Here is a 47,701-nt window from a genome sequence, read left to right on the forward strand (position 1 = left end):
GCCGCGCGCCACCCCATCGGTCAAAGACGTCCGGTCAGAACCAGAACGACAAGAATCACCAGGATGAGCCCGAGCCCACCGCTGGGACCATAGCCCCAGGACCGGCTGTGACCCCACGTTGGAAGCGTGCCAAGCAACGCCAGCACGAGCACAACGATGAGAATGGTGCCGAGCATGTGGCTATCCTTTTCCTGATCTGAAAATTGGCGGCCCTGCCACGCCTGAGGAGGGGGAGGCGCGGCAGGACCATTCGGCGGCGGCGTCAGCCCCGGTTGGGGTCGGCCTGCATCTCGCCGAATACTTGTTTGAACCGACCGTCGATCCTGCTTGCTCTGTCACAGACCGTGTTGGACTTGATCTCGATCCATCGGTTGGCAATCTTCAGAGATTCATCGGCGCCTTCTCTTTTTTGTTCTTTCGTCACGATCATTACACTTTGGCGTCTCGCCGATTGGTCGGCCTCGGATCATCGGCAGCGCGATCTTTTCCTGCCTGACGGTTCGTTTGACGTGGTCATTATCGGATCGGCGATCCTCCGACTGCAGGGGCGAGGGCGATACCAGCCGTCTATGCATATCTTTGCGGATTGCGGCCCTCGCGGCACTAACCCACATCAGGGCACCTCGAATAATGGTCCTGACCTAGCCACCGAGGTAGGAAGCCACAGGTGTTCGACAAGCGGAGCAAGACGATGGCGCAGATGAGTTTCTTTGATCTTTCAGACCGCTACGCGAGCCTCGATGCCAAGCGGGACCCGCTGGTCGAGATCGACGCCATGGTGCCTTGGGAGGAGTTTCGCCCGACGCTCGAGCGCGTCTGGCGCAAGCGCGAGACAGAGCGCAAGTCGCGCGCCGGACGCAAGCCGATGAACGCGGTTCTGATGTTCAAGACGCTGGTGCTGAGCGCGCTCTATCACCTGTCGGACGACCAGATCGAGTATCAGGTCCGCGACCGGCTCTCCTTCATGCGGTTTCTCGGTCTCGGCCTGGAGGATCGGGTTCCCGACGCCAAGACGGTGTGGCTCTATCGCGAAGGGCTGGCGCAGGCAGGCAAGGTCGAGGAGTTGTTCAGCCAATTCGACGGCTTTCTGGCGCAGCAGGGCAATATTGCCCGGGGCGGGCAGATCCTCGATGCGTCGATTGTGGCCGTACCGTGCAACCACAACACGCGTGCGGAAAACAAGGAGATCAAGAACGGCGAGAAGCCCGAGGATTGGGAAGACAAACCCGCGAAGCGGTCGCAGAAGGACACCGATGCCCGCTGGACGAAGAAACATGGCAAGAGCCACTACGGCTACAAGAACCACGTCAACGTGGATCGCAGGCACAAGCTGATCCGGCGCTGGCATGTCAGCGACGCGGCCCAGCACGACAGCCAGGCGGTGGACCATCTGCTGATGGGGGGCAATACCGGCTCCGGCGTATGGGCTGACGCGGCCTATCGGTCCGAGGGGATGGAGGCGAAGCTGCGCGCCCGGAAACTGAAAAGCCACATCCACCGCAAGGGCCGACGCGGCAAGCCGCTGACCGCACAGGCCAAGGGTAGCAACCGGACCAAGTCCACCGCGCGCGTGCGCGTCGAGCACGTCTTCGGCGCGCAAGCCAACGACATGGGCAGCACCCTGGTGCGCACGATCGGCCTGGTGCGGGCCCGTGCGAAGATCGGGATGAAGAACCTCGCCTACAACATGCGCCGCCTCACCCAGCTGCGGCGCCTGAGACCGTGCCCGGCGTGACGAAACGGCAAGCGCAAGGGCCGGTCAGGCCGTCGGCGTGAAAAAACCAGCCCTCCGGGAGCGCGACGCAGCGAGACGGCGAGCCGCAAACCTCAACCAGGCGACGGCATCCAGGCACCGTCCGCGCCCAACTGCTGCCCCACCAGCGTGAGCACCCTCAAAAATCGAGGTGCCCATCAGTCTTGCCGACATCTATTCTACCTAAAGTCGTCTCGGGTCGTATCCTGCGCCGCGCCCGGGAAGGATCTTCTGCACCTTTTCAAACCGACCGGGATCATCAAACCGCTTGGCGTGTCTGTGCCGAAGGCCGGTATCGAGATTGGCAGCGCCCACGGCGTGACATCTGGCACGGTCCTTCCCAGGGTCGTTCGGTTCACCCGCCAGCCCATGTGAGATCATGAGCATCCCTCAGGAGATCCGATGGGCCCTTGAGGCCCTCTATCACCAGAAAGGCAAGCGCGCCAAATGTCAGATGACCAACCGAAAATGGTATTCATCTCGCTAGCCGCCAAGCCACTGGCGGGATGGTTCTCCATGATTGAGCGCGGTTCGTTCCAGACACTGTTTCTGGGCATCATCGCAGGCGTGATGGTTGTGGCCGCTCTGGATGCGGCCTCTAGCGTTTCAGTGTCAAATGCGCGTGTTTCCTGGTGGTTCGGGCCACACGATCTGATCTGGCCAGGCTGGATCGTTGGGAAGCTGCTCCAGGCTGCTTCTGTATTCCATCCAGGCCTGCACGTTTGCGGTGGCTGGCGGGAAGGCTTCGATCCAATCCGTGGCCGCCAGAAGTCGCTGGCGAGTGAGCTCGGCAAGCTCCTCCGGGGCTGCGGACGTCTGCTTCATTTTCAAGGACCAGGGAGATCTACGACGTGCATGATGACAGAAATCTTCGTGGTTGCTGTCGGATCCTGTCAACCCTCTCCTCGCGCCTTTACCAAGGCATCTGACCCAAGACATGCGTTTTTTCCACTTCTTGCGCCGGAAACCCTTGCGAGGGGACCCTGGTACGGTGCGCGATCGCCTTGAAGGCGCTATTTCCAAACGCCGTCTGCGGGGCTGGAACCCGCCGTTGGAAAACATCAACACGCTGGTGGCGTCGAGCGGCCCGAAGCTGCTGGCGCGCGCCTGCGAACTGGTGGTCACCAACGGGTATGCGGCAAATGCCTGCGAGGCTTTTGCCGCGAACGTGGTCGGCGACGGCATCAAGCCATCGTCGCTGATCGACGACGCGGAGCTGCGCGACCGCGTTCAGCGGCTCTGGCTTGCCTGGACCGACGAGGCTGATGCGGACGGGCTGACGGATTTCTACGGTTTGCAGGCCATGGTCGCGCGCGAGATGTTCGTCGCGGGCGAATGCTTCGTGCGGCTGCGCCCGCGCCGGGCCTAAGACGGGTTGCTGGTGCCGCTGCCGTTGTCATAACTGTCCCCTACGCTGCCGACGGACGCTGGTTGGGCGGAATGCCGAAGAGACCGTCAAGCTAAAGGGAATTTTTGGGCTGCTGACGATCATATTCTTTCTGGCTAAAGACATCGTTTTCGCTTTCGCGAGAGTATTGGCTCGATAGCATGTCTACTGCCCCTCGATCCTGACGGAAAAGCTGCGTTGCGCGCCGGCGGGCGGGGCAGGAAATGGGGCGGCGCGGCGCACAACGGTCAGCGCCGAGCGGTCGAGCCGGCCCGAGCCAGAAGACCGCGCCAGCCCGACGGAAGCCAGGCGTCCGCCCGCCGCGATGGTGAACCGAACCAGCGCGGCCCCGCGCGCCGCTGCACGCGGACGTGGCACACGGGCAAGGTGGCGCATGACCTGCCCGGGATAGTTGCTGGCCGCGGCGTTACCCTGAGTCTCGCTGCGGCGGGCGGTGTCGCTGCCCTGCCGCGCGGCTGCGGCGCTCTCGCGCCCGGTAGCACTGCCGACTGTGGCGTCCCGGGTGGCGTTGTTGCCGGAGGTGCTGCGCGACCTGAGCTCGCGCTGCTCGGGCTCGGGCGATTGGCGGGCCGCGGCGACCTCTTCGATCTCGCGGGGACGGGCCTGCGGACGACGCGAGACCTGCACGCCCTCCTCAGCCCCGGGGTCCGGCTCGACCACCTCTTTCGGGGCCACCTCGGCGGCCTCGGGGGTGTCGCGTCGCGGCGTCGCGGCGACCAGCGTGGGTAGCACGCGCTCGGGGCGGTCGGCCGGAGGCACCGCGGCGGGGACAGAGGACTTCACCGGCTCGGCGGCATTACGCGGAGTTGCGGTCGGTGAGGCCTTTGATACCTCGACCCTGCTGGCGGGCAGGACCGGTGCGGTGGTCTCGGCCAAGTCCGCGCGCGCTGGGACCAGGGCGGTCTCCGTGGGGGCCGCTTGCGGCGCGACCGCCTCGGAGCGTGCGGTCCCGGCGGTTTCCTGCGGCGCCCTGCTCGCCTGCCGATCGGGCCGCGGCGAAGTCTTGGCCTGCTCCGGTGGCGGCTGCTCCGCAGGATCGTCAGGCGGCGTCACAGTGGACGCCCGTGGGGTGTCTGGACCCAACGCCTCACCCGGCTCGGTCGGGTCCACAACCTCGTCTGCTTGGCGGTTCGGTGTCACGGTGGCGTTCGAGACCGGCTGCGCCGCCCCCGCCACCATATCGGCAAAGCTGCTGCCGAGCGTGGCCTCCATGGCACCGGCGCTACCCGCGATCTCGATCTTTGCAGGCGTCTCGGACAACCACAATCCGACACCGTGCAGCGCCAGCGCGGCCCCGGCGCAGCATGCGAGCATCACGCGCGAGCGGCGGATCATTGCAGCCCCCGTTCGGTGACCATCACGACCCGGTCGGCCCCGGCCCGGCGCAGCGCCGCACCCAGCCGGATAAGATCAGCGGCGGGCAGGTCGGCATCGGGGACGATGCGCACTGTGCCATCCTCGCCGGTCTCGGAACGGGCCATGTAGGCCGCCACACTCACCACCGGGTCGCCGCGAAACTCAAGCCGCCCATCTGCATGGATCACCAGCGCATCGGGCGGCGCGCGCCCCTCCAGCTCGACGGTGCGCACCAGTTTCAACTCCCCATCGAGCGGCGGCGCGAGCGTGGCTGCGGCCATGAAGAAGATCAGCATCAGGAACACGATGTTGATGAGCGCAATGGTTGGCTCGCGGCGGGTGCGGAGCGTGGGCGCTCTCATGACGGCACCAACACCTGCACCGAAAGGCCCGGAATGCTGCGCAATGCGAGCAGCAGGTCTGTTAGCCGTTGTGCGGTGACCTCCGCCCCGGCGCTCACCAACGCGCGCGACTCGCTGTCGATCAAGGGTCCGAGTGCCTCTTCCAGCCCGTCGAGTGCCACCTCGCGTGCATTCACCCGCACCCCTTCCGCGCGCAGTTGCACGAAGATCGGCCGGGTTCCGGCCACTGCCGCCTGCCCTGCCCCCCCGGTCGAAAGGTCCACTTCCGAGAATTGCGAAAAGGTCGAGGACAGCATGAAGAACAACAGCAACAAAAAGATCACGTCGATCAGCGAGGTCAGCGACAGCTTGCGCCGCCGGAACGGGGCTCTAGGCACCTTGGGGCACCACCCGGCCCTGCGCCACGGGTTGTGGCGCTGTGCGCCCGTCGGGGCCCAGCGCCACGCTCAACGCATGATCGGCGAGTGCGCGCTCCTCGGCGATGCGTGATTCGAACCACGACAGCACCACCGAGGCGGGCATCGCCACCGCCAGACCGGCGGCGGTGGTCAGCAGCGCCACCCAGATCCCCCCCGCAAGGAGCGACGGATCGACCTGGGAGCCTGCCGATTGCAGCGCCTGGAACGCCTCGATCATGCCCAGCACGGTTCCGAACAGGCCCAGGAGCGGGGCCACCTGCGCCACCGTGTCGAGAAAGCGGAAACCGCGTTCGAGCCGGGCGAAGCGCGCCTCCGCCTCGGCCTCGATCCGCCGGGTGGCCTTGGCGTCGCTCGGATCGGCGGCAAAGGCGCGGGCGATCACCGGTGCGAGATAGCTGCACGAGCCCTCCAGCGAGCGACGCGCGGCACGGGTCTCGCCTCGGTCCCATTCCGACACGGCGGCACGCAGTGCATGGTGCCGCCCCACGCCGGAGGCGCGGAACTGCCACAGCTTGTAAAGGATCACCGCCAGCGTCACCACCGAGATCGCGCCGATAAGCGCGATCACCGGCCCGCCCATTTCGATGAATCCACGAAGCCGGTCGATCATTGCATCCATCCGGGTCATCCCGTCACCTCGATCCCGGTCTCGCTCGACAGGCGCAGCCCGTTCAGACAGGCGTCAGGCGTCATGCCATCGCCCTCGCAGGTGCCGATGCCGTTGACGAGAACCTCACCGATGCCGTCGCAGGACAGCCCCGAAAGGTCGAACTGCCGCACCCGCGGGCGGTTTGCCGGCAACGTGCCGAAATCGAAGAGCGTCAACGTCGCCACGCGGCCGTCAGCATCGAACAGCACCGCCTCGGCCACCAGGCTCTCGATCTCGGCGCCGAGATCGTTGCGGACCACGAAGGTCAGCCGACATCCCCCCGCCTCGGTGGCACCGACCGTGTTGAGCGAGAGCGAAAGGCTGGGCGCGGGCTCGTCGGTCTCTTGCGCCGATACTGGCGGCGGGAGGCCGAGCACGGCGATTCCGAGGGCCGTCGCGAGGCGGGAAATAATGCGACTCTGCGCGGTCATGGCATGATCCTTTCCTTCCCCTGAACGGGGTGAACGGGAACCGCATGGCTGGCGCGAGGCTGGCACGGTCTGTCGAGGATGCGCGGCGCGGAGGCCGCGTTTTCCTGATCCCTTACAGTTTCGCGACTAAAAAAGTCAAGTATCGCAGCGCGCAATCACAGCACCCTGCGCCGCACCAGGAGATACAGGAAATAACTCCCGCCCAGCACCGAGGCCACGGTGCCTGCGGGCAACTGCATCGGATGGAGCGCCATCCGTCCCAGCCAGTCCGAGCCGACCATCAAGACCGTGCCGATACCCCCCGCCATCAACGCCTGCGCCGCCACCCGGCGCGCGCCCAGCATCACCGCCGCATGCGGGGCGAGAAGCCCAACGAACGCTACCGGCCCCAACCAGGAGGTGACCAGCGCCGCGAGTGCCGCCGCAAGCGTGAGGCAGACAGGCCGCGCCAGTCTGAGGGACAGCCCTCGCGCCAGAGCCATGTCATCGCCAGCAGACAGGAGCGTGAGCCAACGACGCAGCACCAGCACCAGTCCCAACCCGAGGAGAGCTGCGAGCAGGAGTTGCCCCGCCTCCGCCTCCGTGACCCGGTAGGTCGAACCACCAAGCCAGCCGAGAATGGCATAGCTATCTTGGCTTCCGGCGGCGAGGGCCACCTTCACCAGCGCATCGAGTAGCGCGGCAAGCGCGATGCCGGTGAGCGCCAGCACAGTTGGCGCGTGCCCGTGCCGTCGCCCTAGCCCGAGCAGGAGGAGCAGCACCAGAAGGCTGCCGAAGATTGCAATGCCCGCCCCGACCTCGTGGATCGAACCGCCGCCAATGATCGCCGTTCCGACGAGCGCGACGGTGGCCCCGGCGGTCATGCCAAGGATGTCGGGGCTGGCAAGCGGGTTACGGATCAGCCGTTGCAGGACCACGCCCGAGAGCGCCATGGCCAGCCCCGCCGCCGCCGCGCCCAGCACCCGCGGCCAGCGCAGATCGAAGGTGAGCGCCGTGGGCCACAGCGCCTGCCAGCCGTCCTCGGTGCGCCCGAGCGTGAGCGCGGCGAGGGTGAAGGCGAGCCCGGTCAACATGAGGCCCAGCCACGCGAGGCGCGGCACGCGCGCAGGCCCCGGCGGCAGGCGGAAGACAGCCTGATCCCCGACCCCCAGCCTGCGCCGCATCAGCCAGATCAGCGCCGGAGCACCGACCAGCGCGGCAACCGCGCTGCTCGGCACCAGATCACGCGTCAGATGGTTTGCGAAGAGCGCCAACAGATCCGTGGCCAGCAACAGCCCCGCCCCGAGCCCCATGCTCGCAAGCAGTTCGGCGCGTGGGAGCCGCGCCCCGGCAAAGCGCGCGAGGTTTGGAGCCACGAGCCCAATGAAGCCGATAAGCCCCACCGCCGCCACCGCGAGCGCCGTCAGACCGAGCGCAAGCCCCGCCGCGACTGCAAGGAACGGTAGCAGTGACAGCCCGCGCGCCTCGGCCCCCTCAGCCCCGGTGCGCAGGAGCGCGAGACCACGCGTCAAGAGCAGCGACAGCGCCAGCAATGGCAGGAGGCGGAGGGCGAGCCAGAGCGCCTTGTCCCAGCCCGACTGCCCCAGATCGCCCGCGCCCCAGATGAAGAGATGCCCGAAATAGGGGCTTTGCAAGAGCACGATGGTGGCCGCAATGGCGCCGAAGAGCAGATTCACCGCCATCCCCGCCAGCACCGCGCTCATCCCGGTCAGACCGCGCAACCCAGAGATAGCCACCACCAGGCCAAAGGCGGTTGCGGCCCCGGCGAAGGCCACCCATTCGCCGTGTGCCGCCGCCAACGCGGGAAAGAGCAGCGTGGCCACTACCAGCGCGAGCCACGCGCCTGACGCCGCCCCGAGGGTAAGCGGGGCTGCAAGCGGATTTTGCGTGAGTTGCTGAAAGAGGCTGCCCGCGAGACCGAGTGCCGCCCCGCAGAGCAGCGCCATCACGAGGCGCGGCAGGGCGGCGTGGGTGAATTGCACATCGGCAAAGGCCTGCGGCTCGGCCCCGAGGAACAGTGCCGCCATGCGCGGCAGGGCGAGATCGCTGCCCGCCGCCAGATGCACCCCGGCCACGACCAGCACCAGCGCCCCGATCAACGCGGCGCGGATCATGGGTTGAGCGCGATCAGCGCGGCGTGGATCGCCTGCGCGTGGCGGCCGAGCGACAAGATGCCGCCATAGCTCCAGAGCGGCGGCATCTCGGCGAAACACTCCCCGGCCACGGCGGGCAGGAAGCGCCAGACGGGGCTCTCGAAAACCGCGGCACCCGGACCATGCGGCCGGATGGCCAGCACCGCGCCGGTCTCGACCTGCGCTAGCACGTCGAGCGGGCGTTGCGCCACACCCCATCGGCTCGGGGGCTGTGGCAGGGCATTCCCGATCCCCAGCCGGTTGAGCGCGGCCTGGGCAAAGGAATTGTCGCCATACACCCAGATCGTCGAGGCATCATTGAGCCGGATGATCGCCGCACGGCGGATTGGGCCGTCGCTCAGATCACGGGCGAGCCGGTCGATCTCCTTGTCCATCTGCGCAAGCCGCGCCTGCGCCAGCGCCTCGCGATCGAGAAACCGGGCAAGCGTCAGGTATATGCGCCGTGCCGCCGCGATATTGTCATGCCCGGCATCGAAGGCGTCGAAGGCCAGCAATGGCGCGATCCGTTCGAGCCGCGCCACATCCGCGGGGGCCGCATCGGAGATAACGATCACGTCCGGCGCCAGCGCCGCGAGCCGTTCGAGGTCAGGCGCGTCGCGTCGGCCTATGTCGGCCACCATGTCGGGGATCGGCGGCGTTGCCACCCATTCGGAATAGAGCGCGATCTCGGGCACCGCCACCGGTACGACATCGAGATCGAGCACCTGCTGCGCGAGCGCCCAGTCGAGCACCGCAACACGTTCGGGCCGCTCTGCGAAGCTCTGCGCCCCGCGGCGATCCTCGACGGTGACCGGCCCGGCCTGCGCAAGCCCGGCGCAAAGCAGGAGTAGAACCGTGAGTGCCCGTATCATCGCACGGCCTCCCGATCGATGGTGAGTAGCGCATCAGCAAGCGCCTCGGCCAGGTAGCCCAGCGAGAAGACACCGCCGAAGGTCCAGGCCGGACGAGTCTCGGCATAGCGACCTGCTCGGATGAAGGGCATGAACTGCCAGATCGGCCGCGCCTCCAGCGCGTCCCGCTCAGCGAATGGGCCGATCTGCACCACGATGGCGCGCTCAAAATCCGCCAGATCCTCGACACGCTTCTGCACGAAGCCCCAATCGGTGGGGTCTCCCGGCGCGGGATGCTCCAGTCCCATCCCCTCCAGCGCCGCGAGCACCATGGAATTCGCGCCATGCAAGCGCAGGCTCTCGGGTGTGAGCAGGCGAATCGGTAATACCGGTGGCACCGGGCCGCCAAAATGATCGCGCACCCGCTCCCCCGCCGCCGCGATCCGCGCGTCAAGCGCCGCCAGCCGGTCGCGCGCCAGCGCTTCGCGTCCCGTCAGCCGCGCGAGATCGAGATAGGCGGCGCGGCTGGCGCCTGCATTGTCCTGCGCGGCGTCGAACCCGTCGATCAGCCGCACCGGCGCGATCCGTTCCAGCACCGGCACGAGGTCCGCCTGCTGGTCGGAGGCGAGCATGAGGTCGGGGGCAAGCGCCGCCAGCAGCTCGACATTGGGCTCCTGCCGCAGGCCCAGGTCGGGGATGTCCTCGGGCAGCGCAGGATGCACGACCCATTGCCGGTATCCCGCCACATCGGCCACACCCACGGGGCGGACATCGAGCTCGATCAGCAGCTCCGCCAGCGACCAGCTCAGCGCCGCGATGCGTTCGGGTGGGGCGAGCTCTGCCCGGGCGGTCCCAAAAGGCAGCATCAGGGAAAGCGCGAGGCAGATAAGCGCGTATCGCATCATGTGTCCTTTCAGGCCACCACAGCCTGTGGCGGGCCGCCCGGATGGGGCAGCAGCGTCATCTCGATGCCGTAGAGATCGCGCAGCACTTCCGGGTCGAGCAGCGCCTCGGGGGGGCCGTCAAAGGCCACCTGGCTCGCTTTCAGCGCGACGATTCGGTCGGCGTGACGCGCGGCGAGATTGATGTCGTGGAGGATCACGATGACATGCCGCGCCGCCGCGCGGCTGAGCCGGTGCAGAAGCGCCATTACCTCGTAGGCATGGGCGAGATCGAGCGCCGCAGTAGGCTCGTCCAGCAGCAGCACCGGCGCCTCCTGCGCCAGCAGCATGGCGATCCAGGCGCGCTGCCGTTCGCCGCCCGAGGCGGTATCGACCAGGTGATCGGCCAGCGTTTCGCAGCCCGTGTCGCACATCGCCTGCGCGATCACCGCCTGATCGGCGGCCCCCATCCGCCCCAGCGCGCCGCGCCAGGCGAACCGGCCAAGCCCCGCGAGGTCGCGCACGCTAAGCCCGGCGACCGGCGGCAGGCGCTGGGGCAGGAAGGAGACACGCCGCGCAAGCTCTTTCTGCCGGTAGAGGTCGAGCGGGCGGCCCTCCAGCATGATCCGGCCCGCATCAGGGCGCATCTGCCGCGCAAGCAACGCCATCAGCGTGGACTTGCCCGAACCATTATGCCCGAGGACCGCTGTCATCCCTTCGGCTCCGAGCGACAGTCGGTCTACGCGTAGAATCTCGCGTCCGTCACGCGCGACGCGCAGGTCGTCGAGTTCAAACATGGGCCTGCCACTCCTCCCGGCTTAGGGTGATACGGGCCGCGCGCGCCCGCCGAGGGCAGGTCGCGCAGAGAAAATCTGGCGTGACCTGGTATTCAAGGCAACAGGAGCGGCGGCAGAGCCACAGCCCCTCGGAGCCGTCGTCGAGCAGCATCGGCTCGAGCGCGCTCAGTCCTTCCAGATCGAGCGCTGCGAGCCAGCCCGCCGCCGCCTCGCGGGTGGCCGCGACCGGGGCAAGGCTCAGCATTGCGCGGCGGTGGAGCACACCCAGCACCCGGTCGGCCAATTGGCGTCGCGCGAGTTCCCGGCGCAGGCGCACACGCTGCGCCAGGGCGTCGAGAACGGCGGTAGTGCAGCGGCTCAGGTGAGCGGCGGCCACGGGGCGGATATCCCCGGCCCATTGCGGTAACAGCCTCAGATGACAGCCGAAGGGCGGCCCCATGCGAAAAGCGGACCGATCCACCGCCGCCACACGCCCCTCAGCCTCGGCACATAGCACGGCGACCATGACCGGTTGCCAGATCAGCACGTTCCAGGCCCGCATCGCGACATAGGCCGCACCGCCGTCGATACCTATCCCGGCGATAACCCGCCCGACCACGTCCGCGTCATGTGCAGGCGAGGCCCCTGCCCCCGCACCACATAAGGCATAGCCCGGCAGAACGGCGTGAAGCTCCCGCGCCAGGCGCGGGAGCCCCGTGGAGAGCGATGCGCCCTCGCAGCCCATCTCAGAACCGCTTGGTATAGCCGATCGAGACCGTCCGCCCCGGCGCGCGGGCATAGGCGAAGCTGAGATCGTAGGCCTGGTTGATCACCGGCGTGTAGTCGGCGTTGAAGATGTTATCGATCCCCAGCTCCACCGTGCCGCCCGCGACGTCGTAGATTTCGCCGTAGAGGTCGAAGACGAGGTAATCGTCGATATCGCTGGTGCCGCCGAACTGGGTGCTGTTGACGTTACGCTCGCCCGAATAAAGCGCCTGGAACCGGGCGCGCCATTTGTCGTTTGGTGCGTAATCGGCATAGGCAGTGATCTTGGCGGGTGCGATCCGGGTGCTGGGCAGATCCTCCTCGAAGCTGCCGTCGCCATCGAAATCAACCTCGCCCTCCAGCCATGTGAAGGTGCCGCCGAGCGTCAGCGTATCGGTCGCGTAGACATCGAGCGTAGCCTCCACGCCGTAGATCTGCTCGGGCTGTTTCACGATGTTGAGGTTCTGGTCGAACGTGGCACCGTTGTCGGATTCGTTGAAGAATACCGCGACGGTGCCATCCCAGCGATTCTGCCTCGTGCGCAGGCCGATCTCGTAATTGTCGGTCTTCTGCGCCTCGGATTTGGCCTCGCTCGTGGTGGCGAAGGTGTTGTCGGTAATCGAGCGCCCGATATCCGCCACGGTGAAGCCCTGCGAGAACCCCGCATAGAGATCGGTGCGGTCGCTGAGGTAGAGCGTGCCGCTGACATTGAACAGCGTCTCGTCGAATTCCAGCTTGCCGCCGGGCACGAAGGTGCCATCGGCCCGCGTGAAATCGCTCACGTCCACGTCGATGATCTCGTGGCGCACGCCGCCGCTCAGCTTGCCGATTTCGCCCACGGGCGCGTTGACCTGCACGAAACCGGCATAGGCGTCCTGTTCCAGGAAGGGCGAGGTGTTGGGCCCGTCGGTCGCGGTCTGCTCGGTTTCGTCGTGCAGGTAGTCGAAGCCCCAGATCACGTCGAAGCCTGACGCGCCGAGCGTCACCGGTGTTTCCACCGTCAGCCGCGCGCCGTGTTTTTTCGAGGCGATCCGGGTCTGCGAGAAGCCCGGGAACTTACTGTAAACGACGTCGATATCGGCATGGTATAATTGCAGATCAACACTGCTGCCCAGCAGATCCTCGTTGGTGTAGGTGAGACTCAGGTTGCGGTTTTCGGTGCCAGGATCGACCGGGTTGAAATTGCCGCGCAGCGCCGGGGTCTTGGTATCCGTGTCAGGATTGCCAGCAAAGCTGATCCCGGCAAAATTGCTGTCCTGCGCCATGTCGTAATAGAGCGTGCTGACCTCGAGCCTCTGATCCTCGTCCAGCTGATAGCCCAGCTTGAACATCAGGTTCGTCGTGTCGCTGTCGGCGATGCCGCCCTGCGCACCGACCGGGTCCGCCGGGATGCGGTCCCCATCGGCGTCAAAACGCCCGCCGCGCTGCAGGAACGATCCGCTGAACACGTAGTCGAGCCTGCCGGTGCGCCCCGTCGCGTTGAGGTTGGTTTCCCAGTTGAGCGAGTCGTCTCCATGCTCGGTGGAGAAGCTGAGACCGGTGCCGACTTCAAGGTTGAATTCCCCGTCCTCGGGTCGCTTGGTAATGATGTTGACTAGGCCACCGGTGGCGCCGAAGCCATACATCGCCGTGCCGCCACGGATAACCTCGACCTGCTCGATGGCCTCGCCCCCGATCGAGTTGAGCGAGCGGCGCCCGTCGCGCAGGGGCGTCGATTGCGGCACGCCGTCGATCAGCGTCAGGAAGGTGCGGCCGCGCAACGTCTGGCCGAAATCGGTGTTGGCCTCGGTGCTCTGGCTGAAGCCGGGCACCTGCTTGGACAGGATGTCGCCGATATTGTTGTCGACGCGACGCTGTTCCTGCACCGTCTCACGATCCACCACGGTGACCGAACGGGTGGTTTCATCTACCGGTGTTTCGGTCCGAGTCGCCGACTCGAGCATGATCGTGCCTAGCTCTACGGTCTCTTCTTCGCTAGTCGTCTGCGCGATAGCCGGAAACGCGGTCAAAGCTGCCAGGCAGACGGCCAAGGGCCGCTGTAGTTCCATTCCTTGATCCCCCGATCGTGATCGATTGTGTTTATGTCGATACGACTGCCTGGCGTAAGCTGGGAGATTGCCGTTCGGGTCGGATAGTGATGTTGACAAATAGAGTCAACCACTCGAAAGATTAGCACCATCTCGCCCTCAACATGCGGTTGAAAGCAGCCCGTCTATATCCAGATGAGCCTCAAGGTGATCGGACAGGGCGTGAAGCGTGTTCTCCAATTTTTCATCATAGTGCAAGCCTGAGGGTGCCGCGCCCAAACTCTGCAACCAAGCGGCGCGAAAGGCGTCATCGGTGAACATCCCGTGGAGATGACTTCCCGAAACACGCCCATCCACCGAAACGGCGCCCTCAGCTTTCCCCGAGACGTGTGCGAACGGGCGCGCACAGTCCGGCCCATCCGATTGGCCGATATGTATTTCATAGCCTCGAAACGGCAAGTTCAGTGCGGCATGTCGGGCGCTAACCTCACGCAAGCTTTTATCGCCCCCCATTTCGGTGCGGATGTTCAGCAGGCCCAGTCCCGGGGAGATCCCCGCGGGGCCTTCCATACCAAAGGTATCGGCGACCTCGCGACCTAGCATCTGGTAGCCACCGCAAATCCCCAACACATGCCCCCCGCGCCGATGATGGGCTATCAGGTCAATATCCCAGCCCTGGTCTTGGAGAAAGGCGAGATCCCCTCGCGTGGATTTTGACCCGGGAAGGATCACCAGATCCGCATCCGCCGGAATGGGGTGGCCGGGAGACAGCATAGTGACGCGCACGCCTGGCTCTTGCTTGAACGGATCGAGATCATCGAAATTTGCGATGCGGCTGAGGCGCAGACAAACCACGTGCAGCCCACTGCGCGCAGGCTGCGCGGCAACATCCAACGCATCTTCTGCGGGCAGGCGCCAGCTGTCGGCAAACCACGGGGCGATGCCAAATCCCTGCCATCCGGTCCGTTCTTCGATCATATGGTAGCCATCTTCAAAAAGCCCGGGGTCGCCACGAAACTTGTTGATAATGAACCCTCTGATCCTCGCATTGTCGGCTTGGGACAGCACTGACTTTGTTCCGACAATCTGAGCGATGACCCCGCCCCGGTCGATGTCGGCGCAGAGTATCACTGGCACATTGGCAGCTGCGGCAAAGCCCATGTTGGCGATGTCGCCCTCGCGAAGGTTGATCTCTGCCGGGCTGCCTGCGCCTTCAACAATCACCAGATCATGGGCGGTGCGCAAACGGATAAAACTGTCCAGTACCGCGCCCAGAAGCCGGGGTTTGAGCCTGGCGTAATCCCGCGCGCGGGCCGTGGTAAGCCGCTTGCCTTGCACGACGACCTGCGCGCCAATGTCCGTTTCGGGTTTCAGCAACACCGGGTTCATGTCCGTGTGTGGGGCCAAACCGCAGGCCCGTGCCTGCAGCGCCTGGGCCCGACCGATCTCGTGGTCTTCCTGCGCCACGGCGGCGTTGTTGGACATGTTCTGCGGCTTGAAGGGCGCGACTGATAGGCCACGCCGCACCGCTGCCCGGCACAGGCCCGCGACAAGCATGGACTTACCGACATTGGACCCGGTGCCCTGGATCATCAGCGCGCGGCCCATCAGAATTCGACGCCGGCCTGTGCCTTGACCCCGTCGCGAAACGGGTGCTTGACCAAAGTCATCTCGGTCACCAGATCGGCGGCCTCGATCAGCTCGGGTTTAGCGTTGCGTCCGGTCAGGCAGACATGGGTCATCGCAGGTTTCTGGTGCAGCAGGAAGTCGACCACCTCGTCGATATCCAGGTAGTCATAGCGTAGCGCGATGTTGATTTCGTCCAGCAGGACAAACTGAATCTCGGGATCGAGAATCTGCTCCTTCGCGATCTCCCAGCCGTTCTGCGCCGCCGCGACGTCACGCTCACGGTCCTGTGTTTCCCACGTGAACCCTTCGCCCGACACAAAGAACCGGCATGCCTCGGCGAAGCGTTCGCGAAGGAACGTCTTTTCGCCCGTGTCCCAGTTACCCTTTACGAACTGAACGACAGCAGCGGGCATCCCGTGGGCAATGCAGCGCATGATCATACCAAAGCCGGACGACGATTTGCCCTTGCCGGAGCCCGTATGCACGATGATCAAGCCCTTCTCCATGGTCTTGGATTCCATCATCTTGTCGCGGGCGGCCTTTATCTTCCGCTTCTTTGCCGTGTGTCGGACGTTTACTTCATTTGTCATTTTGACATCCTCGTTCTTGACAAGCCGTCGGGATTCGGACCATCTGCGTTTGTGTTGGTGCCTGTGTAAACAGGTGAAAAGGGAATGTGCAGCCGCAAGACGCGCGGTCAAGTACAGCCGCCCCCGCGACCGTGACCGGAGAGGTTGCTCAGAGCCACTGGCGTTTGCCGGGAAGGATGAGCCACCGAAGGGCTTAGGCCCGAGATCCGCAAGCCGGGAGACCTGCCAGCACAAACTGCTTGAAACCGGACGGGGTGTTCCGGTGACGGGATTGCGCCCTTTGATCGGGTTCGTTCCGCCATCTGACCCGCGTCCCATGAACATGGGACCGAGGACGTGGAAAAGAATGCCAAACGTCAGTCAGAAACTGAGTTGCTTGTTTGTATCAAATGCAAGCGACCGCACGCAGTTCCGTCAGATTCGCGCCGTCCCGGACAGGCACTCTTTGATCGCATAACAACTCTGCAAACACCCGATGGCGTGAAGATTACTGCCGTCGAGTGCCTTCAGAATTGTGATCACGGTTGCACGATCGCCCTTCGAGGGGGGAGTTCGAAATGGACTTATGTTTTCGCGAATGTCGATGAAACGGCCCATCCGGAGGTGATCCTCGCCGGGGCCAGGCAGTACCGTGACAGTACTGATGGCATCATCCCTTGGCGCGAGCGACCTGACCATTTCAAGCGCAATTGCGTTGCGCGCATTCCCCCCGTCGTCCAGCCCCAGGAGACCTGACATGACCAATCTCGCAAAGCTGTCAGTGACGGTGATCACCGGCTTTCTCGGCTCGGGAAAGACCACCCTGATCTCGCATTTGATGCGGAATCCGGGCGGTCGGCGGCTGGCCGTTGTCGTCAACGAATTCGGCGATGTTGGCGTCGATGGTGAAATCCTCAAGGGCTGTGCCATTCCCGATTGCCCGGCGGAAAACATCATGGAACTGGCCAACGGCTGCATCTGCTGCACCGTGGCCGATGACTTCATCCCGACGATCGAGGCGCTGATGGCGCTGGATCCCCGCCCGGATCACATCCTGATAGAGACCTCTGGCCTTGCCCTGCCCAAGCCGTTGCTCAAGGCTTTCGAATGGCCCGACATCCGCTCGAAGATCACAGTTGACGGCGTGATCGCGCTCGTTGATGCCGAGGCGGTGGCGGCGGGCCGTTTTGCCCCCGACGTGTCTCGCGTGGACGCGCAAAGGCTGGCCGATGACAGCCTCGACCACGATACGCCGCTGTCCGAGGTCTTCAAGGATCAGATTTCTTGTGCCGACATCGTTCTTCTAACAAAGCCCGATCTGGCTGGTCGCGAGGGCGTGGCCAAGGCACGCGAGATCATTGCCGCCGAGGCCCCGCACCCGATACCCGTTGTTGAGGTCGCCGAAGGCGCGGTGGACCCGCGCGTCATCCTCGGGCTTGAAGCGGCGGCTGAAGATGACATGGACGCCCGTCCCTCCCATCACGACGACCACGACGATCACGAGCATGACGATTTCGAATCGATCGTCGTGGACATCTCCGAACTGGCCGATCCGGCCGAGCTGGTGCGTGCCATAGAAAGGCTGGCGAATGAGAACAACATACTGAGGGTCAAGGGCTATGCCAGCGTCGTGGGCAAACCGATGCGCCTGCTGGTGCAGGCGGTCGGCGTACGGGTGCGCCATCAATACGACCGTCCCTGGAAGGCCGACGAGGCCCGCGTCGGGCGTCTGGTGGTGATCGCCGAACACGACGACATCGACCCTGACGCCATCCGCGCCGTGCTGGCCCCGGCCATGCAGGCCGCAGGGTAAGTCGGTCCCGCAGCCATGCATGTCGTCTTCCGCGAAAGCCACGGCCTCGAAGAGACGGACACTCCTACGGATCTGGGACAGGATCCGGCGGAGCTGGTGGTCCTGTCCTTTTCCGACAGTGACCTTGGCGCCTTCGCAGACGGCTGGCGGCGCGGCGGCGGGCCCGAGGGCAAGCTGCCCAGCCTGCGTCTGGCGAACCTGACGGCGCTGCGCCATCCCCTCTCCGTTGATACTTATGTCGAAAATACGCTGGCCGGGGCCAAGGGTATCCTGATCCGGTTGATTGGCGGCATGCCATACTGGGAATACGGCGTGCAGAGTGTTCTGGCGCTGGCGCAGCGCGAGAGGATCGCAGTCGCCGTATTGCCCGCGGATGGGCGGGAAGACGCGCGGCTGGACGCGGTGTCCACCTTGCCCGTCTCGACCCTGCGGCGGCTGTCTCATCTGTGCGATGCGGGCGGGGCCGTGGCGGCACAGGCCGCGCTGGCGCAGATGGCGCTGGCCGCCGGGCTCTACGCCGCGCCCGTGCGCGGGGCAAAGTCCGTCCCGGTTGTCGGTGCATGGACGCCGGAGGAGGGTGTGGCCTGTCCGGTGGCCGACATGCCCACGACCGAAGCGACGCGCGTACTGATCGTCTTCTACCGCTCCTATCTTGTGGCGGCGGATCTCGCGCCGATCACGGCGCTGGTCAGCGCCTTTCGCGGGCAGGGATATCATGTGCGCGCGCTGTTCGTGCCCTCGCTGAAAGCGCCCGATGCCACCGGTTGGCTGGCCCGTCAGGTGCGCGCCTATGCCCCGGATGCCATCGTCAACGCCACCGCCTTCAGCGGAAAGGGCTTCGGCGAGGGCTCGCCGCTCGATGTGGGCGAGGTGCCGGTCTTTCAGGTGGCGCTGGCCACCTCGAGCCGCGATGCATGGGCCGGGGCGGAGCGTGGCCTCTCGCCCGCCGATCTGGCGATGCACGTCGTCCTACCCGAGGTGGACGGGCGGCTTATGGGCGGTATCGTGTCCTTCAAAGAGCCAGACGTGCGCGACCCGGATCTGCAATTCTCCCGTTTTGCCCATAGCGCTGATGCTGAGCGTATCGACGCCGTCGTGGCCCGCGTGCGCGGCTGGCTTGATCTGGCCGCGAAACCGGTGACCAAGCGGCGTGTGGCGCTGGTGCTATCCACCTATCCCGGCAAGGACTGGAACATGGGTCATGCGGTGGGGCTGGATGCACCCGCTTCGGCCCATGCAATCCTGTCGGATCTGGCGCAGTCCGGGTATGAGGTGGACGTGGCCGCGCGGGAGCTTGAGAAGCGGCTTTTGGCGCGCGAGATGCGACTGCCGCTTTCGGAGTATGAGATACTTCTCAAGCAAATCCCGCAACGGCTCAGGAACGATCTTGACGCGACATGGGGCGCGCCCGAAGACGACGACAGTTTTATTGATGGGGCCTTTCACTTTGCGGTGCTGCGAACCGGGCGCGGGCTCGTGGCGTTGCAGCCCGAGCGCGGCACGCCAAAGCGGCGTGATGACGAATATCACGACCTGACCCGCACCCCGCGGCACGCCTATGTGGCCTTTTACCTATGGCTTCAGGGCCAGGCGGACGCGCTGATCCATATCGGCGCGCATGGCACACTGGAATGGCTGCCCGGCAAATCCGTGGCGCTGTCTGGCGAGTGCTGGCCCGAGGTGCTGACGGGCGCGCTGCCGGTGATTTACCCGTTCATCGTCAATGACCCCGGCGAGGCCGCGCAGGCCAAGCGGCGGATTGGCGCGATGACGCTGGGCCATGTGCCGCCACCGCTGCGCCAGAGCGAGACGCCCGACAGGTTGTCGCGTCTAGAGGCGCTGCTCGACGAGTTCTCGAATGCTGACGGTTTGGACCCCGAGCGCCGTGACCGGCTGCAGGCGGATATACGGGCCGAGGCGCAGGCGCAGGGGGTCGAGGACAATCTCGGGCTCGACCGCGCGGCCTGTGCCGCCGAGGCGATCACCCGGATTGATCGCTTTGTCTGCGATATTAAGGAAAGCCAGTTCGGTGACGGGCTGCATATCTGGGGCCGAGCGCCGACTGAGGCTGGTGCATTCGATACGGCGGAGTCCGCCGATGCGGAACGCTGCGCGCTACTCAACGCACTGGACGGGCGGCGGATTGCCGCGGGGCCCTCGGGCTCGCCCTATCGCGGGCGGCATGACGTATTACCCACCGGTCGCAACCTCTTCACGACGGACCCGCGCTCCGTGCCCACTCGTGCCGCCTATGCCCAAGGGGTCAAGCTGGCCGAGGAACTGGTGCGACGGCATCTGCAGGAAGAAGGAGACTGGCCGCGCGGGCTGATCGTAGATCTGTGGGGCTCGGTCACCATGCGCACCGCCGGTGAGGAATTCGCCATGGCGCTGCACCTGCTTGGGGTCCGCCCCGTCTGGGATCAGGGATCCGAGCGTGTCTCGGGGCTGGAGGTGCTGCCGATTGCCGAACTGGACCGGCCACGCATCGACGTGACCCTGCGGGTCTCTGGTCTGTTCCGCGATGTCTTCCCGACGCTCTCGGCTCTCTTTACGCAGGCCACGCGTGTGCTGGCCGAGCGTGACGAGACCCCGGACTGGAACCCCTATGCCGGTCATGATCCCGCGGCGCGGGTTTACGGCCCGGCCCCGGGCAGATTCGGGTTGGGCATGGGCGCAGCGCTGGACACATTCACGCCTGAGGCGCGCGCGCAGGCCGGGCAGGCCTGGCTCCATGCATCGGCCTGGGCGCTGGACGGGGACAGCGCGACGCATGACATGCAGGGGCTACGCACGCGTGTGGCCCAGGCCGATAGTTTCGTGCACTTGCAGGACCTGCCCGAGACAGATTTGCTGTTAGCCTCGGATTACGCCGCGCATGAAGCAGGCTTTGCCGCCGCACAGGGGATTACCGGCGGTCAGGCGCGGCTCTATCATCTGGACACGACCAATCCCGACGCCCCGCGGGCCCGTCTCCTGCCTGAAGAGATCGCTCGCGTGGTGCAGGCCCGTGCGTCCAATCCGCGCTGGATTGTCGGGATGCGGGCACATGGCTTTCGCGGTGCTGCCGAGATTGCCGCAACGCTCGATCACATGGCCAGTTTTGCGCATCTCGCGGATGCGGTCGGCCCGCATTTGTTCGATGCCTATCACGAGGCCACACTGGGCGACCCTGAGACAGAGGCTTTTCTGCAAGAGGCCAATCCCGAGGCCCATGCCGCGATGCAGGACACGTTCCGCGCGCTGCATGAGGGTGGGCTGTGGCAGACCCGGCGCAATTCCATTCTGGCAGTGCTGCAGAAAGGAATGGCAACATGACCGGGAGGAGGGCGGAAAGCGCGATCGTGAAGGGCTGGTGCCCCGGTGCGCATCGTCCGATGATGTCCGGCGACGGGCTGGTGGTGCGGGTGCGCCCTTTTCGCGCGACGCTGTCGCCTGATCAGGTTCACGGGCTCTGCGATCTGGCGCGGCGTTTCGGCAATGGCACATTGGATCTGACCAGTCGCGCCAACCTGCAGATCCGTGCCGTGGCCGAGGTAGATTTCGCCCAGCTGCTTGTCGAATTGGACGGCTTGGGCCTGCTGGATGCAGATCCGGCCATCGAAGGACATCGCAATATCCTGATGGCCCCTGACTGGACGGCAAGTGATTTGACCGACAGACTATACGGGGCTCTGCTGGATATCCTTCCTGGCTTGCCCCGACTGCCCGAGAAGATGGGCTATGCGCTGGACACTGGCGTAGAGGCGCTGCTTGTCCATGGATCAGCCGATTTCCGCTTCGAAAAGGATACCGAGGGCCGGCTGCTTCTCCGTGCCGATGGCGCGGCAAAAGGCAGGCCCGTCGAGGAATCTGACGCGTTCGCGGCTCTGTCCGAGATGGTGGCATGGTTTGTCGAATCTGGAGGGTTCGAGGCTGGCCGGATGGCGCGGCACCTGCGCGAGACGCCGCTCCCGGATGAATGGCAAGTCCAGGAACCCCGCGCCGCCGCAATGTCCCTATCGCCCGGCCCTACGGGAAGCGGCCTCATCCTTGGCGCCCCCTTCGGCAGCCTGTCGGCGGACGCATTGGACCTCGCGATGCAGGCCTCTGGCGTCACAGAGATGCGCCTGATGCTGGGCCGTCTCTTCTGGCTACGGGGCAGTAAAGCCAAGGACGCCCCAGGTTTCGTCGCTACTCCGGCTTCTGCCTTGCTGACCGCGCATGCCTGTCCCGGCGCGCCGCTTTGCCCACAGGCCACGGTCGAGACGCGTGTTCTGGCCAAACGGCTGGCAGAGCGGGTGGATGGCAGCTTGCATGTCTCCGGATGTGCCAAGGGCTGCGCCCAGCCCCGCCGCGCCGATGTCACGCTGACCGGACGAAACGGGCGCTATGACCTTGTCCGGAATGGCGCACCGTGGGAAGAGCCCTCAGCCCAGGGGCTGGCCACCGACGACCTTCATGACCTGACCAGGATCCCTTGAATGCCCTACGAATACGAAAGAGACGGCGCCGCCATTTATGCCGAGAGCTTTGCCACCATTCGTGCCGAAGCGAATCTGGCGCGGTTCCAGCCGGAAGAAGAGCGGATCGTTGTCCGCATGATCCACGCCGCCGGGCTGGTCGGGCTGGAAGAACACATCCGCTTTTCGCCGGGCTTTGCCCGGACCGCCCGCGCCGCGCTTGAGTCCGGCGCGCCCATCCTTTGCGATGCGCGGATGGTGTCCGAAGGCATCACCCGCGCGCGGCTGCCTGCCGACAATAACGTGATCTGTACCTTGCATGCCGAGGGCATCCACGACCTGGCCCGGAACATGGGCAACACCCGATCCGCCGCCGCGCTGGAATTGTGGCGGTCCCGGCTGGAGGGCGCGCTCGTGGCCATTGGCAACGCGCCCACGGCGCTGTTTTACCTGCTCAACATGCTCGAAGATCCGGCCTGTCCTCGTCCGGCGGCCGTCATTGGCTGCCCGGTGGGCTTTGTCGGCGCGCGCGAAAGCAAGGACGCACTGTGGGCGGATCAGCCGGTGCCGTGCTGTATCGTCGAAGGCCGTCTTGGCGGCAGCGCCATCACCGTCGCGGCCATCAATGCCATCGCGAGCCGCGAGGAATGAGCGGCGGCGTGCGCACGCAAGGCACAATCTGGGGCGTCGGGCTGGGCCCCGGCGACCCCGAGCTGATGTCGGTCAAGGCGGACCGGCTGTTACGGGAGGCTTCGCATGTGGCTTATTTCCGAAAGACGGGCCGTACCGGCCAGGCGCGGCGCATCCTTGAGGGCCTGCCGCGCGCGGATGCGGTCGAAATTGCCATGGAATACCCGGTGACAACCGAGATTCCCTTCAGCGATCCGCGCTACAATGAGATATTATCCGCCTTTTACGAAGAAAGCGCCGCGCGCCTTCGCGCCCTGTCGGAGGCCGGGCAGGCCGTGGTTGTCGTAAGCGAAGGGGACCCCTTCTTCTACGGCTCCTTCATGCATCTCTATTCCCGGCTCAAGGACAATTGCCCGGTTGAGGTCGTGCCCGCGATTACCGGCATGAGCGCTGCCTGGACCGCAACCGGTGTACCCATCACATGGGGCGACGATGTGCTCAGCGTGCTGATGGGCACCTTGCCCGAAGACGCTCTGGTCGAGCACATGGCCCGAGTCGATGCGCTGGTGATCATGAAGATCGGCCGCAATCTCGTGAAAATCTGCAACGCACTGCGCCGCGCCGGCCGGTTCGACGCGGCGTGGCTGGTCGAGTATGCCGCGATGGCTGATCAAACCGTGCAAAAGCTGTCCGAGGCGGGCGACCGAGTGGCCCCTTATTTCTCGATCATCGTGGTGCATGGCAACGGGAGGCGCCCGTGACAGGATCGCTCGTCATTGCCGGGCTCGGCCCCGGCGCGGAGGCGCTGGTGACGCCAGAGGTCAGCTATGCCCTCGCGCAGGCCACCGACGTGGCGGGCTATATTCCCTATGTCGCCCGCGTGACGGAACGGCCCGGGCTGAGGCTGCACCCGTCCGACAACAGGGCCGAGATTGACCGGTCGCGGTATGCGTTGGAGATGGCCCTTGCGGGACGCCATGTCGTGGTTGTCTCGTCGGGCGATCCCGGGGTCTTTGCCATGGCCGCTGCCGTGTTCGAGGCGGTGGAGGCCGGACCTGCCGAATGGCGCGATCTGGAAATCCGTGTGCTGCCCGGCATCACTGCCATGCTGGCCGCCGCGGCGCGCGCGGGGGCCCCGCTGGGACATGATTTCTGCGCCATCAATCTCAGCGACAATCTCAAACCCTGGGCGCTCATTGAAAAACGGTTGCGGCTGGCGGCTGAGGCGGATTTCGCCATGGCCTTCTACAATCCGCGTTCCAAATCCCGGCCCGAGGGATTCGCCAAGACATTGCAGATCCTGCGGGAAAGCTGCAACGATGCACGGCCCGTCATCTTTGCCCGTGCTGTCTCGACACCGGAAGAGGAGATCCACGTGGTGCCGCTCACGAACTGCAAGCCAGAAATGGCCGATATGCGCACCATGGTTCTGGTGGGGTCCTCCACCACCCGCATCATACAGCGCACGGGCGCGCCAATTGTCTATACCCCCAGATCGGTAGAGACATGACCCAGCCAGCGCATCACTTCTGGAATGGAATGCGCCTCGGGACGTGCCGGAATGCCGGGGCGGTCGATCATAAGGACCGACAGACCCAGTTCCCGCGCGGCGAGGATCTTGGCCTGCGCCCCGGCGCCGCCCGCGTTCTTGCACACCAGCAGATCGATGCGATGCTCCGCCAGAAGCGCGCGGTCGCCCTTCAGCGTAAAGGGCCCACGAGCCAAAATCACCTCTGCCTCGGGAAAGCCCAGCGGCTCCGCCGGCGAGTCCACCAGCCTAAGCAGATAGGTATGTTGCGGATTGGCGGTGAAGTCCTGCAAATGCATGCGCCCCACGGCCAGCATGACCCGATTTGGCGGACACTCGAGCGCCGCCACTGCGCCCGCGATGTCGGGCACATGGGTCCAGCGATCCCCGGGCGCGGCCTGCCAGGGCGCGCGGGTCAGGGCGATGAGCGGGATTCCGGTCCGTTCACAGGCGTCGATGGCATTGCGGCTCATCTGCGCAGCAAAGGGATGGGTCGCATCGATCACATGGGTGATGGCGTGCTCGCGCAGATACCACGCCAGGCCTTCCGCTCCGCCAAAGCCACCCACCCGCATCGGCACGCCCTGCGGCGTGGGACGCTCCACGCGCCCGGCCATGGACACGGTGCCGGACAGGCCCGCCTCTGCCACAGCGTTGCACAGACTGCGACCTTCGGTCGTGCCGCCAAGGATCAGGAGGTTTGGGCGCATGTCTGAAACTCCTTGGTTGACCTTAATCGGTCTGGGTGAAGATGGACCAGACGGGCTGTGCTCTTCAAGCCGTGACGCGCTGGCGTGGGCCCGCTGCATCATGGGTGCAGAACGCCACCTGTCGCTCCTGCCCGATGGCGCGGCTGAACGGATCGTTTGGCCTGTGCCATTTTCCGGCGGTGTCGAGCAGTTGATGGCACGGCGCGGACAGCCCACGGTCGTTCTGGCCTCGGGCGATCCGTTCTGGTTCGGGGCCGGGACGACGATCGCCCAGCGTCTGGACCGCTCGGAATGGCGCGCCTTTCCGGGGCGGTCGAGTTTTTCGCTGGCCGCCGCGCGGCTGGGCTGGGCGCTGGACCGCACACTGTGCCTTGGCTTGCATGCCGTGCCGCTCGGTCGCCTGCGCCCACACCTCGCGGTTGGACGCCGGATTATCGTCACGCTGCGCGACGGACCAGCCGTCGGGGCGCTTGCTGGCTATCTGGATGGCTGCGGTTTCGGCGCTTCGAACTGCACCGTGCTCGAAGCTCTCGGCGGCCCAAGGGAACGAGTCACCGCTTGCACGGCCGACACTCTGGCGGGACGCGAGTTTGCGCATCCGGTCTGTGTGGCCGTCGAGGTTGCGGGAATGGGCGTGGCGCTGCCGCTCACTGCCGGGCGGCCGGACAGCTGGTTCAAGAGCGACGGGCAGATCACCAAACAACCCATTCGCGCGATGACGCTCTCGGCGCTCGCCCCACTTCCGTTCGAACATCTTTGGGATATCGGCGGCGGCTCCGGCTCCATCGGTATCGAATGGCTGCTGTCCGATCCCACCCTGACGGCGACGGCAATCGAGCCTAGCTGCGACCGGACCGCGCGGATTTGCGAGAATGCTGACAGGCTGGGCGTCGACCGGTTGAGGGTAATCGAGGGTAAGGCTCCCGACGCGCTCCAAGGCCTCGATAAACCGGATGTGGTATTCGTCGGCGGCGGGCTGTCGCCTGAACTGCTGGCCTATCTGGAGGCGCTGCGCCCGGGCACGCGGTTGCTGGTCAATGCGGTGACGCTGGAAAGCGAGGCACAGCTGACACAGACGCATGCACGGCTTGGCGGCACGCTCATGCGACTCGAGATCGCCAGTGCCGCGCCGATCGGTCCACGGCGCGGCTGGCGCGCCGCCTACCCTATCGTGCAATGGAGCCACATCCTATGATCGTCGCGGGGTTCGGATTTTCGACTCGTGCCGACACGGGCAGTCTGCGCGAAGCTCTGGCGCGGGCCTGTGAGGCCGCCGGTATTGCCGCGCCCGATGCGCTTTCCACTGCAGAAGACAAGGCGGCAGCGCTCGGCCCGCTAGCCAAGGGTCTCGGGCTGCCGGTACATCCGATCCCGCATGAGAGCCTCATCATCCAAGTAACACAGACGCACTCCGAGCGCGTCGCGGCAGAGCGGTCCACGGGCTCGGTCGCCGAGGCCGCCGCCCTGGCCGGTGCCGGCCCCGAGGCCCGGCTGTTGACCTCACGTCAACACGCCGAGGACCGCCTTGCCAGTTGTGCCCTAGCCAAAGGAGCCCCTTCATGACCGTTCATTTCGTCGGTGCCGGACCCGGCGCCCCGGACCTGCTGACCCTGCGCGGGCGCGACATCATCGCCAAATGTCCGGTCTGCCTTTATGCTGGTTCTCTGGTGCCGCAGGCGATCCTGGACCATTGCCCGTCGGATGCACGCATCGTGAACACCGCCGCGATGGACCTTGGGCAGATCATCGCCGAGATCCGTCGCGCCCATGACGCCGGTCATGATGTTGCGCGGCTGCATTCCGGCGATTTGTCGATCTGGTCTGCCATGGGCGAACAGATGCGGCGGCTTCGGGCCGAGGGAATCCCGGTTTCCGTCACCCCAGGAGTGCCCGCCTTCGCCGCGGCCGCCGCCACGCTGGGGACGGAGCTGACCCTGCCGGGACTGGCGCAGTCGGTGGTGTTGACCCGGACATCGGGACGCGCCTCATCGATGCCCCAAGGTGAGACGCTGACCAATTTCGCCGCCACAGGCGCCACGCTGGCGATTCACCTGTCCATCCAAAACATCGCCCGTGTTGTCGGGGAACTTTCCCCCGCTTACGGCGCGGATTGCCCAATCGCCGTCGTCTATCGCGCCAGCTGGCCGGACGAGACGATCCTGCGCGGCACGCTGGCCGACATCCGGGGCAAGCTGGGCGAGACTATCCAGCGCACCGCGCTGATTCTTGTCGGCCCGGCCCTAGCCGGCGAAGGGTTCGACGAAAGCTGCCTTTATGCCGTGGATTACGATCGCCGCTACCGTCCACAAAGTGCGGACAGCCCTTGGGCTAGCTGGAACGAAGAGACGGAAAATGGGTGAACACACATGAAAGGTCTGCTGATTTCTGCGCCCTCATCCGGCACGGGCAAGACCACGGTGATGCTTGGTCTGCTGCGGGCGCTGGCAGACGACGGGTTCGTTGTCCAGCCTTTCAAGTCTGGGCCGGATTACATCGACCCCGCCTTCCATAAGGCGGCCTGCGGGCAATTGAGCTTCAACCTCGATGGCTGGGCCATGGGTCCGGCGCTGTGGCAGGCGATCACCGCACGTGCGCACGGCGCGAGTATCTGTGTGGCCGAAGGGTCGATGGGCCTGTTTGACGGGGTTGCAACGCGTGGCCAGCAGGGCTTTGGCAGCAGCGCCGAAACCGCGCTCGCCATGGGTTGGCCGGTGCTGCTTGTGCTAGATGTCGGCGGACAGGCGCAATCCGCAGCCGCCACGGCCCTGGGGTTCCGCAGCTACCTGCCCGACCTGCCGTTTGCCGGGGTGATTCTGAACCGCGTGGCCTCGCCCCGGCATGAGCGGCTGACGCGACTGGGGATGGAGCGCGCGGGGCTGCCGGTGCTGGGGGTGCTGCCAAGGCGGGGCGATTTGACCTTGCCCGAACGGCATCTCGGTCTGGTTCAGGCGGTGGAACATCCCGATCTTGATGCCGCGATTGCGAGCTATGCCAGTTTTCTACGCGAGCATGTGGACCTGGCAGCCATCCGCGCAGCGGCAAAGGGTAGGCAACTGCCCGCCGACCCGCCCGCCCTGCCCTGCCCCCCGGCGCAGCGCATCGCCATCGCGCAGGATGCGGCGTTTTCCTTTACTTATCCGCATCTGCTGGAAGGCTGGCAGGCGGCGGGGGCCGAGATCCTGCCCTTTTCGCCGCTCGCCGATGAGGCACCGCACGCAGACGCCGATCTCGTCTGGCTACCCGGCGGCTATCCGGAACTGCACGCCGACAAGCTGGCCGCGGCCGAGACCTTCCGCGCGGGCCTGCGACGCCATGCCGAGACCCGCCCCGTTCATGGCGAATGCGGCGGCTACATGGCGCTTGGTGAGGCACTGATCGACAAGTCGGGCACGAGGCACAAGATGGCGGGGCTGCTCGGTCTTGTGACCAGTTACGAGAAACGCAAATTCCACCTTGGTTACCGCCGGGCAGTTCTGCAGGCACCACTACCCGGTTTTGCGCCAGGAACCGCCTTGCGTGGGCACGAGTTTCACTACTCCACCATAATTGAACAGCCCGATCCGGCGTTGGCGGACGTGCGTGACGCAGATGGCAATCTGGTGCCTGAAACAGGCTCGTATCGGGGCAATGTCTCCGGCACGTTCTTTCATCTGATCACGCAAGAGGAATACGCATGACAGGCTTTGTCAGCTTTGTAAGTTCAGGGCCAGGAGACCCGGAGCTCTTGACGCTCAAGGCGGTGGACCGGCTCAAGCGGGCAGACGCGGTTCTGTTTGATGACCTCTCGTCTGGCCCGATCCTGAGCCATGTGCGCAAAGGGGCCGATCTGGTGGGTGTGGGTAAGCGTGCCGGACGGCCTTCACCCAAGCAAAACCATGTTAGCCGTCTTCTCGTCGACTACGCACAGCTGAACCAACGAGTAGTGCGGCTTAAATCCGGCGACAGCGGGATTTTCGGCCGACTGGAGGAAGAGGTCAACGCGCTAAGAGAAGCTGCCATCCCTTACGAAATCATTCCCGGCGTCCCGTCTGCCTGCGCCGCAGCTGCAGCTGTCGGAATCCCGCTGACTCGTCGCCTGACGGCACGGCGGGTCCAGTTTATCACCGGGCATGACGTCACGGGTCAGTTGCCTGAAAACCTGAATCTCGTCGCTCTCTCCGACCCATTCGCCTCAACTGTCGTGTTCATGGGCAAGCGAACATTCCCCAAACTGATATCCCTTCTTTGCGACGCCGGTCTCCCCGAGACCACGCCCGCCATGCTGGCCGAAGGCGTCAGTACCCCCGAACAGCATATCGAACGCCACACGGTGCGGTCCCTGGCCGAGCAACTGTCGCGCGACATCAGCGAGAAACCGGCGCTGATCCTTTATGGGCCGCTGGCCAGATGACCGACCGCACGATAACCGTTACCGTCTGTTCCTCTTGCCCGCTGGGACGCACAGCATTCTCCGATCAATTGCGGGATCGTCTCGAGATGGATCCGCACCCACCGAGGGTGACGACGCGTGAGTGCATGTCGGGCTGCGCCCGTCCCTCCACTCTTGCGGTCAGGGCGCCGGGTAAGACCGCCTACCTCTTCGGCGATTTGAGCGAAGACGACGTGCCGCTGATCGAGAACTTCCTGCGCCTGTATCGCGAGTCGGACACCGGGGATATTGCCGATGCGCGTGTTCTTGAAGACCTGCGTTTCAAGGCAATCGCACGGATCCCGGGGTGAAGTGGGCCGTCATATGCGGTCAGGATGTCGCTTGTCGTCTGAACTCATCCGCGTTTGGCATTGACGGCGCGGTCGCCGAAAGGACATAGATTGAACGTGGCGTCCCACTCGGTCTTACGATTGGGACTTAATACGGGAACAGGGAAACAGAAAGCGAAACGAACCCCCGACCGCCCCCGCGACTGTATGCGGCGAGCGACCTTTCGTTAGACCACTGCCGGAGCCAAGGCGTCCGGTGGGAAGGTGAAAGGCCCGCAGCGACCCGCGAGTCAGGAGACCGGCCACAGGAAACGTAACTTGAATCGCCGTCGGGTGTGACGGCAAGGAGAAAACAATGACGCAAGTTATCGCCAAAAGAACTGGAACCCAGACCAAGGCATTCAGCATTCTGTTCGTCGCCATCATGGGCGCGGGTATCGTGTTCTTTTCCGGCCACGCCCAATCGGCGGCGCTGCACGACGCGGCCCATGATATGCGCCACGCGACCGGCTTCCCCTGTCACTAAGCGAACAAGGAAAATCCGATGTTGATGCGCATGCTGGCCGGCGGGCTAATCGCCGGCTTTGGCGCAGGGCTGTTCGCGGCCGTGTTGCATTTCGCCTTCGTGCAGGAGCTCATTCTCCGCGCGGAACTTTATGAAACCGGGGAGCTGGTCCATTTCGGCACAGGTGCCGGTGGTGATGAGACCGTGGCCATTAGCGATAACGGCCACGATCACAGCCATGGCGATGCGGACGGCGCCGACTCCTCAACCCTCGCGCGCAACGTGATGACCATGCTCTTCACCGGGCTGATCTACGCGGGCTACGGGCTGGTCCTGGCCTCAGCCTATCAGGTTGCCGGGCTGTTCGGGCGACAGATTTCGTTGCAACAGGGCATCCTCTGGGGCATCGCGGGCTTCGCCTCTTTCCAGTTGGCGCCGGCGATGGGGCTCGCGCCCGAGTTGCCGGGGACCACTGCCGCAGATATCGCGCTGCGCCAGATCTGGTGGCTCGGCACCGTCCTGGCCACGGGTGCGGGACTGGCGCTGATCGGCTATGGCCGCAGCCTGCCTTTTGTCATCGGCGGTGTCGCCTTGCTTGCCCTGCCCCATGTCATCGGGGCGCCAATGCTTGAGGGCTTTCACGGCATCGCGCCGCCGGAACTGGCGGGCGAATTCTCGGCTCGCGTGCTGGGCGTCGGTCTGGCGGTCTGGGCGTTGCTCGGTTGGCTTACCGCGCGGTTCGCAGCTCCTGAAGCGGCCTGATCAGGGTGGTAGCGATGGTTCGAACTTCACAATGATCCGTGATCTCTGGCTCATCGGTATCGGCACCGGAAGCGAAGCGCATGTCACCCTCCAAGGCATGCAGGCGCTTCGCGACGCGGCGGTTATTCTGCTTCCACTCAAGGGAGAAGAAAAGGAAACGCTGGCGATCCTGCGCCAGCGCATCATCACTGCAAGCCGAACCGACGCCCAGGTTCTGACCTTCGATTACCCGGTCCGCGACCCCGCCCTGCCCTATCTGGAAAGGGTGTCGGCCTGGCACGACGAGATTGCGCGGAGGTGGCAGGCTGCAATGGAGAACGCGGCGGCAATTGGCCCGGTCGCACTTCTGGTCTGGGGAGACCCTTCGCTTTACGATAGCACGTTGCGTATTGCCGCAAGGTTAACCCCGAAACCATCTGTTCGTCTCATACCCGGAATTACTGCGATACAGGCATTGACAGCGGCCCACGCAATCCCGCTGAATTCGATCAATGGGCCTGTGCATATCACCACGGGGCGACGATTGCGCAGTTCTGGTGTGCCTTCGGGGGAAACGACGGTTGTCGTGATGTTGGACGGACAGTGCTCGTTTCAGGAACTCGATCCAGAGGGGCTGCATATCTGGTGGGGGGCCTATTTGGCATCTGAAAACGAGATTTTGATCGAAGGTCCGCTCCATGAAGTGGGCAACGAAATTGTCCAAAAGCGCGCCGAGGCCCGTGCACGGAACGGTTGGATTATGGATAGCTATCTTCTCCGTCGAGAAGACAATCCTTCACGCCTGTTTTGACCTGGTATTCGATAGCGTTAAGGTGGGCTATCACCTACAGTTCTTCTGCGCCCAGCCCAAATTGTCGCGTGAAGTTCGGACAAGCAAAAGAGTGGAATTCCGTCCCAACCCGAAATGACCCGACTGTCGTGAAAGGACGAGTTTCACTGGCAGGAAGAGGGTTAAATCGCATAGATCACCCGATCCGCCCCAACACCGGAAACGCATCGAGCAGCCAATAGGAAAGCGCGCTCAACTGTCCGGTGATCATGGCCAGACCCATCAGAATCATCACCACGCCCGCGCCCTGATGCAGACGGTGCCCCACGCGACCCACTCCGCGCAGACGACCTGTCAGGCGGTCGGTGAAGGCGGCGACAACAAGGAACGGGACGCCAAGCCCGGCGGAGTAGATCGCAAGGAGCGCCACGCCCTGCCCGATCGTTGCACTTGTCGCGCTCGCCGTCAGGATCGCGCCAAGGATCGGGCCGATGCAGGGGGTCCAGCCAAAGCCGAAGGCGAGCCCAAGCACGTAAGAGCCCGGGGGGCGTCCTCCCGGCAGATCGACGTGAAACCGAAAATCCCGCTCCATCGCCTGAATACGTGCCGCCCCCAGCATGAAGAGCCCGAACAGGATGATGATCCCACCGCCGAGGAAGTTGAGCTCATACCGCCAGCGCAGCAAGGATTGTCCGAGGGCTGTGGCCGAGGCCCCGAGGATCATGAAGATCGTGGAAAAACCCAGCACGAACCAGAGGCTTAGCCAGACGACCTGACCGCGCCGGGGTGCCACCGCGCCGCCTACCGAGCGCCCGGCGATATAGGAGACATAGCCGGGCACCAATGGTAGCACACAGGGTGAGACAAAGGATATCGCACCCGCCAGAAGGGCCGCGGTCATCCCGATGAGCGAGAGGTCAGCCATGCGTCACCTCCAGCGTTCTCTGTCGCCATGGCCACCAACCAAGAGCATAGGAATAGGCCGCAGTCGGAATGACCACCCATTGCAGGATCGGGCTCAACCCTGCATCGATCACGGGAATGACAGGCATGAGATCGCGGTAAGCCCAAGCCTCATGGATCTCGATGTTTAGCCATTCGCTGAAGATCGTGTAGCCGACACCGAAGATCAGCGCAGCAAGGAGAATGCTGGGCCCTTGCGTCTGCGGCCACGTGGGTCGGCCGAACAGCAAGAGCGCAAGAAAGAAAGTGCTGAGGGTGGTCAGGATATCGCCCCCGGTGCAGTGCACCGCCGCGAAGACGATCTCCCCGGGCGCTCCGGTCAGCCAGATCGTGTAAAGCGGAATATGCGCGAACTCCCAGAGCAGGTGCGCAATGGCGGAGAATACGAGATACCGGCGCAGGATGACCAGCCAGTTGCGCGTCTCCGCCACATGGGTGAACGGGATTGCCGTCATTGGAATAGTCCCAAGATGCTGTCGAACCAGCCAGGCTCCGGGGGTGGTGCGTTAGCCAGCTCGCTAAGGTACAGGATGAGATTCACGTGGCCAAACCCGGTGCCGTGGAAAATGGCAGTATGTCGCCCGCCCCGATCAATGATGTGAACCATTGGCGTGCTGCCATTGCGATCAGAAAGGGCGGAAAAGTTCGCCCTTGTTTTGACCGCGTCTCCCTTCGACGTTATCGCATGCCAATTCGCTCGATCCCAGCCAACTCCTGTGGCGGGGCCAACGGTCAGGAAAGTAACCCACTCGCGCATCGGGGTGATGTTTACCCCCTCCTGCACCTTGCGCAGCAGCGCCTGCTGGGCCTCGCACGGCGCGCCGCAGCCCTCGGGCGCGAAGGTGACCACGACGATCCGGTCCTGCCGGGCTTCCAGCCGCAGGACTCCGCCATCGGCATCGGTCCCGCGCAGACGCGGCGTGCGCCGCAGGTCGGTCGGCTCGAACGCAGGTTCCCGCTCGGCCATCACCTCGTCGATCCGCTCGCCTGGATGATGCGCGATTGCCGAACCTGCCGGGAACAGGATGGCCAAAATGAACAGGATGCGTCTCATTCCGCGTTCCCCGGCCCGGTCGCGGTCACGCTCAGAACCGGCACCTCGACCGTGATCTCCCCGGCATTCTCGAAGGTCAGGGTCAGCGGAAAGGTGCTGCCCTCCTCCAGCTTCCCGGTCAGATCCATCAGCATCAGGTGCATTCCTCCGGGGGCGAAGGTGACGGGTGTGCCGGGGGTGAGATCGAGTGCTTCGATATGGTTCATGCGGGAGACGCCGTTGGTATCCGTTACAGTGTCATGCAGCATCACATGGCCCGCCGCGGGCGTTTCAAGCGCCGTGAGCTGGTCCGCGATATCGCTTTCCAGCGTGAGGTATGCGGCGCCGGGGCGGCTGGCCAGGATGCTGGCGCGGGCCCACGGGTCTGTGACACTCAGATCGGCGGCGGCGAGAGTCGGGAGGGCCGCGCAGAAGACGGCGAGCGCAATGGGTTTCACGATGATGATCCTGTCGCTTGAATGAGAGCCGATAGATTTTCGGCAAAAGTTTCAGCGGGCGCGTCACCCTCCAGCCAGACATCGACGAAGCCGCCGTCGGGGGCCATGACATAGATGTGTCCGGAATGGGCCATGGTGTAGCCGTTGGGTGCGGTGGTATCCTCGGCGCGCTCGTACCAGACGCGGAAATTGCCTGCGGCCTCAGCGATCTGCGCCTCCGTCCCCGTGAGGCCGACCATGCGGGGATGGAAGGCTTCGACATAGGCGGCCATGACGTCGCGCGTGTCGCGGGCCGGGTCCACCGTGACGAAGATCGGCGTTACCTGCGCGGACTTGGGGCCGAGTGCGTCCATCACCTGCGCCATGTAGGCCAGCGTTGTCGGGCAGATATCCGGGCAATGGGTAAAGCCGAAGAAAACCAGCTGCCACTGGCCGTCGAAGTCGTCCGCCGTCACCGATCGTCCGGTATGGTCGGTCAGGGTATAGGCATTGGTGATCGCCGCCTCGCCGGTGACGCGGGGGCCGGGCAGGTCTCCCGGGGTCTGTGCCCGCCAGAGGAACGCGGCCCCTAGCGCGACGACAGCAACGCCGGTCATTGCCCAGAGACCGCGACGGATGCGGCTCAAGCCGCCACCGTTCGAAGTTTGGTTCATGTGATCGGGCCTTTCAAAAAGTGGGACCGCCCGGGCCAAGACCGCGGCCCGGGCAGCGGTCGCTCAACCGTCCTGCGGCGCGGGGTCCGCATTGGTCCCGGCGGGCGGCATGTCATGCTCGGGGCTGTGATGCGCCATTTGTTGCATCATCTCGGTGCAGGCCTCCATCATCGGGCCCATTCGCTGCATCATCTGCATCATGCCCATCATGTTCTGCATCCCGGACATGTCACCGCCCATCATGTCGCCCTGTTGCATCATCTGCCCGTCCATCTGCGCGGGCGCGGTGTCGTCCTTCGCAAGAGCCATGGGAGCAGCGATCAGGGCTGCGAACGTGGTGGCGAGGCTCAGTCTAGTGGTCGTCTTCATGGTCGTCTCCTTCGTTGAGGTTAAAGGTCAGTCCCTCGTCGTATCCGGCACATCGGCCCGGGTTTTTGCAGCGTCACAACCCTTGCTTTTGCACATGACGCAGTATCCGGTGGCGCACATCACCGCGCAGGGGGCGAGGCTCAGGATCAGGGGCGCCACACCGATCGCGGCAAGCCAGCCCCAGTTGAGCCAGAGGCCCGCGCCAACCACGATCATCGCCGCGATCACGGTCTGGCGGCGGCTCAGGGGCCAGCGGGCGGGCGCACCTTGGCGGCGGCGCACAAGAGGTATGTTTGTCATGGCGTGTCTTTTCCTTTTGCTATGATTGTCTCAAAAAGTGCGATATTTTCCGGACTGTCCCACTCGGACGGACCAACGAGACGGCCAAGCTCGCGGCCCTGCCGATCAATCAGAATGGTTGTCGGCAAGCCGTAGGCCGCGAAAGCCATCATCACGCGGGTCTGATCGGCCAGATACATTCCAAGATGCCGGATCCCGATTTCTTCATAGAACTTGCGGACTACCGGCATCCCCGCACGGTCGATGGACAGTGGCAACACGTGGAAATCCTCCCCGCCAAGCCGGGCCTGGAGGGCGTCGAGCGTCGGCATCTCCTCGCGGCAAGGCGCGCACCAGGTGGCCCAGATGTTCAGCAGCACAACCTTGCCATGGAAATCATCGAGCATCAGGTCGCGCCCGGCGCCGTTCACGAAGGGGGGCGAGGGCATCTCTCGCGGGCTGTCCCGAAGTGGCATTACCGGGCCCGCGGCGACCGGCGTGGCCAATGCCGCCGCAGCCGTGGCGACAAGGAAGTCTCGGCGTCTCATGGGGTTGCCTCCGCTTGCAGCGCCCGGACCACGGGCATGATGTCGGTTTCCAGGATCTGCCGGTTGAATGGGCCCACATGTTTCATCGCGATGCGACCCTTTGCGTCGATGACGTAGGTTTCTGGCACGCCGTAAACCCCCCAGTCGATGGCAACGCGGCCATTCCGGTCCGCCCCTATGCGGGTGAAGGGATCCCCCAACTCATCCAGAAACGCGAGCGCGGCGCCCGGTGCGTCCTTGTAGTTGATCCCATGGATCGGGACCGCGCCGGTTTGGGCAAGCGCCACCAAGAGCGGGTTCTCGGCGCGGCACGGCACACACCAGGACGCCCAGACATTGACGATGGACACTTCGCCCGTCAGATCAGTGGTGGCCAACCCGTCGCTGCGCCCCTCTATGGGCGGCAGATCGAATTCCGGCACCGGCTTGCCGATCAGGGTCGAGGGCAGCCGGTCGTCCGTGTTCCAGAGCCCCCAGTAAAAGGCGGCGCCAAGCCCGGCGAAGATAGTCACGGGCAACACCATCAGCAGGGAAACGCGGTTTCCTCGCGATGTCGTCGGCATGCTCATGACCCGCCCTCGTCATTGGCTGTCACCTCGGCCTGAAAATCACGTGCGCGCTCGGGCCAGGTGCTCTTGATAAAGGCCAGCACGGCGCCGATCTCGTCGTCGGACAGGACCCCCTCGAAGCCCGGCATGTCGCTCTCGTAGCCGGGCACGACGGCGCTGACACCCAGCTTGGTGATGGTGAACAACTGACGGTCGGCATGGTGCCAGGTATGGCCGCTCGCATCATGCGGCGGGGCGGGCATTCGTCCGTTGTCCTTGCGCCGCTTCCAGTCAGGTTCACCCTCCAGGTTGGCCCCATGACAGGACGCACAGTTGTCCGCATAGACGGCCTGCCCAAGGGCGACCTGTTCGGTCGTCACCGGCGCGCCGAGAGAGGTCAGTCCGTCAGGAACGACCGGCGCGTCGGCCGCGACGACCCAGACCGTCGAGCCAAGCGCCACAACGAGACCAGCCGCGAAGAGACCGGGGCGGGTCATGCAGGCTGCCGCAGATACTTGACCAGCGCCGCCACCGCGAGGACGAGCACCGCGACAAACAGCAGCATGACAAGGCCTCCGCCCATCATCATTCCCATCATGGGGCCCCCCATCATCTGGCCCATGCAGTCGCCCGCAAAGCCCGTCCCGGGGCCGTCTACAGTTCCGTTCATGTCGAACTCCTTATGTGTTTGAGAATTTCACGGACCACGAGACAGACTGCGCCCGCGGCCAGTATGGGGCTAAGGGTCACCGCGATAATCGCGACGGCGGCCTCCAACGTATCGACGAGCATGTCCGCGCGCTCATTCATCGGCATAAACGGCCACGCCGTCCGGGCCGAAGGCATAGGTGCGTAGGGTTCCGGTTTTCGCGGGTGCCATACCCGGCGCGTTGCCGGGCATGCCCGGCAGAGTGATGCCGGTGATGTCGGGGCGCTCGTCCAGTAGCCGTTCGATGATCTCGGACGGGACAAGGCCGCTGACCACGTAGCCGTCGATCATGGCGAGGTGACAGCCAACCCCCTGCTCGGGCACGCCCGCGGCAACGGAGCGGTCAACGAAGTCATGATCATCGATCACGTTGACCGCGAAGCCCTCGGCGCGCAGGTATTCGGCATAGGCGTCGCAGCAGCCGCAGCCGGGGCTGCGCCAGATGGTGACCGGTTCCGCGCCCTGCGCGGCGGCGGATGCGATAACCGGTGACGGGGTCTCGCGATCTGTCGCGACATAGGCGGCCGTGGCCGCGCCTGCGATCCCCAGGGTGACGGCAAGTACCATTTTCATGATCGGTGTTCCTTTCTCAGAGCGCGGCAAGCGTGGCCCACGTGGCGCCACAGTCCCGGCTGTGTTTCAGTTTGGTCGCGGAGGTGGCGGCGATGTGGTCGGGGTCTGCCGGATCAACGGCAAGCGCCTGTGCGTGCAGGCTGGACCTGTTCTCCCAGGCAACGCCGCCATCCGTGGAGGCCCAAAGCCCCGAAGGCAGCGCCGCGTAAAGCCGTTCCGGCGCACTATGGGCTGAGACCAGCGATTTGACGGGCTCGCCTTCAGGCAACGGGGCTTCCGGCGCGGGCGACGTTCCCGCGACCAGCGCATCCATCGCGTCACCCGCCACCACGTCCTGCCAGCGGCAGAAACAGTCAGGTACTCGGGTCACGCCCTGGTCGGTCCCGGCATAGATCCAGATACCGCCCATACCGCTGGCGAGATTGACCGAAGCAAGCGTGAGCACCTCGCGCCCGGCCTCGGCAAGCCAAGGGCGGTCCATGACGAAAGACCAGCTGATCCCCGCATCCTCGCTGCGCCACAGCCCGTCTTCCGCGAGCGCTGCATAGACCGTGTCCGGCGCCTCCGCTGCGACGGCGAGCGCGGTGACCTGTGCCAGCGGCAAGCCGCCCGAGGCAGCGGCCCATGTTCGGCCCCCATCCTCGGACCGGTCCAGCCCGCCCCCGTCCAGCGCTGCGAAGAGCCGTCCCGGGCGGTTTGGGTGACAGGTCAGCCCCCGGATCGGGGTGCGGGGCGTGGTCAGGAGCACACCGTCGCCAGACGGACCAAACCGCCACACCTGCGCGCCCGCAACGACAAGCGCATCGTCGTCGAAAGCCAGGGCAGGGGCGGTGATACCCCCGGCCCGCGCCCGCCACGTTGGCAACAGTCCGGCGGCGGCCACACCGCCAAGCATGAAAAGCACGCAGCGCCGTCTGAGGGGCCGTCCGTTTTCAGAGTTTACATTCAGCATCGCTTTCCCCTCACGCCACACGGATCACGCCCATCATCCCGCCCGCCTGATGCTCGAGGATGTGGCAATGGAACATCCAGTCGCCCGGATTGTCGGCGACAAAGGCAATCTCGACACGTTCACGCGGGGCCATCAGCACCGTGTCCTGCCACTCACTATAAGCCGTGGGCGTCCCGTTGCGGCTGATCACGCGGAAGGAATGGCCGTGCAGGTGGATCGGGTGGTGGAACGCCGTGGCGTTGGTCATGGCGATAACGTGGCTGGCATCGCGTTCCAGCACCAGCATCGGGTCGAGGATATGCCCTTCGGCTGCGGCGCCGTTGATGAACCAGATGCCGCCGTCGTGCATCCGGTTCATCATTCCGCCGCCCATCATGCCGCTCACACCGCCGCCGTCATCGGCAAGGCCCATCTGACGCTCGATCATCCTGCCCATCATGCCGCCGGTGAAGGTCACTTCGTGACGGCGGGCGCGGGCGACGTTGGGCTCGGGCAGCGGATTGGGTGCCAGCGCCATCTCCCAGTCGGGGGCTGTGTCGCGCAGGGGCGTCTCGAAGTAGGCCAGATCGACCACTTCGAAATTCCGGTCCGAGAAGAACCGGTCGATGACCGTTACCGTCTCGCCCGGTGCGCCCGTCATGTCGAGCATCAGATCGACCCGCATGGCCGGGCCGACCACCACCCATCCGCGCGCGTCTTGAGGTGCGTGCGGCGTTACCGGCTGCCCGTCAAGCGCGATGACCTGCGGTGCCAGATCGCCGAAATCCAGTGCGAAGATGCGGGCATTGGCGGCGTTGATCAGGCGCAGCCGGATGCGTTCGCCCGCCTTTACCTGTACCGCATCCGGCACGCGACCGTTGATCGTGACGGTGTTGCCCAACCGCCCGCCATGGCTCATGTCATGAAACCCGCCGAAATCTTCAGCGATCCCGGCCTCTTGGGTCAGGCGCCAGTCGTCGAGCACCCAGACCATCTCGCGATCCACGCGCGGCGGGTTTGCTTCTTCGATGATCAACGCGCCGTAAAGCCCGCGCCCGACCTGCTCGAAGCTGCGCTGGTGCGGGTGATACCAGAAGGTTCCGGCATCGACGGCATCAAACGCGTAGGTAAATGTCTCACCCGGCGCGATCGGGGCCTGCGTCAGATGCGGCACGCCGTCCATGGCGTTGGGCACCCGCAGCCCGTGCCAGTGCACGGTAGTGTCCTCGTCCAGCGCGTTCTCGACCGCGATGCGCAACCGGTCGCCCTGCCGCACGCGAATCTCCGGGCCCGGCACAGCGCCGCCATAGCACCAGACGTCAGTCTCGGCCCAGGGTTCGGGGGCCAGTTGCGCCCGTCCCGGTGCGGCGCGCAGGGTGAAGGTATTGGGCGTGCCCGCCCATGCAGGACGCATGGAAACTGCTACACCTGCCGCGGCACTGCCGGCGAGAAAGCCGCGGCGCGAAAGCGCCGGAGTGATTTTCGATTTCATGTGTTTGTCTCATCTGATCTTTGCCGTCGGGGTGCGCACAGAGTTTGCGCGATCGAGTGCTTCCCGAAACCGTTCAGGTTCCGGAGGGCACAGGCCGACAGTCACGGAGACGCTATGATCAGCGCCTGTGGTGTCGGATCAGATGAGGTGTCGGGGTGGGAACGGATCCGGTGGTGAACGCTGACCATGCGGCACGGCCACGCTCAGGGGGAGGTTCTGACGAAGGGTGGGTATCATATACTCAAAAGACGCAGCCGCCGTCAGGGCCATCGCGCCGGGTGCAGTGCAATCGAGTTGGCACAGCGTCGTGTCGTCAGCACCTTCGCCATCTGTCGGACAGCCTTGACAGTCCTCTATGGCCATCGCGCCGCCATCCATCACGGCCATTTCCAGCGCCATATCATAGGCGCTCACCGCATGCGCGATATTGCCCACGGCAAAGACCGCGAGAAATGCCAGTAGCAGGATGGATGATAGGCGGCGCATACGGAGAAGATAGGCTGAAGGGGTGGGCCTGTCCAGCCAGGAGCCTGCGACCTTTCGCGCAGCGGCAATCGGCCGTTCGGAACGAGAGACCCGCATCAGCTTGGCTCTTTATTCGAGACAACAGCCAGATCCTCGAGGATCTGGCAATCTGGCCGATGATCGCCTGCGCAGCTCTCGATGAGGTGACCGACGGTGGCGCGCATCGCGGTCAGTTCGGCGATCTTGGCGTCGATAAGCTCCACCGGGTGCCCGCGGTTTCGGCGCCGGCACACGCTGATCAACGCGTTGCGCGGGCATCTGGCGGAGTTCGGCCTCATGCCCCCGACCTCGAGCAAATTTCCAGACGTCAAGTTACAGTACCGTGGGTCATTCTGCGGGCCGATTTCTGTCGAGCTTCTCCTGCCAATGCGTGGGAAGGCCATGTGCGCGGGCCCCCTCTCGAAGCAGCGTGATGTAGCGCAGGGACGGATTACCGTCCGTTTCCTTGCCCTCTACGATATAGGTGACGCAGGGCATACGGTTTCCTTCCCTATCCTCCGCCTCGATCCGGAGTTGGCGGGGGCGCGGGCCGATTGAATGGAGCGGGTGAGGATATCATTGTAGGGAACCGCGAGAATGCCGCCGACAAAGGCGTAGAGCGTCCACAGCACGAAGAAGGCGAGAATTGTGCCGGAGGTCGGCGTGGAGCCGGCAACCAGGACGATCCCGGCTACCCCGGTCAGACAGGCGACCCGCCCGAAGGCGCCCAGTGCGTAGATTGGCATGCGCCGCCGTCGCTGTTGCGCGAACCAGGCGACGAAAAGCTGGGGGAACAGCCAGCCGTAGCGGGCGATCGCCGCGACCGCGCCGACCGCGAAGGAACTGCCGGTGAGGCCGTGGACGAGGCTCGCCATGATCGTGCCGGAGTCGACCGCCGCCGCGCCGGCCTGGAAGACGGCGCCGGCGGTGGCAATGCGCGCGAAGCGGCCGGTGCGTTCACGGGTCCGCATCTGCGGCAACCTTCCACCGGCCGAGATCGCCGAGACCGACGCCGTGAACCCAGAGCCCCCAGCCGCCAAAGACGGCAACGGCCAGCATGTTGGCCGCCATGACGACGCTGACCATGGCGAGAGCGGTGGCGTCGCCGACCCCGAACAGCCCGAGCGAGAACACGGCACCGACGACGAAGCCGGCGGGCACCCTGGCCATGTGCGCGAGGATGACGATGAAGCCGAGGATCGCCAGCAGCGCGAGATAGACGAGCGGGTCGAGCACCACGCCGAAGGCGAGACCCGCCCAGAAAAGATGCGAAGCCGCGATCAGCTTGATGACGATGCTGGCCAGCACGATGGCGACACCCCGCCAGTGCTCCCGCGGCCAGACGATCCCGTCGGCGAAGGTGATCGCGATCGATCGTGCCCGAGACGCGAAGCGCGTCGGAAGCCGGTCGACGAGCGCGAGGAAAAACCCGATACCGGACGCGGACCGGCGCTTGTGGTGCACGAGCAGAACGAGCACCGCCACGATCGCCGCCGCGCTGCCGCCGGCGCCGAGGAGGAGGCCGAGGCCGATATTGCCGTTCGGGTCGGGGATGACCACGGCCAGCACCACGACGATGACGATGCCCGCGAACACCAGCCCGTCGACCAGACGGTCGATGGCGACCGTGGCCAGCACGCAGCTCATTGAAAGCTTCTGTTTGCGGGCGATGAGCCATGACCGGACGAAAGGGCTGAGGCCGAGCGGGACGAGGAGGTTGGCGAGATAGCCGGCCATGGTCGCGCCGAACAGGTGCGATGTCCGGCAGCCGCAGACGGGCGTGAGAATCTGGCGCCACTTCCAGCCCCGGATGACCTGCTCCAGCGTGATCGCCAGAAAGGTGGCGAACACGAATTCCGGCCGAGCGGAACCGAGCACATCGGCGAACTGGCGCCAATCGAGCCGCCAGGCGAGCAGGCCGAGCAATCCGAGGCCGATCGCCGCGCCCAGCCAGTTGAGCCAACGCCGTCGTGGGCGGCCGGGGCCTTCAATTCCGATCGCTTTCTCACCCATCAAACCGGCTCCTCGCGCTCCGGCAACGGCCGTCCGACGCTGAGGATCGCGTCAAAGAACAGGCGCGGCCGGCCCCAGAGCGAGTTGACGAAGATCGCGGTCACGCTCGCAGCCATGGCGACCATCGCCCAGACGGGATAGAGAAGGCCTGTCGTGGCGACCGGTACGCCGATGCCGTTGAACAGGAAGGCGAGCGAGACATTCTGGAGCATTTTCCGATAGCCCTCGCGGCTGATCTCGCGCGCCTCGGCGACATTCGATATGCGGTTGTTGAGAATGATGATGTCGGCGGCGTCGATGGCGATGTCGGTGCCCGAGCCCATGGCGATGCCGACATCGGCCTGCATCAGGGCCGGGGCGTCGTTGATGCCGTCGCCCACCATCGCCGTGCGCCCGCGCGTCTGGAGATCGCGGATCAACTCGGCCTTTTCGCCCGGCAGCACTTCGGCGTGAACCTCGTCGAGCCCGAGATCCTTGGCGACGCGGGCTGCTGTCCGCTCGTTATCGCCGGTGACGAGCACGGTGCGAACACCGGCGTCGCGAAGCCGGGTGATGGTTTTGGCCGCATCGTCACGCGGTGCATCACCGAGCGCCAGCAGGCCGACGAGGTTGCCGTCCCGAGCCACCGCGACGACCGTGCGCCCCTTGTCCTCCAACTTGCTGATACGTTCCTCAAGCGGCTTGAGATCCACGCCGCCCTCCGCGACGAAGCGCGGGCTGCCGACCAGGATATCCCGGCCGTCGATGTGGGCGGTGACTCCCTTGCCCGGCGTCGCTTCGAAGGTCTCGGCCTCGGGCGGTGTCAGGCCCGCATCGAACGCCGCTTCGACCACTGCCTCCGCAAGCGGATGCTCCGACGCGGCCTCGGCGGCCGCCGCGAGGCCGAGAAGCGCATCGGTATCCCCGGACATCGCCTCGACATCATGGACGCGGGGGCGACCCTCGGTCAGCGTGCCGGTCTTGTCGAAGGCGATCTGGCGCACCAGGCGATACCCTTGGAAGGCCTCACCTGTCCGCATCAGGATGCCCTGCTCGGCCGCCTCCCCGGCGCCGCGCACGATCGACAGCGGCGCCGAGATGCCGACGGCGCAAGGGTAGCCCATCACGAGCACGCTGAGGCCCGCGAACACCGCGCGCTGTAAGTCCGGCGTAAAGCCGAACATTTGCGGCAGAAGCGCCCAGCCGAGGAAAGAGACGACCGATATCGTGAGCACGGCGGGCGTGTAGACCGTGAGCACGCGGTCCACGAGATGCAGCAGGCCGGGCTTAAGGGCGCGGGCGTCTTCCACCTCTCGCGCGACGCGTTGCAAGAAGCTCTCCGCGCCGACGGCCGTGACCCGGATCAGCAGGGTGCCGTTGCCGTTGATGGTGCCGCCGATGACCGTGTCGCCCTCCTGCCGCTCGACCGGCATCGGCTCGCCGGTGACGAGCGACTGGTCCACCGCCGAGCGGCCCTCGACGACCTCGCCGTCCACCGGCAGGCGCTCGCCGGGTCGGACGCGCACGAGATCCCCTTGCGTTACCTCGGCGAGCGCGACCTCCGACTCGCGGCCGTCGCGTTGCACGCGGGCGGTGTCCGGCTGAAGGTCGAGCAGACGCTTGACCGCTTGCGAGGATCGCGTCTTGACGATCAGCGACAGCCATTCGGAGAAGATGTGATAGGTCGCGACCATGACCGCGACCGCGAAGAACGGCGCGGTCGGATAGCCGGGGGTCTCGAGAATGAGGCCGATCAGCCCGCCGGCCAGCCCGGCGAAGGTGCCAGCCTCCAGCAGAACGTGCTGATTCAGGATGCCGCGACGCAGCGCCTGCACGGCCATCACCAGGATGTGACGGGCGACGCCGAAGACGAGCGCCGCGGCGAGGCCACCCACGATCCAGGGCGTCAGGCCGCCCAGCGTCCCTTCGCTCTTGAGGGCAAGCAGACCGATCGTGAGTGCGCCGAGTCCGCCGGCACCGGCAACCGCTGTCCACAGCCCGCGTGCCCTGAGCACGAGGAAGACGAATGCGACAAGGCTGACAGTCGCGAGCGCCGGCAGCAGCAGGGATAGTCCCCCCGCCGGCTCCGTGATCAAGGCAATGGACAGGAGACTAAAGGCCGTTGCGGTGAGGAATCGGCGGCCCTCGGAGACCAGCTCGCGCTCTTCCTCCTCGAAGGGACGAAGCTTGTTCGGGTCGTGGATCGAATAGCCAATGTCCCTGAGCGTCCGGAGCAAGGCATCCGGCGTCACTTTCTGTGGATCGTATTCGACCAGCGCCTGCTCATGGGTCAGGCTGACCGCGACCTTGTCGACGCCCTTCTGCCGACCAAGCGCCTTCTCGATCGTGCCGGTGCACAGCGAGCAGTGCAGCCCGCCGATACGCGCGCGGATGCGGGCACGGCCCGGACGCTCGGAGGGTTCCTCGCTCCAGGGTGTCGAGGAGTCATGGGAGATTGCGGGTGTCGTCATGGCGTGCGTCCTTTCATCCGGCGGGTGTCGTCCCCGGGTCGATATCGGCTTCAAGGCCGAACCCGATCGACCACGCGCAGAGCGCGACGAGGACCAGCCCCGCGACGACCCGATAACGCCCGGAGAGCGCGGCGAAGCGATCGAGCAGGCCGCGTGCGGTCGGGATCGCGACAAGATCCGTAAAGGTCGTTTCGATCATGTCTCGGTTGCTTTCGCGGTGAAGCCGCCCTTGGCGATCGCCGCTGTAAGGTCGGTTGTCGAGGCCGTGTTCTGGTCGTGTAAAACCCGGGCACGGCGTTCATCGAAGGAGACTTCGGCCTGTCGTACGCCGGGGAAGCGGGACACCAGCGCCTCAATGGTGCGGGCGCACCCATCGCAGTGCATGCCCTCAATGGTCAGGATAGTCGTCTTCATGTTGGGCATCTCCTTTCATGTCGGGCTTGGAACAAAACCCGAGGGGCAGCAACCACCCCGCATGGGCGGCGCTCTGTTAAGGCCGTAGTCATACGCAAGATCAGTTGCTTGGCGGCTAGTGTCATCGCTTCGGCCGCCACTTCTGGATGCGGTTGTTGAGGAAGTCGGCGACGAACACGCTGCCGTCTTCGGCCACCGCGACGGCCATGGCGTGGCGGATCTCGCCGGGGCCCGTGCCGGTCTCGCCGAAGGCGGTGAGAAAGGTGCCGTCCGGCGCGAACTTCTGAACCCGGTCATTGTAGAAATCCGCGACGAAGACATTGCCTTCGGGACCGATGGCGACGCTCGTGACCGTGGTGAACCAACCGTTGAACGGACCAAAAATGTTCATGGCGAAAGGGCCGCCCCATTTATGCGAGAACCCGCCCTCGGGCCCAAACACCTGCACCCGGTCGGCATATCCGTCGGCGACGATCAATTGTCCACCCTCCCCCAGGGCGGCATCGGTTGGATAGATGAAAGCGCCGGCCCCGCTGCCCGGATCTCCGGTGGCGCCCCACTGCCGGACGAACGAGCCGTCGGGGCGCAGCTGCTGTACCCGGTGATTGTAGAAATCAGCAACATAGAGATCGCCGTTCAGAGCGACCGCGACACCGCCCGGCGCGTCGAATTCGCCACGGCCATCGCCCTTGCGGCCAATGATGCGTCTTGATGTACCGTCAAGGCCGAACACTTGGATACGGTCGTTGAAATATTCCGGCACATAGAGCGTGCCATCATGGATGGTCAGGTTCATTGGCCGCCCGAGATCACCCGGACCATCGCCCGGTTGGCCGAAGGACCGCTTGAAGCTGCCGTCAAGGTCGAAGACCTGGATGCGGCCGTTGCGGGAATCAGCGACGAAAAGCTCATTACCGGCCACGGCGAGCCCGGTTGGGTCGTTAAACTCGCCCGGCGCGGTGCCCTTGCCGCCCCATGCCTTGACGAACTCGTAGCCGGGCTCTTGTGCGGAGGGCACGAAGACGAGCCATCCGACCGCCAGCAGAAGAATGGCCAGACCGGCGATACCCGTAAGTCCCTTCAGAATCACCGATCGCACCTTCATTTTGGATCCTTCAGAAATTCAGCCGGAAACCGGCACGAACGGTGATGTCATCCTCGAGTGCCTGCCCATTCAGGTCCTGCCAGACCGGAACTTGCACCGCCCCTTCCAGCACCCAGCGTTTGGTTACGTATTGCAGCGTCGGAGCCAGAAGCAGGCTCTCACCTCCCGAATGCGGATCGTCGGTGCCCGCGACGCGATTGTTGTCGCGGTGGAGGAAATTTACCTCCATCCCGGCATAGAGAAATCCCGGCACGCCGCCACGCAACTCCCGCGGCCAGACCCGATATTGCGCAGAGGCGTCAAGCCGCAATTCATCGCCGAACTCGAACCCGTTCGCCTTTGTGTTGGCCTTGTAGGCGATCTGCGCGTCGAACTGAAAATCGAGCGTCTGGTATGTGCTGACAACGCCCAGGAACGGATCCCACGAGCCTGAGCCCGATTGCAACGGCTGAGGTAGACGGCCGAAACTGTCACGTCCATCATCATCGCCTGTGGGCAACTCTATCCCGGCAAACGGCGCGATGCGAAAACTCCGGCCGCGCCCGTCCTTCTGGTACATCGTGTAGCGCGCAAAGATGCGGGCATCGCCGAACCCGCTGGTTCCGCGGGTAATCCGCGCGTCGGCAGGCGTGGTCAGATCGAGGCTCTTGTCAAGGTAAGGGAGCATGCCGAATAGCGTAAGATCGCTGGTCACGCCATAAGCCAGCACGGATATGCCCCCCGACACCTCCAGATCGCGGTTGGCCGGGCCTGGGTCGTCATCGGCCTTGCGGTAAAGGAACTGTTCGCGAAACACG

At 65.0% G+C, this 47,701-nt stretch carries 59 protein-coding genes and 2 riboswitches; of the genes, 18 read left to right on the forward strand and 41 right to left on the reverse strand.

Features of this window, described 5'->3' with window-relative positions:
* Positions 1–20: 20 nt before the first annotated feature.
* Together CRJ03_RS06375 and CRJ03_RS19840 are read right to left on the reverse strand one after the other, a co-directional pair.
* Positions 21–176: a DUF3309 family protein gene (locus CRJ03_RS06375; protein ID WP_104017245.1), complete on the reverse strand. Its 156-nt coding sequence runs from the start codon at positions 174–176 to the stop codon at positions 21–23.
* 86 nt (positions 177–262) lie between these two features.
* Complete coding sequence (locus tag CRJ03_RS19840; protein ID WP_165375266.1) at positions 263–430, reverse strand: hypothetical protein; 168 nt, start codon at positions 428–430, stop codon at positions 263–265.
* 261 nt (positions 431–691) lie between these two features.
* On the opposite strand from CRJ03_RS19840, the gene CRJ03_RS06380 reads away from it, so the two are divergent.
* Complete coding sequence (locus tag CRJ03_RS06380) at positions 692–1,735, forward strand: IS5 family transposase (protein ID WP_104018116.1); 1,044 nt, start codon at positions 692–694, stop codon at positions 1,733–1,735.
* 630 nt (positions 1,736–2,365) lie between these two features.
* Here CRJ03_RS06380 and CRJ03_RS19845 read toward each other — a convergent pair.
* A complete protein-coding gene (locus CRJ03_RS19845) occupies positions 2,366–2,578 on the reverse strand; it encodes a phage tail assembly chaperone (protein WP_165375267.1) in 213 nt (70 codons plus the stop codon).
* A gap of 166 nt (positions 2,579–2,744) precedes the next feature.
* Between CRJ03_RS19845 and CRJ03_RS06390 the strand changes: the two genes are divergently transcribed.
* The gene (locus CRJ03_RS06390) at positions 2,745–3,122 is read left to right on the forward strand and encodes a phage portal protein (protein WP_338066339.1); all 378 of its coding nucleotides are present in this window, start codon (positions 2,745–2,747) and stop codon (positions 3,120–3,122) included.
* Between the two features lie 183 nt (positions 3,123–3,305).
* On the opposite strand, the gene CRJ03_RS06395 is transcribed toward CRJ03_RS06390, so the two are convergent.
* The 13 genes from CRJ03_RS06395 to cobO all read right to left on the reverse strand — a co-directional run bounded on the left by CRJ03_RS06395 (position 3,306) and on the right by cobO (position 16,029).
* Positions 3,306–4,475 (reverse strand): TonB family protein, encoded by a 1,170-nt coding sequence (locus CRJ03_RS06395; protein ID WP_240611582.1) that lies wholly within the window; start codon positions 4,473–4,475, stop codon positions 3,306–3,308.
* A gap of 17 nt (positions 4,476–4,492) precedes the next feature.
* Positions 4,493–4,879, reverse strand: a complete 387-nt coding sequence (locus CRJ03_RS06400) for an ExbD/TolR family protein (protein ID WP_104018073.1) — start codon at positions 4,877–4,879, stop codon at positions 4,493–4,495.
* Positions 4,876–5,256: a biopolymer transporter ExbD gene (locus CRJ03_RS06405; protein ID WP_206018320.1), complete on the reverse strand. Its 381-nt coding sequence runs from the start codon at positions 5,254–5,256 to the stop codon at positions 4,876–4,878. Before CRJ03_RS06405 ends, CRJ03_RS06400 begins: the two co-directional genes overlap by 4 nt.
* On the reverse strand, positions 5,249–5,926 hold the full coding sequence (locus CRJ03_RS06410) for a MotA/TolQ/ExbB proton channel family protein (protein ID WP_439126622.1): 678 nt from the start codon (positions 5,924–5,926) through the stop codon (positions 5,249–5,251). The genes CRJ03_RS06405 and CRJ03_RS06410 overlap by 8 nt, the downstream gene beginning before the upstream one ends.
* Positions 5,923–6,378: a hypothetical protein gene (locus tag CRJ03_RS06415; protein ID WP_104018074.1), complete on the reverse strand. Its 456-nt coding sequence runs from the start codon at positions 6,376–6,378 to the stop codon at positions 5,923–5,925. Before CRJ03_RS06415 ends, CRJ03_RS06410 begins: the two co-directional genes overlap by 4 nt.
* Positions 6,379–6,533: 155 nt before the next feature.
* Entirely contained in the window at positions 6,534–8,492 is a 1,959-nt protein-coding gene (gene fhuB / locus CRJ03_RS06420; RefSeq protein ID WP_104018075.1) for a Fe(3+)-hydroxamate ABC transporter permease FhuB, read from the reverse strand.
* A complete protein-coding gene (locus tag CRJ03_RS06425; protein ID WP_104018076.1) occupies positions 8,489–9,382 on the reverse strand; it encodes an ABC transporter substrate-binding protein in 894 nt (297 codons plus the stop codon). The genes fhuB and CRJ03_RS06425 overlap by 4 nt, the downstream gene beginning before the upstream one ends.
* The gene (locus CRJ03_RS06430) at positions 9,379–10,263 is read right to left on the reverse strand and encodes an iron-siderophore ABC transporter substrate-binding protein (protein WP_165375268.1); all 885 of its coding nucleotides are present in this window, start codon (positions 10,261–10,263) and stop codon (positions 9,379–9,381) included. The genes CRJ03_RS06425 and CRJ03_RS06430 overlap by 4 nt, the downstream gene beginning before the upstream one ends.
* A gap of 11 nt (positions 10,264–10,274) precedes the next feature.
* A complete protein-coding gene (locus CRJ03_RS06435) occupies positions 10,275–11,039 on the reverse strand; it encodes an ABC transporter ATP-binding protein (protein ID WP_104018078.1) in 765 nt (254 codons plus the stop codon).
* Positions 11,032–11,763, reverse strand: a complete 732-nt coding sequence (locus CRJ03_RS06440) for a (2Fe-2S)-binding protein (RefSeq protein ID WP_104018079.1) — start codon at positions 11,761–11,763, stop codon at positions 11,032–11,034. The genes CRJ03_RS06435 and CRJ03_RS06440 overlap by 8 nt, the downstream gene beginning before the upstream one ends.
* Position 11,764: 1 nt before the next feature.
* Positions 11,765–13,726, reverse strand: a complete 1,962-nt coding sequence (locus CRJ03_RS06445; RefSeq protein WP_165375269.1) for a TonB-dependent receptor — start codon at positions 13,724–13,726, stop codon at positions 11,765–11,767.
* 243 nt (positions 13,727–13,969) lie between these two features.
* Positions 13,970–15,418 carry a cobyric acid synthase gene (locus tag CRJ03_RS06450; RefSeq protein WP_104018081.1) on the reverse strand — a complete coding sequence of 483 codons (1,449 nt, stop codon included), beginning with the start codon at positions 15,416–15,418 and terminating at the stop codon, positions 13,970–13,972.
* Positions 15,418–16,029: a cob(I)yrinic acid a,c-diamide adenosyltransferase gene (gene cobO / locus CRJ03_RS06455; protein ID WP_104018082.1), complete on the reverse strand. Its 612-nt coding sequence runs from the start codon at positions 16,027–16,029 to the stop codon at positions 15,418–15,420. The genes CRJ03_RS06450 and cobO overlap by 1 nt, the downstream gene beginning before the upstream one ends.
* A gap of 38 nt (positions 16,030–16,067) precedes the next feature.
* A riboswitch (cobalamin riboswitch) is annotated at positions 16,068–16,273 on the forward strand.
* 92 nt (positions 16,274–16,365) lie between these two features.
* On the opposite strand from cobO, the gene CRJ03_RS06460 reads away from it, so the two are divergent.
* From CRJ03_RS06460 to cobJ, 7 genes are read left to right on the forward strand one after another with little or no spacing between them, the layout of a single operon-like run.
* Entirely contained in the window at positions 16,366–16,764 is a 399-nt protein-coding gene (locus CRJ03_RS06460; RefSeq protein ID WP_104018083.1) for a DUF1636 family protein, read from the forward strand.
* Between the two features lies 1 nt (position 16,765).
* Complete coding sequence (gene cobW, locus CRJ03_RS06465) at positions 16,766–17,821, forward strand: cobalamin biosynthesis protein CobW (protein ID WP_104018084.1); 1,056 nt, start codon at positions 16,766–16,768, stop codon at positions 17,819–17,821.
* A gap of 15 nt (positions 17,822–17,836) precedes the next feature.
* Entirely contained in the window at positions 17,837–21,136 is a 3,300-nt protein-coding gene (gene cobN, locus CRJ03_RS06470; RefSeq protein ID WP_104018085.1) for a cobaltochelatase subunit CobN, read from the forward strand.
* 59 nt (positions 21,137–21,195) lie between these two features.
* Positions 21,196–22,281, forward strand: a complete 1,086-nt coding sequence (locus tag CRJ03_RS06475; protein WP_240611583.1) for a ferredoxin-like domain-containing protein — start codon at positions 21,196–21,198, stop codon at positions 22,279–22,281.
* A complete protein-coding gene (locus tag CRJ03_RS06480) occupies positions 22,282–22,911 on the forward strand; it encodes a precorrin-8X methylmutase (RefSeq protein WP_104018087.1) in 630 nt (209 codons plus the stop codon).
* Positions 22,908–23,651 carry a precorrin-2 C(20)-methyltransferase gene (locus CRJ03_RS06485; protein ID WP_104018088.1) on the forward strand — a complete coding sequence of 248 codons (744 nt, stop codon included), beginning with the start codon at positions 22,908–22,910 and terminating at the stop codon, positions 23,649–23,651. The genes CRJ03_RS06480 and CRJ03_RS06485 overlap by 4 nt, the downstream gene beginning before the upstream one ends.
* Positions 23,648–24,400: a precorrin-3B C(17)-methyltransferase gene (cobJ, locus tag CRJ03_RS06490; protein ID WP_104018089.1), complete on the forward strand. Its 753-nt coding sequence runs from the start codon at positions 23,648–23,650 to the stop codon at positions 24,398–24,400. Before CRJ03_RS06485 ends, cobJ begins: the two co-directional genes overlap by 4 nt.
* On the opposite strand, the gene CRJ03_RS06495 is transcribed toward cobJ, so the two are convergent.
* Positions 24,373–25,128, reverse strand: a complete 756-nt coding sequence (locus CRJ03_RS06495) for a cobalt-precorrin-6A reductase (RefSeq protein WP_104018090.1) — start codon at positions 25,126–25,128, stop codon at positions 24,373–24,375. The genes cobJ and CRJ03_RS06495 overlap by 28 nt on opposite strands.
* Between CRJ03_RS06495 and cbiE the strand changes: the two genes are divergently transcribed.
* From cbiE to cobF, 9 genes are all read left to right on the forward strand, one after another.
* Complete coding sequence (gene cbiE, locus CRJ03_RS06500) at positions 25,127–26,323, forward strand: precorrin-6y C5,15-methyltransferase (decarboxylating) subunit CbiE (protein ID WP_104018091.1); 1,197 nt, start codon at positions 25,127–25,129, stop codon at positions 26,321–26,323. The genes CRJ03_RS06495 and cbiE overlap by 2 nt on opposite strands.
* Positions 26,320–26,691: a cobalamin biosynthesis protein gene (locus CRJ03_RS06505; protein WP_104018092.1), complete on the forward strand. Its 372-nt coding sequence runs from the start codon at positions 26,320–26,322 to the stop codon at positions 26,689–26,691. The genes cbiE and CRJ03_RS06505 overlap by 4 nt, the downstream gene beginning before the upstream one ends.
* Positions 26,688–27,488, forward strand: coding sequence for a precorrin-4 C(11)-methyltransferase (gene cobM / locus CRJ03_RS06510; protein ID WP_104018093.1), 801 nt, complete (start codon positions 26,688–26,690; stop codon positions 27,486–27,488). The genes CRJ03_RS06505 and cobM overlap by 4 nt, the downstream gene beginning before the upstream one ends.
* A gap of 6 nt (positions 27,489–27,494) precedes the next feature.
* A complete protein-coding gene (locus CRJ03_RS06515) occupies positions 27,495–28,805 on the forward strand; it encodes a cobyrinic acid a,c-diamide synthase CobB (RefSeq protein ID WP_104018094.1) in 1,311 nt (436 codons plus the stop codon).
* A complete protein-coding gene (gene cobA / locus CRJ03_RS06520; protein ID WP_104018095.1) occupies positions 28,802–29,518 on the forward strand; it encodes a uroporphyrinogen-III C-methyltransferase in 717 nt (238 codons plus the stop codon). The genes CRJ03_RS06515 and cobA overlap by 4 nt, the downstream gene beginning before the upstream one ends.
* On the forward strand, positions 29,515–29,847 hold the full coding sequence (locus CRJ03_RS06525; protein WP_104018096.1) for a DUF1636 family protein: 333 nt from the start codon (positions 29,515–29,517) through the stop codon (positions 29,845–29,847). The genes cobA and CRJ03_RS06525 overlap by 4 nt, the downstream gene beginning before the upstream one ends.
* 80 nt (positions 29,848–29,927) lie before the next feature.
* Positions 29,928–30,147, forward strand: a riboswitch (cobalamin riboswitch).
* Positions 30,148–30,181: 34 nt separating this feature from the next.
* Entirely contained in the window at positions 30,182–30,352 is a 171-nt protein-coding gene (locus CRJ03_RS06530; RefSeq protein WP_104018097.1) for a CbtB domain-containing protein, read from the forward strand.
* An 18-nt stretch (positions 30,353–30,370) separates the two neighbouring features.
* A complete protein-coding gene (locus tag CRJ03_RS06535; RefSeq protein WP_104018098.1) occupies positions 30,371–31,093 on the forward strand; it encodes a CbtA family protein in 723 nt (240 codons plus the stop codon).
* A gap of 31 nt (positions 31,094–31,124) precedes the next feature.
* On the forward strand, positions 31,125–31,883 hold the full coding sequence (cobF, locus tag CRJ03_RS06540; RefSeq protein ID WP_104018099.1) for a precorrin-6A synthase (deacetylating): 759 nt from the start codon (positions 31,125–31,127) through the stop codon (positions 31,881–31,883).
* A 175-nt stretch (positions 31,884–32,058) separates the two neighbouring features.
* On the opposite strand, the gene CRJ03_RS06545 is transcribed toward cobF, so the two are convergent.
* From CRJ03_RS06545 to CRJ03_RS06655, 24 genes are all read right to left on the reverse strand, one after another.
* Positions 32,059–32,787 (reverse strand): cytochrome c biogenesis CcdA family protein, encoded by a 729-nt coding sequence (locus CRJ03_RS06545; protein WP_104018100.1) that lies wholly within the window; start codon positions 32,785–32,787, stop codon positions 32,059–32,061.
* Positions 32,780–33,280, reverse strand: coding sequence for a hypothetical protein (locus CRJ03_RS06550; RefSeq protein ID WP_104018101.1), 501 nt, complete (start codon positions 33,278–33,280; stop codon positions 32,780–32,782). The genes CRJ03_RS06545 and CRJ03_RS06550 overlap by 8 nt, the downstream gene beginning before the upstream one ends.
* Positions 33,277–33,879 (reverse strand): cytochrome-c oxidase, encoded by a 603-nt coding sequence (locus CRJ03_RS06555; protein ID WP_104018102.1) that lies wholly within the window; start codon positions 33,877–33,879, stop codon positions 33,277–33,279. The genes CRJ03_RS06550 and CRJ03_RS06555 overlap by 4 nt, the downstream gene beginning before the upstream one ends.
* Complete coding sequence (locus tag CRJ03_RS06560; protein WP_104018103.1) at positions 33,876–34,316, reverse strand: copper chaperone PCu(A)C; 441 nt, start codon at positions 34,314–34,316, stop codon at positions 33,876–33,878. The genes CRJ03_RS06555 and CRJ03_RS06560 overlap by 4 nt, the downstream gene beginning before the upstream one ends.
* Positions 34,313–34,969: an SCO family protein gene (locus CRJ03_RS06565; protein ID WP_104018104.1), complete on the reverse strand. Its 657-nt coding sequence runs from the start codon at positions 34,967–34,969 to the stop codon at positions 34,313–34,315. The genes CRJ03_RS06560 and CRJ03_RS06565 overlap by 4 nt, the downstream gene beginning before the upstream one ends.
* Positions 34,970–35,032: 63 nt before the next feature.
* On the reverse strand, positions 35,033–35,338 hold the full coding sequence (locus CRJ03_RS06570) for a hypothetical protein (RefSeq protein ID WP_206018321.1): 306 nt from the start codon (positions 35,336–35,338) through the stop codon (positions 35,033–35,035).
* Between the two features lie 27 nt (positions 35,339–35,365).
* On the reverse strand, positions 35,366–35,638 hold the full coding sequence (locus tag CRJ03_RS06575; protein WP_240611584.1) for a hypothetical protein: 273 nt from the start codon (positions 35,636–35,638) through the stop codon (positions 35,366–35,368).
* Positions 35,635–36,165 carry a TlpA family protein disulfide reductase gene (locus CRJ03_RS06580; RefSeq protein WP_104018105.1) on the reverse strand — a complete coding sequence of 177 codons (531 nt, stop codon included), beginning with the start codon at positions 36,163–36,165 and terminating at the stop codon, positions 35,635–35,637. Before CRJ03_RS06580 ends, CRJ03_RS06575 begins: the two co-directional genes overlap by 4 nt.
* On the reverse strand, positions 36,162–36,689 hold the full coding sequence (locus tag CRJ03_RS06585; RefSeq protein WP_104018123.1) for a DsbE family thiol:disulfide interchange protein: 528 nt from the start codon (positions 36,687–36,689) through the stop codon (positions 36,162–36,164). The genes CRJ03_RS06580 and CRJ03_RS06585 overlap by 4 nt, the downstream gene beginning before the upstream one ends.
* A gap of 41 nt (positions 36,690–36,730) precedes the next feature.
* Positions 36,731–37,210: a c-type cytochrome gene (locus tag CRJ03_RS06590; protein WP_104018106.1), complete on the reverse strand. Its 480-nt coding sequence runs from the start codon at positions 37,208–37,210 to the stop codon at positions 36,731–36,733.
* Positions 37,207–37,383: a hypothetical protein gene (locus tag CRJ03_RS19850; RefSeq protein WP_165375265.1), complete on the reverse strand. Its 177-nt coding sequence runs from the start codon at positions 37,381–37,383 to the stop codon at positions 37,207–37,209. The genes CRJ03_RS06590 and CRJ03_RS19850 overlap by 4 nt, the downstream gene beginning before the upstream one ends.
* Positions 37,384–37,515: 132 nt before the next feature.
* Entirely contained in the window at positions 37,516–37,995 is a 480-nt protein-coding gene (locus CRJ03_RS06595; RefSeq protein ID WP_104018107.1) for a DUF411 domain-containing protein, read from the reverse strand.
* Between the two features lie 16 nt (positions 37,996–38,011).
* Entirely contained in the window at positions 38,012–38,890 is an 879-nt protein-coding gene (locus CRJ03_RS06600; protein ID WP_240611586.1) for a beta propeller repeat protein, read from the reverse strand.
* 67 nt (positions 38,891–38,957) lie between these two features.
* Complete coding sequence (locus CRJ03_RS06605) at positions 38,958–40,418, reverse strand: multicopper oxidase family protein (RefSeq protein WP_104018108.1); 1,461 nt, start codon at positions 40,416–40,418, stop codon at positions 38,958–38,960.
* A 138-nt stretch (positions 40,419–40,556) separates the two neighbouring features.
* The gene (locus CRJ03_RS06610; protein ID WP_104018109.1) at positions 40,557–40,904 is read right to left on the reverse strand and encodes a hypothetical protein; all 348 of its coding nucleotides are present in this window, start codon (positions 40,902–40,904) and stop codon (positions 40,557–40,559) included.
* Positions 40,905–40,999: 95 nt separating this feature from the next.
* A complete protein-coding gene (locus CRJ03_RS06615) occupies positions 41,000–41,146 on the reverse strand; it encodes a MerR family transcriptional regulator (RefSeq protein WP_439126624.1) in 147 nt (48 codons plus the stop codon).
* A gap of 124 nt (positions 41,147–41,270) precedes the next feature.
* Positions 41,271–41,420 carry a gamma-glutamylcyclotransferase family protein gene (locus tag CRJ03_RS20545; protein WP_206018323.1) on the reverse strand — a complete coding sequence of 50 codons (150 nt, stop codon included), beginning with the start codon at positions 41,418–41,420 and terminating at the stop codon, positions 41,271–41,273.
* Positions 41,396–41,893, reverse strand: a complete 498-nt coding sequence (locus CRJ03_RS06625; RefSeq protein ID WP_206018324.1) for a hypothetical protein — start codon at positions 41,891–41,893, stop codon at positions 41,396–41,398. The genes CRJ03_RS20545 and CRJ03_RS06625 overlap by 25 nt, the downstream gene beginning before the upstream one ends.
* Positions 41,880–42,935 carry a lysylphosphatidylglycerol synthase transmembrane domain-containing protein gene (locus CRJ03_RS06630; RefSeq protein ID WP_104018110.1) on the reverse strand — a complete coding sequence of 352 codons (1,056 nt, stop codon included), beginning with the start codon at positions 42,933–42,935 and terminating at the stop codon, positions 41,880–41,882. The genes CRJ03_RS06625 and CRJ03_RS06630 overlap by 14 nt, the downstream gene beginning before the upstream one ends.
* Positions 42,935–45,385 (reverse strand): heavy metal translocating P-type ATPase, encoded by a 2,451-nt coding sequence (locus CRJ03_RS06635; RefSeq protein WP_104018111.1) that lies wholly within the window; start codon positions 45,383–45,385, stop codon positions 42,935–42,937. Before CRJ03_RS06635 ends, CRJ03_RS06630 begins: the two co-directional genes overlap by 1 nt.
* Before the next feature lie 13 nt (positions 45,386–45,398).
* Entirely contained in the window at positions 45,399–45,584 is a 186-nt protein-coding gene (locus CRJ03_RS06640) for a hypothetical protein (protein ID WP_104018112.1), read from the reverse strand.
* Positions 45,581–45,799, reverse strand: coding sequence for a heavy-metal-associated domain-containing protein (locus tag CRJ03_RS06645; protein ID WP_104018113.1), 219 nt, complete (start codon positions 45,797–45,799; stop codon positions 45,581–45,583). The genes CRJ03_RS06640 and CRJ03_RS06645 overlap by 4 nt, the downstream gene beginning before the upstream one ends.
* A gap of 121 nt (positions 45,800–45,920) precedes the next feature.
* Positions 45,921–46,904, reverse strand: coding sequence for an NHL repeat-containing protein (locus tag CRJ03_RS06650; protein ID WP_104018114.1), 984 nt, complete (start codon positions 46,902–46,904; stop codon positions 45,921–45,923).
* A 10-nt stretch (positions 46,905–46,914) separates the two neighbouring features.
* On the reverse strand, positions 46,915–47,701 hold a 787-nt coding region (locus CRJ03_RS06655), incomplete at its 5' end, for a transporter (RefSeq protein ID WP_165375271.1).

Source organism: Roseovarius nitratireducens (assembly GCF_002925845.1).
Classification (GTDB): domain Bacteria; phylum Pseudomonadota; class Alphaproteobacteria; order Rhodobacterales; family Rhodobacteraceae; genus Roseovarius; species Roseovarius nitratireducens.

Coding starts and splice junctions, on each gene's coding strand:
- CRJ03_RS06375 (WP_104017245.1), bottom strand. CDS start 176: ATGCTCGGCACCATTCTCATCGTTGTGCTCGTGCTGGCGTTGCTTGGC.
- CRJ03_RS19840 (WP_165375266.1), bottom strand. CDS start 430: ATGATCGTGACGAAAGAACAAAAAAGAGAAGGCGCCGATGAATCTCTG.
- CRJ03_RS06380 (WP_104018116.1), top strand. CDS start 692: ATGGCGCAGATGAGTTTCTTTGATCTTTCAGACCGCTACGCGAGCCTC.
- CRJ03_RS19845 (WP_165375267.1), bottom strand. CDS start 2,578: ATGAAGCAGACGTCCGCAGCCCCGGAGGAGCTTGCCGAGCTCACTCGC.
- CRJ03_RS06395 (WP_240611582.1), bottom strand. CDS start 4,475: ATGCTCGCATGCTGCGCCGGGGCCGCGCTGGCGCTGCACGGTGTCGGA.
- CRJ03_RS06400 (WP_104018073.1), bottom strand. CDS start 4,879: ATGAGAGCGCCCACGCTCCGCACCCGCCGCGAGCCAACCATTGCGCTC.
- CRJ03_RS06410 (WP_439126622.1), bottom strand. CDS start 5,926: ATGACCCGGATGGATGCAATGATCGACCGGCTTCGTGGATTCATCGAA.
- CRJ03_RS06415 (WP_104018074.1), bottom strand. CDS start 6,378: ATGACCGCGCAGAGTCGCATTATTTCCCGCCTCGCGACGGCCCTCGGA.
- fhuB (WP_104018075.1), bottom strand. CDS start 8,492: ATGATCCGCGCCGCGTTGATCGGGGCGCTGGTGCTGGTCGTGGCCGGG.
- CRJ03_RS06425 (WP_104018076.1), bottom strand. CDS start 9,382: ATGATACGGGCACTCACGGTTCTACTCCTGCTTTGCGCCGGGCTTGCG.
- CRJ03_RS06430 (WP_165375268.1), bottom strand. CDS start 10,263: ATGCGATACGCGCTTATCTGCCTCGCGCTTTCCCTGATGCTGCCTTTT.
- CRJ03_RS06435 (WP_104018078.1), bottom strand. CDS start 11,039: ATGTTTGAACTCGACGACCTGCGCGTCGCGCGTGACGGACGCGAGATT.
- CRJ03_RS06440 (WP_104018079.1), bottom strand. CDS start 11,763: ATGGGCTGCGAGGGCGCATCGCTCTCCACGGGGCTCCCGCGCCTGGCG.
- CRJ03_RS06445 (WP_165375269.1), bottom strand. CDS start 13,726: ATGCTCGAGTCGGCGACTCGGACCGAAACACCGGTAGATGAAACCACC.
- CRJ03_RS06450 (WP_104018081.1), bottom strand. CDS start 15,418: ATGGGCCGCGCGCTGATGATCCAGGGCACCGGGTCCAATGTCGGTAAG.
- cobO (WP_104018082.1), bottom strand. CDS start 16,029: ATGACAAATGAAGTAAACGTCCGACACACGGCAAAGAAGCGGAAGATA.
- cobW (WP_104018084.1), top strand. CDS start 16,766: ATGACCAATCTCGCAAAGCTGTCAGTGACGGTGATCACCGGCTTTCTC.
- cobN (WP_104018085.1), top strand. CDS start 17,837: ATGCATGTCGTCTTCCGCGAAAGCCACGGCCTCGAAGAGACGGACACT.
- CRJ03_RS06475 (WP_240611583.1), top strand. CDS start 21,196: ATGATGTCCGGCGACGGGCTGGTGGTGCGGGTGCGCCCTTTTCGCGCG.
- CRJ03_RS06480 (WP_104018087.1), top strand. CDS start 22,282: ATGCCCTACGAATACGAAAGAGACGGCGCCGCCATTTATGCCGAGAGC.
- CRJ03_RS06485 (WP_104018088.1), top strand. CDS start 22,908: ATGAGCGGCGGCGTGCGCACGCAAGGCACAATCTGGGGCGTCGGGCTG.
- cbiE (WP_104018091.1), top strand. CDS start 25,127: ATGTCTGAAACTCCTTGGTTGACCTTAATCGGTCTGGGTGAAGATGGA.
- CRJ03_RS06495 (WP_104018090.1), bottom strand. CDS start 25,128: ATGCGCCCAAACCTCCTGATCCTTGGCGGCACGACCGAAGGTCGCAGT.
- CRJ03_RS06505 (WP_104018092.1), top strand. CDS start 26,320: ATGATCGTCGCGGGGTTCGGATTTTCGACTCGTGCCGACACGGGCAGT.
- cobM (WP_104018093.1), top strand. CDS start 26,688: ATGACCGTTCATTTCGTCGGTGCCGGACCCGGCGCCCCGGACCTGCTG.
- CRJ03_RS06515 (WP_104018094.1), top strand. CDS start 27,495: ATGAAAGGTCTGCTGATTTCTGCGCCCTCATCCGGCACGGGCAAGACC.
- cobA (WP_104018095.1), top strand. CDS start 28,802: ATGACAGGCTTTGTCAGCTTTGTAAGTTCAGGGCCAGGAGACCCGGAG.
- CRJ03_RS06525 (WP_104018096.1), top strand. CDS start 29,515: ATGACCGACCGCACGATAACCGTTACCGTCTGTTCCTCTTGCCCGCTG.
- CRJ03_RS06530 (WP_104018097.1), top strand. CDS start 30,182: ATGACGCAAGTTATCGCCAAAAGAACTGGAACCCAGACCAAGGCATTC.
- CRJ03_RS06535 (WP_104018098.1), top strand. CDS start 30,371: ATGTTGATGCGCATGCTGGCCGGCGGGCTAATCGCCGGCTTTGGCGCA.
- cobF (WP_104018099.1), top strand. CDS start 31,125: ATGATCCGTGATCTCTGGCTCATCGGTATCGGCACCGGAAGCGAAGCG.
- CRJ03_RS06545 (WP_104018100.1), bottom strand. CDS start 32,787: ATGGCTGACCTCTCGCTCATCGGGATGACCGCGGCCCTTCTGGCGGGT.
- CRJ03_RS06550 (WP_104018101.1), bottom strand. CDS start 33,280: ATGACGGCAATCCCGTTCACCCATGTGGCGGAGACGCGCAACTGGCTG.
- CRJ03_RS06555 (WP_104018102.1), bottom strand. CDS start 33,879: ATGAGACGCATCCTGTTCATTTTGGCCATCCTGTTCCCGGCAGGTTCG.
- CRJ03_RS06565 (WP_104018104.1), bottom strand. CDS start 34,969: ATGAACCAAACTTCGAACGGTGGCGGCTTGAGCCGCATCCGTCGCGGT.
- CRJ03_RS06570 (WP_206018321.1), bottom strand. CDS start 35,338: ATGAAGACGACCACTAGACTGAGCCTCGCCACCACGTTCGCAGCCCTG.
- CRJ03_RS06575 (WP_240611584.1), bottom strand. CDS start 35,638: ATGACAAACATACCTCTTGTGCGCCGCCGCCAAGGTGCGCCCGCCCGC.
- CRJ03_RS06580 (WP_104018105.1), bottom strand. CDS start 36,165: ATGAGACGCCGAGACTTCCTTGTCGCCACGGCTGCGGCGGCATTGGCC.
- CRJ03_RS06585 (WP_104018123.1), bottom strand. CDS start 36,689: ATGGTGTTGCCCGTGACTATCTTCGCCGGGCTTGGCGCCGCCTTTTAC.
- CRJ03_RS06590 (WP_104018106.1), bottom strand. CDS start 37,210: ATGACCCGCCCCGGTCTCTTCGCGGCTGGTCTCGTTGTGGCGCTTGGC.
- CRJ03_RS19850 (WP_165375265.1), bottom strand. CDS start 37,383: ATGAACGGAACTGTAGACGGCCCCGGGACGGGCTTTGCGGGCGACTGC.
- CRJ03_RS06595 (WP_104018107.1), bottom strand. CDS start 37,995: ATGAAAATGGTACTTGCCGTCACCCTGGGGATCGCAGGCGCGGCCACG.
- CRJ03_RS06600 (WP_240611586.1), bottom strand. CDS start 38,890: ATGCTTGGCGGTGTGGCCGCCGCCGGACTGTTGCCAACGTGGCGGGCG.
- CRJ03_RS06605 (WP_104018108.1), bottom strand. CDS start 40,418: ATGAAATCGAAAATCACTCCGGCGCTTTCGCGCCGCGGCTTTCTCGCC.
- CRJ03_RS06610 (WP_104018109.1), bottom strand. CDS start 40,904: ATGCGCCGCCTATCATCCATCCTGCTACTGGCATTTCTCGCGGTCTTT.
- CRJ03_RS20545 (WP_206018323.1), bottom strand. CDS start 41,420: ATGCCCTGCGTCACCTATATCGTAGAGGGCAAGGAAACGGACGGTAAT.
- CRJ03_RS06625 (WP_206018324.1), bottom strand. CDS start 41,893: ATGCGGACCCGTGAACGCACCGGCCGCTTCGCGCGCATTGCCACCGCC.
- CRJ03_RS06630 (WP_104018110.1), bottom strand. CDS start 42,935: ATGGGTGAGAAAGCGATCGGAATTGAAGGCCCCGGCCGCCCACGACGG.
- CRJ03_RS06635 (WP_104018111.1), bottom strand. CDS start 45,385: ATGACGACACCCGCAATCTCCCATGACTCCTCGACACCCTGGAGCGAG.
- CRJ03_RS06640 (WP_104018112.1), bottom strand. CDS start 45,584: ATGATCGAAACGACCTTTACGGATCTTGTCGCGATCCCGACCGCACGC.
- CRJ03_RS06645 (WP_104018113.1), bottom strand. CDS start 45,799: ATGAAGACGACTATCCTGACCATTGAGGGCATGCACTGCGATGGGTGC.
- CRJ03_RS06650 (WP_104018114.1), bottom strand. CDS start 46,904: ATGAAGGTGCGATCGGTGATTCTGAAGGGACTTACGGGTATCGCCGGT.